General features: G+C 42.4%; 49 protein-coding genes, 1 tRNA gene and 4 pseudogenes (1 of these 54 running past the window's edge). 30 read left to right on the forward strand and 24 right to left on the reverse strand.

The annotated features are described in order from the left end of the window. Positions 1–262: 262 nt before the first annotated feature. Positions 263–1129 (forward strand): carboxylating nicotinate-nucleotide diphosphorylase, encoded by an 867-nt coding sequence (gene nadC / locus V7K30_RS10975; RefSeq protein ID WP_334999072.1) that lies wholly within the window; start codon positions 263–265, stop codon positions 1127–1129. Positions 1130–1272: 143 nt separating this feature from the next. On the opposite strand, the gene V7K30_RS10980 is transcribed toward nadC, so the two are convergent. The 3 genes from V7K30_RS10980 to V7K30_RS10990 all read right to left on the reverse strand — a co-directional run bounded on the left by V7K30_RS10980 (position 1273) and on the right by V7K30_RS10990 (position 4065). Continuing rightward, positions 1273–2448 (reverse strand): DNA double-strand break repair nuclease NurA, encoded by a 1176-nt coding sequence (locus V7K30_RS10980; RefSeq protein WP_334999073.1) that lies wholly within the window; start codon positions 2446–2448, stop codon positions 1273–1275. A gap of 123 nt (positions 2449–2571) precedes the next feature. Continuing rightward, complete coding sequence (locus tag V7K30_RS10985) at positions 2572–3357, reverse strand: HAD family hydrolase (RefSeq protein ID WP_334999074.1); 786 nt, start codon at positions 3355–3357, stop codon at positions 2572–2574. Positions 3358–3495: 138 nt separating this feature from the next. After that, on the reverse strand, positions 3496–4065 hold the full coding sequence (locus tag V7K30_RS10990; protein ID WP_334999075.1) for a Rieske 2Fe-2S domain-containing protein: 570 nt from the start codon (positions 4063–4065) through the stop codon (positions 3496–3498). Positions 4066–4300: 235 nt separating this feature from the next. Between V7K30_RS10990 and V7K30_RS10995 the strand changes: the two are divergent. From V7K30_RS10995 to V7K30_RS11015, 5 genes and pseudogenes are all read left to right on the forward strand, one after another. Further along, a pseudogene (locus tag V7K30_RS10995) lies at positions 4301–4633 on the forward strand (metal ABC transporter solute-binding protein, Zn/Mn family); the annotation flags it as partial. 218 nt (positions 4634–4851) lie between these two features. Continuing rightward, positions 4852–5184, forward strand: coding sequence for a hypothetical protein (locus V7K30_RS11000; protein ID WP_334999076.1), 333 nt, complete (start codon positions 4852–4854; stop codon positions 5182–5184). A 138-nt stretch (positions 5185–5322) separates the two neighbouring features. Further along, positions 5323–6060, forward strand: coding sequence for a hypothetical protein (locus V7K30_RS11005; protein WP_334999077.1), 738 nt, complete (start codon positions 5323–5325; stop codon positions 6058–6060). A gap of 22 nt (positions 6061–6082) precedes the next feature. Next, positions 6083–6796, forward strand: a complete 714-nt coding sequence (locus tag V7K30_RS11010; protein WP_334999078.1) for a prolyl oligopeptidase family serine peptidase — start codon at positions 6083–6085, stop codon at positions 6794–6796. Between the two features lie 253 nt (positions 6797–7049). Further along, positions 7050–10298 (forward strand): PAS domain-containing protein, encoded by a 3249-nt coding sequence (locus V7K30_RS11015; protein ID WP_334999079.1) that lies wholly within the window; start codon positions 7050–7052, stop codon positions 10296–10298. A 522-nt stretch (positions 10299–10820) separates the two neighbouring features. Here V7K30_RS11015 and V7K30_RS11020 read toward each other — a convergent pair. After that, positions 10821–11090 (reverse strand): hypothetical protein, encoded by a 270-nt coding sequence (locus V7K30_RS11020; protein WP_334999080.1) that lies wholly within the window; start codon positions 11088–11090, stop codon positions 10821–10823. Positions 11091–11554: 464 nt separating this feature from the next. Here V7K30_RS11020 and infC point away from each other — a divergent pair, with 464 nt between their 5' ends. Next, positions 11555–12088, forward strand: coding sequence for a translation initiation factor IF-3 (gene infC, locus V7K30_RS11025; protein WP_012412604.1), 534 nt, complete (start codon positions 11555–11557; stop codon positions 12086–12088). Between the two features lie 179 nt (positions 12089–12267). On the opposite strand, the gene V7K30_RS11030 is transcribed toward infC, so the two are convergent. Further along, entirely contained in the window at positions 12268–12435 is a 168-nt protein-coding gene (locus V7K30_RS11030) for a hypothetical protein (RefSeq protein WP_334999081.1), read from the reverse strand. Here V7K30_RS11030 and V7K30_RS11035 point away from each other — a divergent pair. The 3 genes from V7K30_RS11035 (at position 12434) to V7K30_RS11045 (ending at position 16931) form a co-directional block, all read left to right on the forward strand. Continuing rightward, complete coding sequence (locus tag V7K30_RS11035) at positions 12434–15439, forward strand: MFS transporter (protein WP_334999082.1); 3006 nt, start codon at positions 12434–12436, stop codon at positions 15437–15439. The genes V7K30_RS11030 and V7K30_RS11035 overlap by 2 nt on opposite strands. 175 nt (positions 15440–15614) lie before the next feature. After that, positions 15615–16292 carry a potassium channel family protein gene (locus V7K30_RS11040; RefSeq protein WP_334999083.1) on the forward strand — a complete coding sequence of 226 codons (678 nt, stop codon included), beginning with the start codon at positions 15615–15617 and terminating at the stop codon, positions 16290–16292. A 75-nt stretch (positions 16293–16367) separates the two neighbouring features. Next, positions 16368–16931 carry a DUF3124 domain-containing protein gene (locus V7K30_RS11045; RefSeq protein WP_334999084.1) on the forward strand — a complete coding sequence of 188 codons (564 nt, stop codon included), beginning with the start codon at positions 16368–16370 and terminating at the stop codon, positions 16929–16931. A 266-nt stretch (positions 16932–17197) separates the two neighbouring features. Here the strand turns inward: V7K30_RS11045 and V7K30_RS11050 are convergent, their stop codons facing one another. Both V7K30_RS11050 and radC read right to left on the reverse strand, forming a co-directional pair. Then, complete coding sequence (locus V7K30_RS11050; protein ID WP_334999085.1) at positions 17198–18751, reverse strand: cation:proton antiporter; 1554 nt, start codon at positions 18749–18751, stop codon at positions 17198–17200. Between the two features lie 703 nt (positions 18752–19454). Further along, on the reverse strand, positions 19455–20186 hold the full coding sequence (gene radC / locus V7K30_RS11055; protein ID WP_334999086.1) for a RadC family protein: 732 nt from the start codon (positions 20184–20186) through the stop codon (positions 19455–19457). Between the two features lie 147 nt (positions 20187–20333). Here radC and V7K30_RS11060 point away from each other — a divergent pair, with 147 nt between their 5' ends. Further along, positions 20334–20903 carry a hypothetical protein gene (locus V7K30_RS11060; RefSeq protein ID WP_334999087.1) on the forward strand — a complete coding sequence of 190 codons (570 nt, stop codon included), beginning with the start codon at positions 20334–20336 and terminating at the stop codon, positions 20901–20903. 104 nt (positions 20904–21007) lie between these two features. On the opposite strand, the gene tnpA is transcribed toward V7K30_RS11060, so the two are convergent. Then, on the reverse strand, positions 21008–21415 hold the full coding sequence (gene tnpA, locus V7K30_RS11065; protein WP_334999088.1) for an IS200/IS605 family transposase: 408 nt from the start codon (positions 21413–21415) through the stop codon (positions 21008–21010). A gap of 84 nt (positions 21416–21499) precedes the next feature. Here tnpA and V7K30_RS11070 point away from each other — a divergent pair, with 84 nt between their 5' ends. Next, positions 21500–22954 carry an RNA-guided endonuclease InsQ/TnpB family protein gene (locus V7K30_RS11070; protein ID WP_334999089.1) on the forward strand — a complete coding sequence of 485 codons (1455 nt, stop codon included), beginning with the start codon at positions 21500–21502 and terminating at the stop codon, positions 22952–22954. Positions 22955–23040: 86 nt separating this feature from the next. Here V7K30_RS11070 and V7K30_RS11075 read toward each other — a convergent pair whose 3' ends face one another. Beyond that, complete coding sequence (locus V7K30_RS11075) at positions 23041–24003, reverse strand: phosphoribulokinase (RefSeq protein WP_334999152.1); 963 nt, start codon at positions 24001–24003, stop codon at positions 23041–23043. A gap of 219 nt (positions 24004–24222) precedes the next feature. Further along, positions 24223–24657, reverse strand: a complete 435-nt coding sequence (locus V7K30_RS11080) for a CoA-binding protein (protein WP_334999090.1) — start codon at positions 24655–24657, stop codon at positions 24223–24225. Between the two features lie 134 nt (positions 24658–24791). Here V7K30_RS11080 and V7K30_RS11085 point away from each other — a divergent pair, with 134 nt between their 5' ends. Continuing rightward, entirely contained in the window at positions 24792–25979 is a 1188-nt protein-coding gene (locus tag V7K30_RS11085; RefSeq protein WP_334999091.1) for an RNA-guided endonuclease InsQ/TnpB family protein, read from the forward strand. Between the two features lie 66 nt (positions 25980–26045). Here the strand turns inward: V7K30_RS11085 and V7K30_RS11090 are convergent, their stop codons facing one another. Then, positions 26046–26216 carry a hypothetical protein gene (locus V7K30_RS11090; protein WP_334999092.1) on the reverse strand — a complete coding sequence of 57 codons (171 nt, stop codon included), beginning with the start codon at positions 26214–26216 and terminating at the stop codon, positions 26046–26048. A gap of 415 nt (positions 26217–26631) precedes the next feature. Here V7K30_RS11090 and ltrA point away from each other — a divergent pair, with 415 nt between their 5' ends. The 5 genes from ltrA to V7K30_RS11115 all read left to right on the forward strand — a co-directional run bounded on the left by ltrA (position 26632) and on the right by V7K30_RS11115 (position 34250). Next, the gene (ltrA, locus tag V7K30_RS11095; RefSeq protein ID WP_334999093.1) at positions 26632–28431 is read left to right on the forward strand and encodes a group II intron reverse transcriptase/maturase; all 1800 of its coding nucleotides are present in this window, start codon (positions 26632–26634) and stop codon (positions 28429–28431) included. 260 nt (positions 28432–28691) lie between these two features. Beyond that, a complete protein-coding gene (locus V7K30_RS11100; RefSeq protein ID WP_334999094.1) occupies positions 28692–29354 on the forward strand; it encodes a class I SAM-dependent methyltransferase in 663 nt (220 codons plus the stop codon). A gap of 328 nt (positions 29355–29682) precedes the next feature. After that, on the forward strand, positions 29683–31053 hold the full coding sequence (locus V7K30_RS11105; RefSeq protein WP_334999095.1) for an AAA-like domain-containing protein: 1371 nt from the start codon (positions 29683–29685) through the stop codon (positions 31051–31053). A gap of 141 nt (positions 31054–31194) precedes the next feature. Next, positions 31195–32757 carry an AAA-like domain-containing protein gene (locus V7K30_RS11110; protein WP_334999096.1) on the forward strand — a complete coding sequence of 521 codons (1563 nt, stop codon included), beginning with the start codon at positions 31195–31197 and terminating at the stop codon, positions 32755–32757. A gap of 191 nt (positions 32758–32948) precedes the next feature. Further along, complete coding sequence (locus tag V7K30_RS11115) at positions 32949–34250, forward strand: eCIS core domain-containing protein (RefSeq protein WP_334999097.1); 1302 nt, start codon at positions 32949–32951, stop codon at positions 34248–34250. A gap of 333 nt (positions 34251–34583) precedes the next feature. On the opposite strand, the gene V7K30_RS11120 is transcribed toward V7K30_RS11115, so the two are convergent. From V7K30_RS11120 to V7K30_RS11135, 4 genes are read right to left on the reverse strand one after another with little or no spacing between them, the layout of a single operon-like run. Beyond that, entirely contained in the window at positions 34584–34751 is a 168-nt protein-coding gene (locus tag V7K30_RS11120; RefSeq protein ID WP_334999098.1) for a hypothetical protein, read from the reverse strand. After that, positions 34748–34972, reverse strand: a complete 225-nt coding sequence (locus V7K30_RS11125; protein ID WP_334908643.1) for a type II toxin-antitoxin system HicA family toxin — start codon at positions 34970–34972, stop codon at positions 34748–34750. The genes V7K30_RS11120 and V7K30_RS11125 overlap by 4 nt, the downstream gene beginning before the upstream one ends. After that, complete coding sequence (locus tag V7K30_RS11130; protein ID WP_334999099.1) at positions 34969–35181, reverse strand: type II toxin-antitoxin system HicB family antitoxin; 213 nt, start codon at positions 35179–35181, stop codon at positions 34969–34971. Before V7K30_RS11130 ends, V7K30_RS11125 begins: the two co-directional genes overlap by 4 nt. 38 nt (positions 35182–35219) lie before the next feature. Continuing rightward, positions 35220–35429 (reverse strand): hypothetical protein, encoded by a 210-nt coding sequence (locus tag V7K30_RS11135; protein WP_334999100.1) that lies wholly within the window; start codon positions 35427–35429, stop codon positions 35220–35222. On the opposite strand from V7K30_RS11135, the gene recQ reads away from it, so the two are divergent. After that, positions 35428–37590 (forward strand): DNA helicase RecQ, encoded by a 2163-nt coding sequence (gene recQ, locus V7K30_RS11140; RefSeq protein WP_334999101.1) that lies wholly within the window; start codon positions 35428–35430, stop codon positions 37588–37590. The two genes, V7K30_RS11135 and recQ, sit on opposite strands and share 2 nt — an antisense overlap. 256 nt (positions 37591–37846) lie before the next feature. Next, a complete protein-coding gene (locus tag V7K30_RS11145) occupies positions 37847–37978 on the forward strand; it encodes a hypothetical protein (protein WP_334999102.1) in 132 nt (43 codons plus the stop codon). A 477-nt stretch (positions 37979–38455) separates the two neighbouring features. On the opposite strand, the gene V7K30_RS11150 is transcribed toward V7K30_RS11145, so the two are convergent. Continuing rightward, positions 38456–38701 carry a hypothetical protein gene (locus V7K30_RS11150; protein ID WP_334999103.1) on the reverse strand — a complete coding sequence of 82 codons (246 nt, stop codon included), beginning with the start codon at positions 38699–38701 and terminating at the stop codon, positions 38456–38458. Positions 38702–38959: 258 nt separating this feature from the next. Here V7K30_RS11150 and V7K30_RS11155 point away from each other — a divergent pair, with 258 nt between their 5' ends. Further along, complete coding sequence (locus tag V7K30_RS11155) at positions 38960–40936, forward strand: AMP-dependent synthetase/ligase (RefSeq protein WP_334999104.1); 1977 nt, start codon at positions 38960–38962, stop codon at positions 40934–40936. A 42-nt stretch (positions 40937–40978) separates the two neighbouring features. Continuing rightward, positions 40979–41428, forward strand: a complete 450-nt coding sequence (locus V7K30_RS11160) for a YlqD family protein (protein WP_334962883.1) — start codon at positions 40979–40981, stop codon at positions 41426–41428. An 81-nt stretch (positions 41429–41509) separates the two neighbouring features. Here V7K30_RS11160 and V7K30_RS11165 read toward each other — a convergent pair whose 3' ends face one another. Further along, a complete protein-coding gene (locus tag V7K30_RS11165; RefSeq protein WP_334999105.1) occupies positions 41510–41980 on the reverse strand; it encodes a hypothetical protein in 471 nt (156 codons plus the stop codon). A 517-nt stretch (positions 41981–42497) separates the two neighbouring features. Here V7K30_RS11165 and V7K30_RS11170 point away from each other — a divergent pair. Beyond that, positions 42498–43802 (forward strand): dihydrolipoamide acetyltransferase family protein, encoded by a 1305-nt coding sequence (locus tag V7K30_RS11170; RefSeq protein WP_334999106.1) that lies wholly within the window; start codon positions 42498–42500, stop codon positions 43800–43802. Positions 43803–43950: 148 nt separating this feature from the next. Here V7K30_RS11170 and V7K30_RS11175 read toward each other — a convergent pair whose 3' ends face one another. The 4 genes and pseudogenes from V7K30_RS11175 to V7K30_RS11190 all read right to left on the reverse strand — a co-directional run. Then, the gene (locus V7K30_RS11175; RefSeq protein WP_334999107.1) at positions 43951–44886 is read right to left on the reverse strand and encodes a hypothetical protein; all 936 of its coding nucleotides are present in this window, start codon (positions 44884–44886) and stop codon (positions 43951–43953) included. Positions 44887–45168: 282 nt separating this feature from the next. After that, positions 45169–45582 (reverse strand): RtcB family protein, encoded by a 414-nt coding sequence (locus V7K30_RS11180; protein WP_334999153.1) that lies wholly within the window; start codon positions 45580–45582, stop codon positions 45169–45171. Between the two features lie 168 nt (positions 45583–45750). Further along, positions 45751–45915 (reverse strand): annotated as a pseudogene (locus V7K30_RS34225) (LAGLIDADG family homing endonuclease); the annotation flags it as partial. A 477-nt stretch (positions 45916–46392) separates the two neighbouring features. Next, positions 46393–47577, reverse strand: a pseudogene (locus V7K30_RS11190) (RtcB family protein); the annotation flags it as partial. 403 nt (positions 47578–47980) lie between these two features. Here V7K30_RS11190 and V7K30_RS11195 point away from each other — a divergent pair. From V7K30_RS11195 to V7K30_RS11205, 3 genes and pseudogenes are all read left to right on the forward strand, one after another. Continuing rightward, positions 47981–48917 (forward strand): annotated as a pseudogene (locus V7K30_RS11195) (class I SAM-dependent methyltransferase). Further along, a complete protein-coding gene (locus tag V7K30_RS11200) occupies positions 48914–49642 on the forward strand; it encodes an HAD family hydrolase (protein WP_334999108.1) in 729 nt (242 codons plus the stop codon). The pseudogene V7K30_RS11195 and the gene V7K30_RS11200 overlap by 4 nt, the downstream one beginning before the upstream one ends. A 65-nt stretch (positions 49643–49707) precedes the next feature. Continuing rightward, a tRNA-Ala gene (locus V7K30_RS11205) sits at positions 49708–49780 on the forward strand. A 636-nt stretch (positions 49781–50416) separates the two neighbouring features. Here V7K30_RS11205 and V7K30_RS11210 read toward each other — a convergent pair. Further along, complete coding sequence (locus V7K30_RS11210; protein WP_334999109.1) at positions 50417–51265, reverse strand: pantothenate kinase; 849 nt, start codon at positions 51263–51265, stop codon at positions 50417–50419. Positions 51266–51374: 109 nt separating this feature from the next. Here V7K30_RS11210 and V7K30_RS11215 point away from each other — a divergent pair, with 109 nt between their 5' ends. From V7K30_RS11215 to V7K30_RS11225, 3 genes are all read left to right on the forward strand, one after another. Further along, a complete protein-coding gene (locus V7K30_RS11215) occupies positions 51375–53099 on the forward strand; it encodes a diflavin flavoprotein (protein WP_334999110.1) in 1725 nt (574 codons plus the stop codon). Between the two features lie 152 nt (positions 53100–53251). Next, positions 53252–54964: a diflavin flavoprotein gene (locus tag V7K30_RS11220; protein ID WP_334999111.1), complete on the forward strand. Its 1713-nt coding sequence runs from the start codon at positions 53252–53254 to the stop codon at positions 54962–54964. Between the two features lie 439 nt (positions 54965–55403). After that, positions 55404–55787: a nuclear transport factor 2 family protein gene (locus V7K30_RS11225; protein WP_334999112.1), complete on the forward strand. Its 384-nt coding sequence runs from the start codon at positions 55404–55406 to the stop codon at positions 55785–55787. A 120-nt stretch (positions 55788–55907) separates the two neighbouring features. Here the strand turns inward: V7K30_RS11225 and V7K30_RS11230 are convergent, their stop codons facing one another. Together V7K30_RS11230 and V7K30_RS11235 are read right to left on the reverse strand one after the other, a co-directional pair. Beyond that, positions 55908–56225: an RNA recognition motif domain-containing protein gene (locus V7K30_RS11230; protein WP_334999113.1), complete on the reverse strand. Its 318-nt coding sequence runs from the start codon at positions 56223–56225 to the stop codon at positions 55908–55910. Between the two features lie 264 nt (positions 56226–56489). Continuing rightward, complete coding sequence (locus tag V7K30_RS11235) at positions 56490–57029, reverse strand: phycobiliprotein lyase (RefSeq protein WP_334999114.1); 540 nt, start codon at positions 57027–57029, stop codon at positions 56490–56492. Positions 57030–57559: 530 nt separating this feature from the next. Here V7K30_RS11235 and V7K30_RS11240 point away from each other — a divergent pair. Continuing rightward, on the forward strand, positions 57560–57671 hold the 5' end (the start) of the coding sequence (locus V7K30_RS11240) for a hypothetical protein (protein WP_334999115.1). It continues 224 nt past the right edge of the window; 112 of the gene's 336 nt are visible here — the first part of the coding sequence; the start codon lies at positions 57560–57562; its stop codon lies beyond the right edge, outside the window.

Raw genomic sequence — 57671 nt, forward strand, 5'->3', positions numbered from 1 at the left:
AGTTTTCTTGATTTTCTTGACGCAAACCACTTGTTGTCTTATGGCTTTCAAACTATAATATTTTCAAGGTTCGGTGTCCTGAACTCGTCGCTTTTAAGCTCTCCGCTTCAGGCACTTATTCAATATACCTAACCTCCTTTATCTTGTCAACTATTTTTTCCAAAAATTTTTTGGACTACTTTTTAGGGACTCTGAAAGCCTTAGACAGCAAAGGTTTTAGGCTATAATATTGCTGTAACTCACTAAAGGAAGCAATAAAGTTGTGAGGAATTCTGGTCTTTTGCCGCCCTGGCTGGTTTTAGATCCACTTTTGTGTGGCTGGTTGTTGGAGGATATTGGCAGGGGCGATCGCACAACAAATTCACTACTAGTAGAAGATGTGACGCTAGGCTCGGCTAAATGGATAGCTAAAGCTTCAGGGATAATTGCTGGCTTACCAGTTGCAGCTAGGGTGTTTCAGATTTTGAATGAAAAAGTCTGCTTTGTAGCGATTGCATCTGAAGGTGCATGGTGTGAGCCAGGACAGGTAGTAGCTGAAATTCATGGTTCGCTGGATGCGTTACTGATGGGGGAACGAGTTGCTCTCAATTTAGCTATGCGTTTGAGTGGGATTGCCACGCTAACTAATATATATGTAGAGAAAATTGCCGATTTAGCTGCTCAGTTGGTGGATACGCGTAAAACTACACCAGGACTGAGACTGTTGGAGAAGTACGCGACTGCGGTGGGTGGTGGGATTAATCACCGCATGGGGTTGGATGATGCGGTGATGATTAAGGATAATCACATTGCGGCGGCTGGGGGAATTGGAGAAGCTGTTACCCGTATTCGTTCTCAGATTCCTTATCCCTTGACTATAGAGGTTGAGACGGAAACTTTAGAGCAGGTGAAAGAAGCTTTGCAGCACAAGGCTGACATTATTATGTTGGATAATATGCCTTTAGATATGATGTCTCAGGCGGTGCAGTTAATTCGCCAGCGGGATCGCCGGGTGAAAATTGAAGCTTCGGGGAATGTGACTTTGGAAACGATTCGCGGTGTTGCACAGAGTGGCGTTGACTATATTTCTAGCAGTGCGCCGATTACTCAGTCCAAGTGGCTGGATTTGAGTATGAGGATTGTAGTTTAAATGTCAAAATTTCAGTAAAAGTTTATAAATGCATAGTAAAAAAAAATTTACGTAAATTTTACTCTTATTACTTAGATAAGTTGTCAAATACTATTATGTAATGTAATAAATTTTACCATTCATACTGTTTACTATTCCCTGGTTTAAGCAATACTCCCCCGCTTTCTGGCTTCTTTGTAGGAAGTTCCCACATTTTTCAGACCAGCTTTAATCATTTGTTGTTCGAGAAGGGCAAAGAAACGCGCTCTATCACCACCTTTTACTACTGCTTGATTATGCGCTTCGGCGATCGCTACAGGGTAGCCATATCCTTTTTGCACTTGTGCAAGCATTAGTCCCAATGCTTGGTCTAGCATGGTTGCATTCTCTGCAACCCATGCCGGAACTTCGATCCGGGCGATTTCAGTACCAACGTGAACGTAGCAAAAGTAAATGGTTTGATCGCCGTAGAGTTCGAGAATGGGGGAATTACTGCGCCAGAGGGTACTGCGTTGTCCTGGTTTGAGTCGGGTTGCCCAAACAGAAGTATCTCGCAACTGTTCAAAAATTTTACAAGGTACTTTTTCTAGCTGATTTGGGCAATGACTTTTACAGTCGGGCACTGGATGGGGACAAGCCAACAACCGTAAAAAGTTCATTGTTTCGATGCTGCGAGAGGCACTAAGATAGCCCATCAACGGAATTTGAGCATCACGTATCTGCTGCCAAGCTTCCAGGATGGGAGGTAAAATGCGATCGCGTGCATCTATCGGCAATTGTTCTAAAAACCAGTAAATTAACGAACCATCTACCATAGCCAGTGCTGGCGTTTCCCCTTTTGCTGCACATGCAAGTTCTGCTAACACCGTTGTTTCTGAAGCAGTGCGCCGGAAACTCATCCATTCCTCGGTTCTAATTCCCCACTGCCGAGACATATATAAATCTTCTGGGCGATAAAATACCTCTGGCAAACTATCAAGTAGCGGATGACGATTTTGTCCGTAGTGTAAGACGACTCTGCCGATATTTAGGAGATAACAGTAAGCAATTTCGTGGTGGTTGGGGGCAATTTGTGAACCATCGGTAGCGATGACGGTATGTACTTTGGGGGGAACTGGGATATCAATGGAGGTTTCTAACGGCTCAATTGGGGTAGCATTAGCAAAAAGAATGCGATCGCGCCATTTTTGCTGGCGATCAATTAAATCTTGTTGACACTCGTAAGCATTTTTGAGATGTTGTTGCGCCAATTCTAAACGCTGGCGACTAGCAGCAGCTTCTAAGGTAAGATGCTGACTTAAACCCTGCATTTGTCGCGCCAGTTTTGTCAGGTCAAGCATAGGATTTTATACTTTATATTAAGCCAAAATGGCAAATTTAAATGTTTAAATCTCACACAAAGACGCGAAGAGAACCTCTGCGTCTCTGTGCTTCTATGTCTGGTATGAGATTATCTTCCTTTTTCAATGCCAAGCAGAGAAATCTTTGGCAAATTGAGATAGTGATAACAGCTGAATTCGCCAATCCTTTTGGGCAGTTTCCCGTTCGGCTTGGGTATTATAGCCCCAGTCTGCAAGAAAAAGTTTCACATTCTCAAGGTCTGCTTGCTGTTGGACTAACTGCAATGTCTTGAGTCTATCTTCTACAAACCAGAGACTAACTGGCTTTTGATCCGCTGCTTGAATTAATTCTTGCAGAATTTCAAATTTGGGACGCTTGACTTCTTTACCAAAAATTGCTGCTGCTGGTATATTCACTCCTTCTTGTTGCAACAACTGCTGTACAAAACGCCCTTCTTTAGTTGTCACAATGTATAGCTTTACTCCTCTGTCAAGAGTTAATTTGATTTTTTCTACTACACCTGGATAAAATCTATGCAGACTCAGCCAACCATCTAAATCGGTGGTGATCCATTCATCTCGTTGCTTATCTAGTTTCACGCCAATTTCTTTTGCTTGTAGCTTGTCATTTAACAAAAGTTGTGGGGCGATGCTTACCCATTCATGAAGAATCTTTTCATCAGGAATTCCATCTACCAACGCTTTGATTAAAACGGGCATTTCCCAACCTGTTTCAATTACAGGTCGCAGGCGATAGAATCTCAAAGCTAAATCATCTGGTGGTGTGTCGTTAGCTGGCGACCAAATTTCACAGTAAGTGCGCCACGCTACCTCAAAATATTCAATTAGTCCGTCGCAAATCACTCCATCAAAGTCTAGGGCTAAAATCGTGGGACTACTTGCGGTCATTGTTTTGAGGATTAAAACTGCTGTTGTCAGCTTACCCGACAAATTCAAATCATGCAGTAATTTTTGTTAGTGTTTTATAATTTATAACTTGCTTAAAAAGTATGGTGGCATTGTCCAATCTGATTTGATACTAGTAGGTTAACGAGGATCTACAGCAGGTTTGTGATCAACTAAACGAACTTGGTTTTGCTTGACTACTACAGTGATTAGTGGTAAAGAACGCTTCGCTGGGCCATGAACGACTCGACCCTGAGAATCGTATTGAGATCCATGACAAGGACAAATAAAGTGATTCTTTTCAAGATCCCACTCAACAGTACATCCTAAATGGGTACAAATTGGATTGATAGCGTACTCAGCAATCTTTGGCCCGTCTTGAATGATCAGATAATCAACGCTATTGTCTGGCAAGCCTTTTACAAGAATCGGAATTCCGGGCTTTGCTGTTGTTAATAATGCATTAGTTTCGATTTTCTTGCCGTCTTTGTCCAGTGCCACAGATCCTGGAAGATAATTTTGACAGCGCGAATTCTTTGGATACAGGGAACAAAGGGTTTCTAGGCTGATCTCACGACCTTGGCTAACTTTTGGAAATAGATATCCGATCGCTAATGATGCGGCTGTACCACCTAGCGTGTAAGTTAAAAAATCCCGACGCGTTTTTATACTAAGTGGCATTTTGCTATTTGTAGAAGAATTTTCTTTCATGACCCGATTTACCAAGAAAGGTCTACTTAAATATAGTACGGTGCGATCGCATTAGGATTCTACTTTGCTTTTAAGATACTTAACGGTAAAAATCTCGCATTTAGGACTAAATAGAAATAGTAACGCCAGCAGAAACAATCCCGATACTACTAAAACGATGGCAGTAATCCTTACGGCAAGGTAATAATCAGCAGGATGAAGGGAAAAATTCTTTTTCGGCTTTGTTTAGGAATGCTTGTGCCTTTCTTTAGCTTTATTTAGTTATACCCAGAAAGACTCTAACCCTAACACTGCCAAGGGAGATAAGCCGCGAGTGGTTGCAACTGGCACCATCATTGCTGATTTGGCACAAGAGGTTGCAGGAGACGAAATTCAACTAAGTGGAATCCTCAAACCGGGTACTGCTCCCTATGTTTACGAACCAGTACCAGCAGACAGCAAGGTTTTGCAAGAAGCTAACTTGATTTTGTATAACAGCTACAATCTGGAATCGGGACTGATTAAATTAATGAATGCTTCTGGTCACAAAGCGGGGAAGTTGGCTGTGGGAGTAGCTGTAAAATCTTTGATGCATTCCAATATTGTGGACGTGCCTATGGGATTGCGATCGCAGGTACTTTAATTGGTATTAGTACAAAGAAGTAAATTTCTTAGAACAAATATCTAACCTAAGACATGTTCCTCTCTAATCTCTTCTCAAAGTCTCTCCAGAGAAAGAACTCTTTGTATCTTCGATTTTCTACAGTGTTATTGGTAAAGCTACATTGTTTAATACCTGAAAATGCTATGACTGATAAGAATCAAGAAAATCAAATTAATCAACCAGTAAGTGAAGATACACATTTACGCGAAGAACCGAACGTCAATGAAAGAAACTTAACAGCGAATCCAGGAGATAAAATCGCTGATGAGTCTCAATCTGTTGAAGAAAAGGCTAAACAGGTAGCTGTAGATGATGTACCAGACATTACAGGCGACAAAATCACAGTTCCGACTTACTTCGTTGTAGATGAACCCAACGGTGAAAAGAAGGCACTCCACCACGTTAAAGATGCTGAAGAAATTTCTGATGTAATTCGGGCAGCACGAGTTGACGAAAATGGAAATCGGATTTGGTAGTAGTCTTTCATTTAAGAGATCCGGGGACACAGGAATAGAGTGAGTTGTTTCTTTGCGTCCCCGGATCTGTCTTCTTTGGTCAAGTTAGTCTATTAATAACGTAATCAAAATCTGGAAATTCCCCCAAGATAAACGGTAATGGCAAATGTCACAAATACCAAAGAATTGACATATTGGAGTACACCACAAATTAAAAATCAAATTTTAGAACTTGTTAAAGGTCGCAATGTAGAAGGGTTAAAAGCCAAAGTAGAATTTTATAAAAATGAATTAGCACCATATTTTGCAGAGTTGAGCCGACGTAACCCCTATGGCAAAGTTGCAGAGCAAGTGGCGATCGTCACGGGAGTATGGATGCCAATATGGTCTACTATACCTTTTCAAGACATTTTACCTGCTAGGATACACGAGCAGTCTTACCAAATTTTTCATAATGATGGTTACTATGCAAATATTGCCCGTTATGCACCGGGACATCAGTCTGGTTTTTGGCAAAAATTTGCATCAAGACTACCAGCCTACGACTTAATGGTGCTGCAAAAGTATTCAGTTCGAGATGAACAGTGGGATATTAAAAATGTTGGAATATTTCAAGAATTGAGAAATAGAGAAATCCCATTGACAATTGACGATGCAGACGAGTGGTTTACGACAACAGTCGAATCTAAATTTAAGGAAGCAGCGCCAAACATAGACTTACGGCAAGAACTCAAATTAAAACATATAGACAGAAATACTGTCAAGAGATTTGAAAAAGCCTACCTAGCTACTTCTTTTCTAGAGCATCTATATATAGATAATGACTTTCGGTTAGTTAAGAGTCAACGAGAAGCAACCCAGCGACCAAGTTATACAATAGCTGTTCGCAGACGTTGAACTAACAAAATTTTCTCATGTTATGGCGCCACTACAACAAAAAGTTACTTCTACCGGCAGCTATAACTACCTGCTATTCTTGCCTGATGTTTTACAACAAGACATTTCTCTCCGAGAGGCTCCGCAAACCTGTAAAGGCAACGAAACACAACAGCCACTTTTGCCAACAATCCTATTTTTACATGGTGCGGGTGAGAGAGGTTCTAACTTAGATGATGTGAAAAAGCAGGGTGTCGCCAAAATTGTTGAACAACAGCCAGACTTTCCTTTCATTGTCATTTCTCCCCAATGTCCGCGTGGTGAATATTGGAATGTAGAACGATTGAGCGCCCTTCTGGATGAGGCGATGTCTGACGACAAGTTGCAAAGCGCCTACCCTGTTGATCCAGATCGGGTTTACCTGACCGGCTTAAGCATGGGTGGTTACGGAACATGGCTTTTAGCAGCAGCACAGCCCCAAAGATTTGCAGCGATCGCGCCTATCTGTGGCGGTGGTAACCCACTAGCAGCACGTAAGTTGAAAAATCTTCCCGTGTGGGCATTTCACGGAGCCAAAGATAATGTAGTTCCCTTAAGTGCGTCCGAAATCATGGTTTCTGCACTCAAAGCCCGCGACGGGAATGTAAAATTTACAGTTTACCCAGAAGCAGAGCACGACTCGTGGACGCAGACATACAATAATCCAGAGTTGTATGAGTGGTTTTTACAGCATCGACGACAGCAGGCTGTAGGTTAAAGATATTTTTCGCTACAAAGGTTGCGAAGCGAAAAGCCCTTCATCTCTGGAAAAGCTTTCTGCAAATCAGCCGCCAGACGATTGATAACTTTTGCTCAACTAGGTTAACTGAATCACGGCAAGTCCCCAGCCAGACAATAAGATCAGCATATTAGCTATATTCACCCTAAAGATGGAAGACATTGTCCTAAAATTTATGTAAGTATAAGCCGCTGAATCTTAAATTAACTTTAAATTTATTTAACTTTATAGAATGCCAGACACGGAAAAGTCCCAAAACCAGCTGGCTAATGAGAAGCTGCTGCACCGCCAAGTTAGTAAAAAAGCAAATTCTTCGCTGGTAGTCGGTGGAGAAGAGGGAATGGTGCTTCAGTTGGCTGATGGCACTATCCAGGCTTGCAATCCAACTTGCGATCGCATTCTGGGACTGACCGCAGAACAGCTTGTGGGGCAAAATTTGCTTGATCCCAGGTGGCAATTTATTCATGAAGATGGCTCTGGTTTCCTTAGTGAAACTCACCCTGCGATCGTTGCGCGGAATACAGGTAAACCTTGTTTGAATGTGGTGTGTGGCTTTTATAAGCCAAATGGGGAGCTAGTCTGGCTATTGTTGTCTTCACAACCTCTGTTCCAAGCTGGTGTCAGCACTCCCTATGCGATCGTCACAACTTTTTCGGATATTACTGAATCTAAGCACGCGCAGCTTGAGGAAAACTGTAGCTGTACCGAAGAGACTCAACGAGTTGATGCAAATGAATTTCAGGCACTGTGGGATAGTCAACGTCTGTTTCAACAAATTGCTGGCACTCTTCCGGGGATACTCTACATTTATGACGTCATAGAGCAGCGAAATTCTTATGTTAATTACGAAATTGCTCAAGGCTGGGGCTACACACCAGCAGAAATCCAGGCAATGGGAAAAGAGTTATTTACCCAACTTCTACACCCTGAAGATTTGGCTCGGCTCTCTAGCAATTTGGAAAAATTTAATTCTGCTGCTAATGGTGAAGTCCTCTGCTTTGAGTACCGGATTCGACACGCTAATGGGGAGTGGCGCTGGTTTTGTAGCTATGACACTGTGTATAGCAGAACTGCTGATGGATTGCCACAATATCTTTTGGGGATCGCTTTTGATATTACAGAGCGACGACACATAGAAACTTCCCTGCGGCAAAGTAACGAAAGGTTTGAGTTAGCAGCGGCGGCAGTTAATTGCCTAATCTATGACTGGGAGATTCAGAGAAATACTGTGGAAAGAACTCAGGGTTTAACCCAAGTTTTTGGCTACACACAACAAGAAGCTGAACCTACTTTCGAGTGGTGGCAAAAACTCATCCACCCCAATGACCAACAAATAGTTAATGACCAGTTTATGGCTAGTATGGTCAATGGCAATCGTTATCGCATCAAGTATCGAGTGCGTCATAAGGATGGCCGCTATTTGTGGGTGGAAGACCAGGGGTTTGCTGTCCGAGATGCCAATGGTCAGGTAGTTAGGGTAGTTGGTGCTAGTACTGATATTACCGAACAGCAAGCTGTGCTACGCGATCGCCAGCAAATTGAAACAAACCTGCGCGAGAGTGAAGAACGGATTCGGTTGGCCACTACCGCTGCTCAACTGGGCATGTGGTTTTGGAATATCACTACCAACGAGTTAATTTGGACAGAGAAATGTAAGCAGCTGTATGGACTGTCCCCAGAAGACGAAATCAGCTTTGAGATTTTCCTCAACTGTGTACATCCAGAAGACCTCCACTGCATCCATGAAGTGATCGCCCGCTGTCTTGAGGAAAAGGTTGAGTGTGACATTGAATACCGCAGCCTTTGGCCTGATGGTAGTATTCATTGGATTGCGGCTAAAGGTCGCATCTTTTTTGATACCGAGGGTAGGGCAGTACGAATGATGGGTACTACCCAGGATATTACCCAACGCAAACAAGCAGAAAATGATTTGCGCCAGCGCGAAACTCAATTAAGGCGATTAGTTGATTCCAACATTATTGGCATTATGTTCGCCACTCCTGACTACATTACTGAGGCGAACGAGGCTTTTCTAGAAATGGTGGGTTATACGCGAGAAGAACTATTGGCAGGTAAGGTACACAGACGACACATCACCCCACCTGAATATCACGCTCTTGATCAGCAGGGGTTAGAGCAACTTTTAACGGTTGGAGTATGTACTCCTTATGAAAAAGAATACATCCGCAAGGATGGTTCCCGCATTCCCATACTAATTGGTGGTGCCTTAGTGGAGCGATCGCCCGCGTCTTGGATCTGTTTTATTCTTGACCTAACCCCCAGGAAGCAATTAGAAAAAGCACTTAGACAACAAGCAGAGGAACTTAAACAGGTAAACCGGAATAAAGATGAGTTTCTCGCCATTCTCTCTCATGAACTGCGATCGCCCCTCAACCCGATTCTCGGTTGGTCATCGCTACTCAAAAGCCGCAAATTTGATGAAGTTACTACAAATCGTGCTTTGGAAACCATCGAAAGAAATGCTCAATTGCAGATTCAATTAATTGATGAGTTGCTGGATGTGTCCCGAATTATTCGTGGTAAGTTAAACCTGACTTTTGCCACTGTTAATCTGGTAGCTGTAATTGACGCTGCCTTAGAAACAGTCCGGTTAATCGCAGAAACCAAATCCATCCAGATAAAAATACAGATTGACCCCAATGTTGGGAAAGTTTCGGGCGATTATTATCGCTTACAGCAAGTTGTAGGGAATTTACTCTCGAACGCTGTCAAGTTCACTCCCCCTCATGGTTCAGTGGAAGTCAGCCTATCATTGAGTCAGGAATTTACTTCTCACTCAGCACTGATTCAAGTTAAAGACACAGGTCAAGGTATTTCCCCCGAATTCCTACCCCACGTATTTGAATATTTTCGTCAAGCCGATAGCAGCACAACCAGAAAATTTGGCGGGCTGGGACTGGGATTGGCAATAGTTCACCACTTAGTAGAGTTGCATGGTGGGACTGCGATCGCAGCTAGTCCAGGAATTGGACAGGGATCAATTTTTACTGTTAGACTGCCCGTGATCAAGGAGAGTGAGGGAGCAAGGGCAGGGGGAGCAGAGGGAGCAGGAGAGAAATTTAACTTGTCAGTTATCAACGGACTACGGATATTGATTGTCGATGATGATGCTGACACACGGGAGTTTCTGCGCTTCTTGCTACAACAGAATGGGGCGCTGACAGCTGTCGCAGCATCGGCGACTGAAGCGTTATCTATAGTAGCACAGACTCTACCTAATCTATTAATCAGTGATTTAGGAATGCCAGAGATGGATGGCTACAGCCTGATTAGGCTGCTCAGAGCCATGCCAAAGGAGGAGGGAGGAGAAATTCCGGCGATCGCCCTTACCGCCTATGCTGGAGAAAGCGATCGCGATCGAGTTTTGGTAGCTGGGTTTCAAAAACACGTTGCCAAACCAGTACAGCCAACTGAATTACTAATCTCAATTGCCGATTTGCTAGGGCAAAGGTATAACTAAAACTTTGGCGTTGCATAAAATAGGGAAATTTAAATATGAAATTAGTAATTAAATCTGGGTGTTCAGCCTGACTCAAAAAGCTAAGATATTCTTGAATATAATGCCGTGTAGCTTGCCAATCTAGATGAGTAATATCAAGATATTTAAAAGCTTTGAGATAATAGCAAAAAGCAATATTACCGAGGGTTTTACCCATCGTTCTATATTATTAAGCTGCGGCCAAGGCGCCAGAGCTACTTAATAATGTTTCAGTGCCACATTGATTTTATTATTAACCTGTGTTGCCAAACTTAACAATGATGCTAAATTAGCCTTTACCTCTAGATGAGAAATCTGTACATCATCTAGTAATTCTCTTTGGGCTGCTTCTAATCCTGCTTTTAAGACTAAATAAACATCTAAATCCAGAGTTAGGGTATTGCTAAAATATTGCTCGGCGAGTTGTTTGAGTAAAGTTATTAAATCATGTTTAGCGATCGCAAAATTCCTCGTAATCGCCTAACTCTCTAAATCAGGAGCCACCTATATCAGTTGCTTGTAGATTTCATCATCAATCCACAACACCAAGGGAAAAGCAAAATTATTGCGAAACTCCTCCCGCACCTGATTAGCAGAAGTTAACATCACAGCCAAATCCGGCACTGTCTCCAAACCCACAACCATCACACAAGCTGGTATGTCCTCTCCGAATTCCTCCCGAATCGCAGTATAAAGAGTCCGGCGAGATTGCTGCACCACCAAAAGCCGAATTTCGACATCTAGATTTGTGTACAGGTTTTGATGTTGAATCAACCTATCCCGCTTTGATACTGATTGAGTTTTGCCCGTAGTGTTGGGCTAAGTAAATTGAGCAGCGGTTTTTGACTATAGATAGTACTAAGCTTACTGGATGTAAGATAATATGTTACATTACTTTTGCTTGATGTCCTGCATCTGTGAACTTGCTGTTCTGGAGAGATGATGCTGCTCAATGCGATCACCTCCGGTGGGCGGTTACGCCATCGCATTGAGTATTGCTAAATAGTTGTAATAATATTTAATATGAGTCGAGGTTGTGTAATTTAGATTAACTATTGCAAAGAAATTCTCTCAGAGTGAGTAGAATGACAAATACAACGAGGCAACTATTTTATGGATTAGTTAACCTAGAACTGGAGACTATGTTTTCAGTCCTGAGTTATTTCCGTATTTTTGCCTCTGAGGCATACCAATCAAGACCACACCAAATCCTTCATTAAGAGCTCCCACAAATCATAATGCCTGTGATTGAGAAGAAAAGAACTCGCGATCTGCCCCAAATTAATGAACGAATTCGCTTCCCGAAAATTCGGGTAATTGACACTGACGGTGCCCAACTGGGAATTATGCCCCCACAGGAAGCACTACAACTAGCAGAAGAAAAAGAGTTAGATTTGGTGCTAATAAGTGACAAAGCTGACCCGCCAGTTTGTCGGATTATGGACTACGGGAAATACAAGTTTGAGCAGGAAAAAAAGGCGCGGGAAGCCAGGAAAAAGCAGCACACGGCTGATGTCAAAGAAGTTAAGATGCGCTACAAAATAGAAGAACACGACTACAACGTGCGTGTTAAGCAAGCAGAGCGCTTTTTGAAAGATGGTGATAAAGTCAAAGCTACTGTGATGTTCCGGGGTCGAGAAATTCAACACAGTGACCTAGCAGAAGATTTGCTCAAGCGAATGGCAACGGATTTGGAGCCATTTGGTGAGCTTCAACAAGCGCCAAAAAAAGAAGGGCGAAACATGATGATGCTCATCTCACCCAAAAAATAATCCTCTAGCTGTTTAATAGGCCAAGTTTGAAAATCCCCTGACTTCTAGCTAGGGGATTTTTTCATTTTTCGTTTGGATGCAACATCCGCCCCTACCTCTGAGGCCGTTTAAATTTATCTAAAATCGATAGTCCTGAAGGCTGAGTGGGAAACATAATACTCAGTTGCTCAGGACTTTTGCTATTTCCAGGGGATAGGGGATGAGGGGAACAAGCAGGATAAGGAAGTATTTTCTTCCCCTGCTCCCCCTGCTCCCCCGGCTTCCTCTGCTTCCTCATCTCCTCCTGCCCCTGCCCTCCCACCTACTCGCCCATTACGCGGTGATACTACCAGAAAATAAAACTGCATGGAACTGAAAAATCACTGGTTGGCTGTAAATAAAGTTGCTTTACCACGACTACTACAGTGGGTGAATCTCCGACCAGAGGAGAGCGAACGAACTCAGATAATGTTCATTTTTTACACAACTGTATGTGTAGGATTGCGGTGGGCAGAGGACAGTACGGTGGCGCTGTTTTTGGATGAATATGGGACTCATCTATTGCCGTGGATGTATATTGCCAGTGCCGTGATCAGTGCAGGACTGGTTTTTTTATACTCTTGGCTGCAAAAGATTTTTCCCTTACGCCGGGTGATTGTAGCGATCGCACCTTGCATGTTGATGCCATTAGTTTTATTAATTTTATTACGTTGGGGATCGCATTTTTCCTACCTGGCAGTTATTTCGGCATTTCTACTACGGCTGTGGGTAGATGCCCTTTATGTAGTCAATGACCTTAACACCTCCATCGTCGCCAACCAAATATTTAACATTCGGGAAATTAAGCGGACTTACCCACTAGTGAGTAGTGGTCTTTTAGTAGCAGATGTGATCAGTGGCTTTAGTTTGCCTTGGCTAGTGCAATACACCACGCTGAATAAAATCATCCTCATTGCCTGTGTAGTGATTTTATTAGGATCAGGGATTTTATTCTATTTAACTCATCACTATCGAGCAGCTTTTCCTGAAACCCCACAAAGACTAATTCATGAAGAACAAGCTTCACGAGAGCGTTTCATTAAAAGTCCGCTGAAGCGCTATGTTTGGCAATTGTTTGCTTTTGTCGGTCTATTGCAAGTCATTGGGTTGTTAATAGATTTTCAATATCTGCGCGAACTCCAATCCAATTTGAGCGACCGAGAACTCGCCAGTTTCTTGGGTCTTTTTGGTGGAATGTTGGGACTGTGTGAGTTGTTGTTGCAGTGGTTTATTTCCAGCCGACTGATCGAACGGATGGGGGTATTTTTCACTGCTACACTTTTACCAATCACCGTAGGCTTTTCACTACCAGCAGTGCTGATATTCCTGCATTTAATTCCAGCCATGCAATCGCAAAGCTTTTTCTGGGGTCTGATAATTGTTAAATTTTGCGATGAACTTCTGCGCTATACCTTTGTCATGAGTAGCGGCCCCATCCTCTACCAACCGATTCCAGAGGCAATTCGCAGCCGGATGCAGACTTTATCTGGCGGAACCGCCGAAGCGATCGCTACAGGTTTGACAGGAGCGCTAATTTTTGTAACTCTATTGTTTTGTGGGCGATTTGTACCCGTACCAATGCAAAAGTGGGTGTTGGTAGCAGAAACAATGCTGATAGCTGGCACCTGTTTAACAGTAGTTTGGGAATTGCGATCGCGCTATGTTGAACTGTTAGTCTTGAGTGTGGCACGGGGTCACTTGAGTGCAACCAATGTGGGCTTACGATTTTTCAAACAAGGGGTAGTCAAAGCTTTGGCAGAAAAAGGCAGCGAGGCAGATAAACGCTCTTGCATTGAACTTTTAGCCCAAATTGACTCCCAAGGAGCTGCGGAAATTTTAGCACCTCTACTAATCAAGTTAAGCCCAGATTTGCAGCGCCAAAGTTTGGAAGTGATGCTAATGGCAGGTGCAAATCCCGCTTATCTAGCTGCTATCCGTCCCTTGTTAGAACAATCCCAAGAAACCAACCCTGAAGTTTTTGCCCTAGCGCTGCGCTACGTTTGGCTGGCTGAACCAAATCCCAATTTAAGCCTTTTAGAAGGATACCTGAACCCCCGCCAAAACTCACTCATCCGCGCCACCGCCGCCGCTTTAGTCTTACGCCAAGGAACGCCTATGCAAAAGGTAGCAGCTACCCAAACCATGCGCCGGATGTTGACTCATAAGAAAGAACGGGAACGGGTAAATGGAGTCAGAGCGCTCAGAGAAGCAGTTTATTTGCAGGCGTTGCGGATTCACATCCCGAATTTATTACAAGATGAGTCGTTAAGGGTGCGCTGTGCCGTATTGGAAATGATCGCAGCAACCCAGTTAGAAGAGTACTATTCGGCACTAATCGCAGCACTTTATTATAAATCAACCCGCAGTACAGCAATGTCAGCCCTAGTGCGATTGGAGAATGAAGCTCTAGAAATGCTGTTGCGGTTAGCTACCAATACTTACAAACCGGAAGTAGTGCGGATGTACGCTTGGCGCACCATTGCTCAAGTCGGCACCCAAGAGGCATTGCAGACTTTATGGGAAAACTTGGAGACATCTTGGGGTACTACTAGGGATCATATTCTCCGCAGCTTACTAAAAATACACAAACAACCAGGAATTACAACTTTAGTGGATCGGTTTTATGAAAGTCGGGTAGAAAATTTAATCAAGCAGGAATTAAAGTTTTTAGGTGAGATTTACGCCGCATATATAGATTTTAAAACATTAGACCAAAAAGAAAATTATCAATCTAGTGAGAGGATTGTGATTGTCTCAGAGTTACTGCAACGAGCCCTTTTAGAACTAGAATTGGATGTCAAAGAGCGGCTGCTAATGCTATTAAAACTGCTTTACTCGCCAGAAAAGATGCAGGCAGCAGCATTCAATCTGCGATCGCTCTCAGTGGTAAACTTAGCGCGGGGGTTAGAAATCTTAGAGCATACTGTCACATTGTCTTCAAAGTCTTTATTGCTGAATATTTTAGATAACCGACCGCAGTCAGAAAAATTACAACATCTTATAGAAGCCAAGATTGTAGAATATGAAAATATGGAAGTTAGCGATCGCCTCCACAGATTGCTGATGTTGAGTAACTTCCTTTCTGACTGGTGCCTAGCTTGCTGTTTTCATTATGCTCAAGTGACTCGCATCCGACTGACAAGTTCTGAGATTTTGGTGAGTTTGCGTCATCCAACTGGCTTTGTTAGAGAAGCTGCGATCGCATACTTGAATATGGTTTCACATCGCGTTCTCCTGCAAATCCTACCCCAGTTACAAAAAGATCCACATCCTTTGGTGGCTGCTCAAGTTAAAGAGTTGCTCGAAAAACACCAGGTTAAAAATTACAATTGAAAAAAGGGTGGGAATGGGTAGAGACGCGATTAATCGCGTCTCTACGAGAGTGGGGAGTAGGGAAGAAGCCTTTTTGAGTTGTACTGAGTTTTTTCACGCAATCAAATATGAGTCCTATATCTCTTTTGTTAACCTGTAAAGTGAAGTAAAAAGTCAAAGAATATCAGGAACAGCTATGTACGTACTAATTGGTGGAGCCGGCTTAGTGGGGCTGACTTTAGCCCAAAAACTGGTAGAACTAGGACATACTGTTGCCGTAATTGACATTGATCCTATCGCTTGTCGCTACGCCCGCGAACAAGTAGGAGCAATGGCTTTTGAAGGCAGTGCTGTGAGTACAGAAGTATTGTTAGAAGCTGGGATTCGCAAAGCCGGCTCCTTGGCAGCTGTCCTGAGAAGTGATGCCTTAAACTTAGCAATGGTGACTCTTGCTAAACACTACGGTGTCCCCCACCTTTTAAGTCGGATGCGCCACCCCGATTTTGCAGAACCACTGCGGATAGCTGGAGCCAACCATATTATCAGTACTGTTGAACTAGCAGTTTCAACAATGGTGAATGCCATCGAGTATCCTCAAGTAGAATCAATGATGCATTTTGAGCAGGGACAGATTGAAGTACTAAAACTTGCCATCCCAAACAATTGCTATGTTGCTGGTCGTAGCGTTGCCGAAATCGCTCAGGATTCCCGATTCCCTACTGGTTCGCTAATTATTGGTTATCAATCCCATCCCCACGAAGATTTAATGATTCCTAACGGCAGTACAATACTAGAACCTCATTCAACTGTGCTGATTGTGACTAAACCAGGATGTTTACATCAAGTAATTGATTTTATTGAACAAAGATGTTGAGCGCAGTCCCTACCTAAACTCTTTATTAGATGGGGTTAGCTACACATTTATAAAAAATTGGTGTAAATAGTTTTGATGAAGCCTTATCTACATATTTATTTAGCGATCGCTGTTATTTTTCTTGCATCTTGTCAATCAACAAATATTCCACCCAAGTCACAACCCGATGCCACTCAAGCAACCCCAGTTCAAAAAATAGTGACGCTGGATAAGAATTTTAAGATTGCAAGTGGTCAAACTGTTTATGTTCCTGTCTATTCACATATTTATCATCACAATCGCCAGGAGATTTTCGAGTTAGCAGTTACGCTGAGTATTCGGAATACAGATTTGACCAATCCGATCATCATTACTTCTGTACGCTACTACAACTCAGATGGGAAATTAGTTAAACGGTATTTGGAGCGCCCTATTCAACTTGATGCACTAGCTTCTACAGATTTTTTTATAAATAGAAATGACACCAGTGGAGGTTTAGGAGCAAACTTTATTGTAGAGTGGGTAGCCCAAACAGAAATATCCGAACCTATAGTGGAAGCAGTGATGATTGGTACTGACTTTCAACAAGGAATTTCTTTTATTAGTCCTGGTAGGGTAATTAAAAATCAAAATAACTATAAGCGATCGCCTTTAAAATAGGAATCTTAAAAAAGTGCATTTTGATCTAGGCAGAATTGTAATACTTTTGTAGTGCAATAAGTCCTAGCTAAACCTCCACACCCGAAGGGGTACACCAGGGAATAAAAATATCTCTTTCTATGCGCCATGCCCCATGCCCCATGCCCCATGCCCCATGCCCAATGCCCAATACAACTCTTGGAGAGGCTGCGCCAACGGCTTACCTCGGCTCCGCTCGGCACAAGTCGCTCAGTACAAGTGCCCAATGCCCAATGCCCAAAAACTACTTAATCATCTTCTAGCTTCAGCAATTGTTCATCAAGAGTTTGTATCCGCCCGCGCACAATTTCTTCTGAGAGAATTCGCTTCCGCATTGCCTCATTGAGCGCTCCTTTTTCTGCCAGCAGTAAACGGCGGCGGATGGCATCAAGTTTACTACTGTTACCACTTTTGCCTTCCAACTTATCAGGGCGACGATTAAAAAGTTCCCGCAGTGTCTTTTCTGCACCAGCAATTCGTACTTGATAAGCTGAACGCATCTCTTCATAAACGGCTTTTGGTAACACCCCTGATTTCAACAAGCTATCTAATTCATCCTGTGCTGCCTTACCTGTGATCAACTGGGCTTGCAATTCTTCAACCTGTTGTTGAGCTTCTGAAAATTTAGATAATTTTAAACGCTTTACCACCCAAGGTAAACTTAAACCCTGTGCAACTAACGACACCAGCACACTACCAAAAACTATAGCTATGAGGACTTCTCGCCCTGGTAATGTGGTGGGTAAGCTCAATGCCAGAGCCATTGAGAGTGAACCTTTGATGTTGCCTAAAAACAGTAAATGTTGCCAGCGCAGCGGAATTGGGCGGTCAAACCAACGAACCACTACTAGCAGTGGATAGACGGTAAGAACTCGCCCGACTTGATAAGCCAAAACTGCAAGTAGAATTGCAGGTAAAGTCTTCCAGAGCGTTACCAAGTTTATTTCTACACCAATCAGCAGAAAAATAAAGGTGTTGACCGTAAAACTGGCATATTCCCAGAAACTCAACAAGGTGATGCGACTAGAAGCAGAAGTATTGGGAGAAAGCCCTAAATTCCCGAAAATTAATCCAGCTACAACTACGGCGACAGCACCTGATACATCTAGAAATTCTCCAGCCTGAAAAGTGCCTAATGCAACTGCTACCGTCAGTAATAGACTGCTAAGGGGATCATCTAAACGGGCGAATACAGGTATGCTCAAGTAGCCTAAGACTAACCCCACGAGGCAGCCTCCTAGAGAGATAAATAGGAATTGTTGGATTCCCTCTAGTAACGTGAGTGAACCTGTCGAATATACTTGCAAAATCAGGTTGAACATAACTAGGGCAGCAGCATCGTTAAATAGGGTTTCTCCTTCAACGATGGTGGAAAGCCGGGAGGGCACTGGTATCTCCTTGAAGATGGCAATCATTGAAACTGTATCAGTGTTTGCCAGCATTACTCCTACAAATAAGGCAGGTATCCAACTCAGTCCCAGCCCAAATTTCAACAGGACGGCAATAATACCACTAGAAAGCACAGCCCCCGGCCCAGCTAGAAGGGCAATTGGTTTAAAGGTGCTGCGTAGGCGACTGACATCTGTATTAATACCAGCTTCAAAGAGTAAAATTGGCAGGAAAAGATTCAAAACAAGGGTTGGATTTAAACCAATCGGACGAGATAATAGCTCAGTGATGGGCAAACCTGCTAATACTAAACCCACAACATAAGGGATTCGCAACCGCCGGGATAGCAAAGCTACACCTGTAGCAACGAGCAGGAGAATAATTGAAACTTTGACTAATTCTGTAACATCCACTATTACGTTTTGGAAAGTTATTTGGACTTGACTGATAGATTCTCTCCTCATTCATGCCAAATTAGCAACTTCAGCGTGTGGATTTGGAACTGAACGGATCAGTACCTCGCTACCGTATTTCAATAAAGAGCCGCGATGGAAGACTGAAAGCTGGTAAGCGGTCAAAAGATTATGACTAATCAACTATCGTGGTCTATACGCCCTTACGTATGTATTTGTATTAGGTATTTCATGAATAGGACTTATATCATGTCCGCTTGATTGCTTATTAAACCCGAAGAACCCCAAAGAGCCAAAGCTATGCTTTGTCTCCCCTAAGAGCCGGCGGGGAGGGGATTAAGGGGAGCCAGTGCGGTCTTCTCCCTACAGCCCTTCGGGCATCCTACGGCGGGCGCTAGCCTCTCCCAATGTGAGAAGGGGAGACGCTAAAAGCGGTAGCGAGTCCGCGTTCGCGCAGCGTCTCGTAGAGAGCGTCTGGGGTCTCCCCAAGTGGAGCATCTGGCGTGTGGGGTGCAATGACTATGGGAATCACAACGAATTACCCGGACATGATATTACGCAGAAGAGATCCCCCAACCCCCTTAAAAAGTTGGCTCTTTCAGATCCCCCTTTTTAAGGGGGGTTAGGGGGATCGAGGTTTCAGGTTTTCAGTGCGTAAGTCCTAATGAAGTAACTCTCTGCATCCCCGCGTCCTGTTAATTGATTAATCCCCCTGTGGATGCTCATCCCACAAGGTTGTCAGTTCCCGTAAACTTTGATGATTGCCATTGCCCAAAATCAGATGATCTAGTACCGGAATACCCAAAAGCTGCGCCCCTGCTAACAACTGGCGTGTCAATTCTATATCTTCTTGGCTGGGTTCAAGGTTCCCAGAAGGATGATTGTGAGCAACTATTACCCGCGTTGCGCCTTGACGAATAACTTCTCGAAAAATATCACGGGGAGAGGCTAAGGTTTCGGTTGCAGTACCAATGGTAATTACTTGCGTACCCAGCAAACGATTCTTGACATCTAATAGCACCACTGCAAAACGTTCTTGTATCTGCCACATCAAATCTTGACTGAGGGTAGCAGCAGCAGCAAGTGGGCTATCAATTAATGTGCCATCTAAAGGTCGAGATTGAAAAGCGCGTTTACCCAATTCAATTGCTGCTAAGATACTTGTCGCCTTCGCTGGGCCAACACCAGGAATTTGCATCAATTCGGCGGGGGTAACTTCTCGCAGAACTACCAAAGGATCACGTTGGTGTTTGCCTAATTCGCTCAAGATATATTGTCCCAAACCCACAGCAGACAGTTTTCCCGGCCCTTGACCGGTGCCTAGAAGAATTGCAATTAACTCCGCTGTGGCTAAAATTTTGGCACCATGCGTCATTAATCGTTCACGCGGACGCTCATTTGTAGGTAGGTCGGCAATTCTGAGGCAATAGGTCATAGGAAACTAAGAGAATACTCACCCTAGATGGAACTATCCTTAGTTATCCCTTGTTTGCGATCGCAATTATCCTTAACTAGAGAAAATCTTTAATCTTGGTAAGTTTGTATGGTAATCCTAAAAAGAATCTGATTTAGGGCGATCGCTATGTTTGACGATCTATTTAACAATCTAAAAGGTTTTATTGACTCTAAACTTCAAGAAGTCAGTATTGAACTGGGAAAACACTTCACCGTTCCCGAACCCGCAGAGCCATTTGTGCTGATTTGTCGATTCACACCTGCCGATTCCACGGTGACAAGGGGAGGCATTGCAACTGTTGGAGAAAGCTGGCAAATTGAAGCCTATGACGACAATACTCAGCGGTTGATAACTAGTACAGATCCTTTGCGCGATGTCATCTTGTTTGAAGTTGCAGCACCCGATGTCCAAGAGTGTGTTCTTGCCTGTCGATTTTACGCCAAAGCGCTAAACACAGAAAAATTAATTAAAGTGAGTTTAGGTTTACCTAGACTAGAACAATGGGGCACGATGACGAGATTATGGTCTACAGCAGTTTCGCCAACCATAGATTTTAAGCCTTACGAAGCGCGTGCCCATTTTAAAAAAGAAGCAGATGCTGCCAAAGTTCAAATTAGTGTGCAATTTGAGAGTAGTGGCATTCTTCAGATTAGAGATATTGAACTGCTACAAGCCCCTGTCAAGTCACAATTATGAGCATCTGAGTTTGAACTTATCGCGGCAGTCCCTACCCTCAATGTATTCATAGGGTAGGGATCGGAGCGGGTTATTGGAACGAAGTGAAAATAACCAATCCATATTTATTCAGTTGGCGCATCCTGCTCTTTGATATATTTCCTAAGTTTATCAATCGGTGCGCCACCACTTGAAGCAACATAATACGAGCTAGACCAAAACAGGGGTTTCCAGTAAAACTTGTCAATATGCTCTTTAAATTCTTTGCGAATAACCCTACTACTCGCAGATTTTAGACTAGAAGTAAAATCAGAAATGTTGTTATCTGGATGGTAATCTACCAACAAATGAACATGATCTTGTTCACCTGAGAATTCTATCAAAATGCAATTAGTTTTAATGCAAATATTCGCAAAAATCTCGTGCATCCGCTCAAGGATTGGTGCGGTAATTACTTTTTTGCGATATTTGGTAATAAAAACAAAGTGCAAGTGAATAGAAAAAACAGCGTGTGAGCCTTTACGAGGAAGCATTTGACAAACAACCGTGTCTGGTATATTCTGACTAATATATCAGATTTAGGGAGGAAGCCAAAACATATTGTGGCAACAAGACGAATGACTTTTCGGCTATACCCAAACGAAAAAACTGAATTAATGTTGCGGTATCACCGAAAGCTCCACAAGGACTTGTACAATGCCGCAGTAAATAATAGATTCAATCAATATAAAATATATAATCACAAGGTTGATTATTTTGAGCAACAAAACTGTTTACCTGCGTTTAAAGAGGTTTGGATAGAGTACAAAGAACTTCCCAGTCATGCACTGCAAGCAACCCTTAAACGTGTTGACTTTGCTTTTGAGCGTTGCTTCAAAGGATTAGCTAAACGTCCTAGATTCAAATCAATTAGGCATTATTCAGGTTGGACTTATCCAGACTGTGCAGGTTTTAAGGTAGATTCAGACGGCGACAATGGGTATTTGAATTTGTCTAAAATTGGACGCATTCAGATGCGTGGACTAGCTTTGTACTGGGGAAAACCAACTACTTGCACGATTCTTTATCGCAATGGTAAATGGTATGCTTCAATTACTGTCAATGTATTAGATGAAGTTCTCAAACCAGAGGTTTTACCTGTTGGTGCTGTTGGCATTGATTTGGGATGTAATGCAGCGTTATCAATTACTGATGGTGAGAATCATCAACAAATTGATGCTCCCAAGTTTTTGAGAAATGCTGAACATCTAATCAAGAAAGCATCTAAGGAAAAAAGACGCAAACGTGCGCCAAACAGAAGAAAAAAGATTTTCGCTTCTAGACGGTTTAAAAAAGCCCAAGCATCGGTTAGTAAGCTGACTCGGAAAGTTAGTAATCAACGTCAGAATTGGATACACCAAGTTGCGGCAGAAATAGTCAGCAGTAATAGCTTCGTTGCAACTGAAAAGCTAGAAGTCAAAAACATGACCCGAAAAGCAAAAAAGCGACGCAGTGTGGTCTTGGGGAGCCAGTGCGGTCTTGGGGTTTCCCCAAGTGGAGCATCTGGCGTGGTTTCCCCTATGAACAACTGCGTCAAGAAGGGTAAGCGCAAAAAGCAGATCGCCTTTGGCGTCTCCCCTTGGGAGAAGGCTGGACTAAATAAGTCTATTCTTGATGTTGGTTTTGGAATGTTACGTAGCACTATCAAATACAAAATAGAACAGATTGGTGGTGTATTTGTAGAGGTTCCGACCCGTCTTGTAAAACCTTCTCAAACCTGTCCTAAATGTGGAAAACAACACAAGAAAACACTCGATATTCGAGTACACGAGTGTGGTGTTTGTAATTATCTACAGGATAGAGATATTGCTGCTGCCGAGGTTATGCTTTATTGGGCGAAAGGAACTCTACCGGGGTTAGGAACTAGCCTCGTAGACGCAGAGTCGTCTAGCTCTACCTCACGCACCCGCAAAACAGCAGGAAGCATGAAGCAACTAGGGGCAATGAAGCGTCAAAAATCTGTAGAAGTCTCCGCTAAAAACGAACTGAGGGATGTAGAAACCCACAGTTCAGGCGGAGCAAACTGTGGGTAGTTCATTAGCGTCAGCATAGTGCGTAGTTTACCGCCGTAGGCATCGCATAATTCAACAGCCCAATACTAAAGGCGATCGCAAACCCGTTAAACCCCTCCAGCTTCGCTGATTACTGAATAAATTTGCGTTGCTTTCAGCATATGGTAGGTAATGATCAACTGAGTCAGAGCAAGGGGGTAACTTTGCAATGTTTCCCCAGTTGTTCCAGCAATCTTACCCAGTTCTGGGTTACTTTCGCGATCGCAAATATTTCGTAGATGAGGCATATCAGAACAAATAATATGCTCTAGCTGATTCACCTGTTCTAAGGTGGCATGACCATCAACTTCTAAGACATCTACCGGTTTACTCATATCCCTGTCTAGCCCCAGACGGATCGCTGAGTCAGAATTACCATAGCCAGAGTTGATAATCTGGGTAAAATCTGGGTGGGGAATTGTCGGACGTAGTACCAGACGGACATTCAGGTGTCCATTGATTTCATCATCTTCTTCAGTGGGTGGATAGAAACTAATGACTATATCAGACCATTGCCGCTGCGGACGGATGAATTGTGCTGAGTCTGGTTCGCGCTTTTCTAGTTCCGCCAACACCTGTTGGGCAGTGTAGCCCCGCTTTTGGGTATCCCGTTTGACTTTCCACTTAGCGCGTAGTTCTTCAGGAGGTGCAAGAAAAACTTTAACGTCGTAAGAATCACGGGCAGCACGAGTAGAATAACCGAGTAATCCCTCAATAATCACAAATTTATTGGGCTTGATATACTGCGGTGGCTCGAATGTGCCGGTTTTATGGCTGTAAACTGGTTTGAGGATCGGTTGTCCTGTGCGTAGCAACGACAGATGTTGCTGCATTATATCTAAATGGTTGCAGTCAGGGTGGAGAGCGGTGATGCCAATTTCTGCACGTTCTTTGCGATCGTAACGGTGATAATCATCTGTGCAGATGATCGTGACATTTTCTGGGCCGAGTACCTGAGCGATTCCTCGCGTTAGTGTTGTTTTCCCAGCAGCGCTGTCGCCGACAATACCAAGAATTATTGGACGGCTCATCATACCTCCCAGAATAAAAGCAAGTTTATTAATAAAATTCCCTACAATAGTTTTTATTCTAGAAGGGTTTAGGCGAGTAACTCAAGCAAAAACTTAGTATGCAATATCTCTACACATACAATGTTTCTGCGATCGTTTTTGGCACAATAATTACAATCTACATTCCTTTTAGAGTCATCTGTATGCATAATTATGATGATGTAAAAGTAGATTGTAATTTTAGACATTTTTTGCTAAATCTCCTCTCAGCCGTAGATACTCAATTTTGATACAGGCATCCATTAACACGTTGAGTCCTGCTTCTATTGCTTTTTGTGCTGATGGTTGATGCCAGATACCCAATTGCGCCCACACAGTTTTAGCGTTGATGGAAATTGCTTCATCTACAATTTCTGGCAAGTACTCAGAACGGCGAAACACGTTAACAATATCCACGGGTTCTGGTAATTCCTGAAGTGCAGCATAACTGGGTTGACCATCAATTTCTTTAATTAGGGGGTTGACGGCATAGACTGTGTACCCAATTTGCCGCAAGAATTGGGCAATTTGATAGCTGATGCGATCGCGTTTATCAGAGTAACCTACAACAGCGATGATTTTGGCTTGGGTCAACACCTCACGCAGGGCGTTATCATCTTCTTTGAGGTTTAGCATAATCTAAATATCCTGAGCGATCGCTTTGTTTATCAAAACATTGGGTATAAAACCCTGTCCTTGTAGGACGGCTTTATATTAATTTACTTTTTTACAGTATTTGGTGTAGGATGTAAGACGTTTTTAGAACGTATATGGAACAAGCTTTTCGCTATCGTTTTTACCCAAGTCCTGAACAAGAAATCAAGTTGCGGAAAACTATGGGATGTGCACGGTTAGTTTACAACCGAGCGCTAGCAGCGAGGACGGAAGCTTGGTACGGAAGACAAGAGCGAATTGACTACTTGAAAACAAGTTCGTTGTTAACTGAATGGAAACAACTTGAGGAGTTGCAATTTCTAAATGAAGTTAGCAGTGTTCCATTGCAGCAGGGATTACGGCATTTGCAAAAAGCCTTTGCTAACTTTTGGGCGGGTCGGGCTAAATATCCCAACTTTAAAAAGAAACACAACGGAGGAAGTGCTGAGTTTACCAAGGCTGCTTTTCGGTGGAAGAATGGACAAGTTTGGCTTGCTAAGTGCGTTGAAGCGTTGCCTATTCGTTGGAGTAAAGAATTGCCTGATGAGTGCGAACCATCTACTATAACTGTCAAACTAGATGCAAGTGGGCGGTGGCACGTTTCTTTATTAGTTGATAACCAAACAATAAGACAAGAGCCAAAGTCTGATAAAGTTATTGGTTTGGATGTAGGGATAACTTCGTTGATTGCTACTAGTAATGGGGACAAAATCGTTAACCCAAAGCACTTTAAACGATTACGTAAAAAGTTAAAAAGAGTTCAAAAATCGCTATCCCGTAAAGAAAAAGGTTCAAATAATCGACAGAAACAAAGGAGGAAAGTAGCAAAAGTTCATGCTCAAATAGTTGATAGCCGGAAGGACTTTTTACATAAGCTAACTACTCAACTGGTGCGTGAAAATCAAACCATCGTGGTTGAGGATTTGGCTATAAAAAATATGGTGAAGAATCCTAAACTTGCTGAAAGTATTAGTGATGCCAGTTGGGGAGAATTAATTCGTCAGCTTGGCTATAAATGTGACTGGTACGGTCGTACACTGGTCAAGATTGACCGATGGTTTCCAAGCTCTAAAAGGTGTGGGAACTGTGGACATATTGTTGAGAAATTACCGTTAAATATTCGAGAGTGGGATTGCCCTAAATGTCGCACTCACCATGATCGAGATATCAACGCAAGTAAAAATATTTTGGCTGCGGGACTCGCAGTTGCAGTCTGTGGAGCGAACCTAAGACCCGATAGCCATACGGCTAAAAGGCAGTTGCGAAAACCCAGTAATGGGAAGAAACAGAAACCTAAGTCGTGAGTCTTAGGAATCACCGTGTCTTTAGACCTGAGGTGCGATTCGTTCACTCGAAATGAGTAGAAATATTCAGGGATGAGTGACATTTGAGAGATAACCCAGTTTAGGGTAGAGTTCGCACTTTAATCCTCTCTCAGATGATAACTGAATAACCATGAGGGTGACTCGAATTAAAAAAGAGAAGTCCCTCTCCGTAGGTGCAACGGTAACAGCATCATCCCCAGGTTTGCGACTAGCCATCAAAGCCTGAAGCGGGATGAAAAGGAGGAACAACTGGCAGCCTAAGCTGGTTCCCCTTCGAGCATGAACCTATGAATAGCGAAAGCAAAGATGCGACGAACCATCGTCATGAAGAACCAGCGAAATAAGGCTTAATGCGTTGGAGCCAAAAGGCAAGGGATAAGGGGTTGGCAATTCTCCGGTTGACCAGTTGCACTCCCAATAAACCCGGTGGATAGCATCATTCTAAAGGCTCTAACAATGGTTATTCGGAACGAAGTAACCTTTCGTCTGCTCTCAGCAAGGTCGATAACTGAGCAGGTGCTAACCGTATGCAACGAAAGGAAAGATTGAGTCAGAAGCCAATGCCCTGTTTTAATGGCAGGGATATGCTGACGGACTTACGGTGATTTGGAGTGTAAAGTTATGAGTAGCAATGCAAAAGTCTAATACACGACAAGTTTCTCCCAAACCTACTAAAAGCGGTTTTCCTCCCTCGAAGATTAACCCAATTAGAAACGTAAAGAGTAATGAATCGATGGTGGAATGGAAACACATCAACTGGCGTAAGTTAGAAAGACGTGTTTTTAAGTTGCAAAAACGAATTTACAAAGCATCTCGTCGTGGTGATGTCAAAGCATTTCGCAGACTCCAGAAGACGTTGATGAAGTCCTGGTCAGCAAAGTGTTTATCGGTTCGTCGGGTAACACAAGACAACCAAGGGAAAAAGACGGCAGGAGTGGACGGTATAAAATCATTATCCCCAGAAGCACGTCTAGCATTGGTTGCCAAATTAAAACCTAAATCAAAGGTTAAACCGACACGACGGGTTTGGATTCCCAAACCAGGAACGGATGAGAAACGACCTTTGGGAATTCCCGTAATGAACGACCGAGCTTTGCAAGCGCTATTCAAGCTGGCATTAGAACCAGAATGGGAAGCACGATTTGAACCTAACTCATACGGGTTCAGACCTGGGCGCTCATGTCATGATGCAATAGAGGCAATATTTAAAGCAACTGTGCAGAAAAGCAAATATGTGCTTGATGCCGACATTGCAAAATGCTTCGACCGCATCGACCATGAAGCACTGCTAAGAAAATTAAATACATCCCCCACCATCCGCCGACAAATTCGAGCATGGTTAAAAGCGGGGGTGATGGATGGAGGGCAGTTGTTTCCAACATCTGAGGGTACGCCGCAGGGTGGGGTCATTTCCCCATTACTAGCTAATATTGCCCTTCACGGGATGGAAGAACGGATAAATAAGGCATTTCCAGAAATGTCCCAAACCATGAGGGAAACTTGGTATCACAGAAAAGGTACAAGGTTTAAAAGTCCCAAAGTTATCCGATACGCCGATGACTTTGTGATTCTCCATAAAGACATAACCGTTGTCCAAAGATGCAGGGAGATAATCTCTGAATGGTTAAGAGACATGGGTCTTGAACTGAAACCTTCCAAAACACGTCTAACCCACACCCTAAATGAGTATGGGTCGGAAAAACCAGGTTTTAACTTCCTCGGTTTTAACATAAGACAGTGGAAATTGGGTAAATACCACTCAAAACTAGGTTTCAAGACAATCATCACCCCAAGCAAGAAAAAGCAAAAGATACATTACGACCGAGTAGCAAGTATCATCGATGACCATAAAGCAGCGCCACAAGAGGCGTTAATCAGCCGATTAAATTCGGTAATAACAGGATGGTCTAACTACTACTCAACAGTGGTAAGTAAGGTTATCTTTGCTGACTTAGATAATCTCATGTATCCAAAGCTGAAGGCTTGGGCGCAACACCGCCACCCCCAGAAGTCTGGGGGATGGGTGTCAAAGAAATATTGGCAAACTGTAGGCGGTGATAATTGGGTATTCGCAACCAGACAAGAGGGTAAAAACCCGATGCGGTTACGGTCACACACGGAAACAAAGATTACCCGTCATGTGAAAGTCGAAGGCGATGCCAGTCCTTACGATGGCAACCTAATTTACTGGAGTTCAAGAATGGGGAAACACCCCGAAACGACTGTGAGAATGGCAACGCTTCTAAAGTCACAATCAGGGAAATGTACTCACTGCGGAATGTACTTTCAAGAAGAAGATGTACTGGAGATTGACCACATAACCCCCAAAAGTTTGGGAGGCAAAGACGAATATAAAAATCTTCAGATATTACACAGACACTGCCACGATGAAAAGACAACTGAGGATGGTTCAGTTGTGAAGTACACATGACAATGTGCCGATTCATTGAGGAGCCGTGTAATGGGAAACTATTAAGCACGGTTTTGAAGACCAGCGAGTTTCGTGAGGGACTCGCTGAGTTTACTAGGATGTCAAAATACTGAGTTGCATTTAAAAATAATTTTGACTGATAAAAAGTCATCCACGAGTATCAAAGACTCATCCACGAATATCAAAGACTCACTCACGAGTATCAAAGACTCATCCACGAGTCCCCAATGCCCCATGCCCAATGCCCCATGCCCAATATCATGACAACTCAAACACTAGGACTCAAACAAAACCTCTATGACTATTTACTATCAGTCTCTCTCCGAGAACCGGAAATTTTGGCCCAACTGAGACAGGAAACAGCCCAGCATCCAATAGGGAGGATGCAGATTGCTCCCGAACAGGGACAGTTTCTGGCCTTACTGGTGCAGTTGTTGGGAGCTAAGAAAACTTTAGAAATTGGGGTATTTACAGGTTATAGTTCCTTAGTGGTGGCATTGGCGTTACCGAGCGACGGTAAGGTGGTAGCCTGTGATGTGAGTGAGGAATTTACAACGATCGCTCGGCGCTATTGGCAGCAAGCTGGAGTGGCGGATAAAATTCAACTGCACATTGCCCCAGCTTTGGAGACTTTGGATCGCCTAGTTGCAACACCAGAAGCGGAAACTTTTGATTTTGCCTTCATCGATGCAGATAAGAGCAACTATGATGGCTATTATGAGCGATCGCTGCAATTAGTACGTCCGGGGGGACTGATTGCGATCGATAATGTCCTCTGGTCAGGCAAGGTTGCCGACCCCCAAGTGCAAGATAATAGAACTAAAAAGATTCGTGCCTTTAATCAAAAGCTGCATCAAGACCAGCGAGTTAGTCTTAGTTTAGTTGCGATCGCAGATGGCTTGACTCTGGCACTGAAGAAGTAATGTCTTTGAATCCCCATTTATCCATTTGTTACCAACGCAGAAGCGGCCGTAGTGTCGCTTTTGTAAAAAATAGTGGTTTCATAAGTTACTTACATCTGTAACCCTTGGGAAGAAGACCATTTGTAGTGGCTGACTTTTCCCACCAAATCCACTTTTGCTACTCTGAAGTATCACACCAAGGATTTTCTTTGTTTGAAGATTAATCATGCTGTAAAAATTTTGCTCCGTACACATTTATTTTTCTTTTTTTAAGTATTTATTCGGTTGTATATTATTACTAGGCCCAAGTGGATAAATGCATCTACTAACTGTTTAACCTTTAATATCCGTGGAAGATATTCTGCAAGCAGTAGAAAGAATTCTGCAAGACAAGCCTCTTGCTTCCATTCAGTGGTTTGTGCTCTCTCAATCGTGGTTGGGCAAAACTTACGGTGAAATGGCAGAGGCATCAGGCTACCGCAACAATTACATCAAGGAAGTTGGCTCTGAGTTGTGGCAAGACCTTTCCGTTGCACTTGGAAAAAGAGTAACGAAAAAAAATCTGCATTTAGCCTTGAAAAAACACCTGCAAGACAAGATAGGTGATCAGGAGAATCAGAGCCAACAAAAGTTCGGCGAAGAATCTAGCTTAGAAATGGTTTCTCCAGACTTTTTTTCAACAACCAAGATAGAATTTCCTAGCGGCCCTGTACCACTGGGTTCTCCTGTTTACATCAATCGCCCTCCCCTAGAAGAACTTGTTTGTAGCGAAATTTTACACCCTGGTAGCTTAATCCGGATCAAAGCACCTAAAAAGATGGGCAAAAGTTCACTGCTCAACCGGATGATTGCTTATGCTAGAGAGCAAGGTTATCAAATTGTCTATTTGGACTTTCAAGAAGCTGACCAAGACGTTTTTGCTTCCCTTAATAAATTTTTACGTTGGTTTTGTGTCAATGTCAGCAGGCAGTTAAATCTCCTTCCCTGTCTAGATGATTTTTGGGATACGGAAATGGGCAGCAAGGTAAGCTGTAAAATCTATTTTGAAGCGTATGTACTGCAATCCATTGATCATAGTCCTGTAGTTTTGGCTTTGAATGAAGTCCATCGAGTTTTTGAACATCCCAATATTGCCCAAGACTTTCTGCCAATGCTGCGATTTTGGCATGAACAAGCAAAGCAGGATCAAATCTGGCAAAAGCTGCGGATGGTGGTAGTTCACACAACAGAAATTTATATTCCGCTCAACCTCAACCAATCGCCTTTCAATGTAGGGATAACAATTACGCTGCCACCATTTACTCTCAATCAGGTACAAAATTTAGCATTATGTTACGGGCTACATTGGGCAGCAGACTCCGAAGGGGCAAAACGCCTTGTACCCCTACAAGCAATGGTAGGAGGACATCCCTATTTAGTGAGCCTTGCGCTTTATCATCTATGTCAGGAGGAAATGACATTAGAGATGTTACTAGAAATCGCATCTACACCAGTGGGAATTTACAGTCAGCATTTACGAGAACTGTTGACTCTACTCAAAAAAGAACCAGATTTAATGTCAGCTATGCAACAGGTAATTGCGACAGATGAAAAAGTAGAGCTAGACGCGATCGCTGCTTACAAACTAGAAAGCATGGGTTTGGTTAAACTAAACGGCAATCAAGCTCACGCTATGTGTGAGTTATATCGCCTTTATTTTAGCCAACAGCTTGGAAAGTAAAATAATACTAATGGTTCTGGTAGACTGTTTAAAGACAAATAATCAAAAGAAGTAATTCTCAATCTTAATATGAATTTTACCAATTGTCCTGATCCTAATTCATTTATTAAGAACGAGAACGAATTTTAAATTTTAAATCAAATGAAAAATTATCGATATCAAGTTGGCGGCACTTTAACCAGTGACGCTCCTAGCTATGTTGAGCGCAGAGCGGATGTGGAACTTTACGAAGCCTTGAAGCAGGGTGAATTTTGCTACATTCTGAGCTGTAGGCAAATGGGTAAATCTTCACTTATGGTAAAAACAAAGCATCGCTTTCAACAAGAGGGCTTTAAATGTGCCACCGTTGACATGACTAATATTGGTTGTGAAAATATAACTCCAGAGCAGTGGTATAAAGGAGTTGTAGGCGACCTATGGTTGAGTTTTAAACTGTTAGGAAAAGTCAATTTAAAAACCTGGTGGCAAGAACAAAATGATATTTCTTTGGTTCAGAAACTTAGTCGGTTTATTTCGGAAATTCTGTTAGCTCAGTTTCCTAACGAAAGACTATTTATTTTTATTGATGAAATTGATAGTATTCTCAGCCTCGATTTCTCTGTTGATGACTTTTTTAGTTTGATTCGGTTCTGTTATAACCAACGAGCAATTAATCCAGAGTATCATCGGATTACATTTGCAATTTTCGGTGTTGCCACACCTTCAGACTTAATTCTATATCGAAATCATACTACCCCGTTTAATCTTGGTAAAACCATACAAGTAAATGGTTTCACATTTGAAGAAGCTCAACCACTATCTTTAGGACTGAATATTAAAGACAATCATCCCCAGAAAGTTTTGAAAGAAGTATTAGCTTGGACAGAAGGGCAACCATTTCTTACTCAAAAGCTGTGTCGGCTACTTGGTAGTTTATCTCAAGATGATGTGGGTAGGAAGCTAAAAATTCCCCCTGGCACAGAAAAATTTTGGATAGAAAATGTGGTGCGATCGCACATCATCGAAAAATGGGAATCACAAGATGAACCGGAGCATTTGCGGACAATTCGCGATCGCATCCTCAGAAACGAACAATTTGCCGCCAGATTGCTAGGAATTTATCAACAAATCCTCCAAGGGGTGGAAGTACCAGCCGACGATAGTCGAGAACAGGTAGAACTGTTGCTATCTGGTTTGGTGATCAAAAAGCAAGGTTTTCTCCAAATCAAAAACCGAATTTATCAAGAAGTTTTCAATTTAGAATGGGTTGGAAAAAAATTAGCTTACTTGCGCCCCTACTACGAAACCTTCAATGCATGGATAGCCTCAAACCAAAAGGATGAATCTCGCTTATTGCGCGGACAAGCCTTGATTGATGCCAAAACTTGGGCAAATGGCAAAAGCTTGAGCAACTCAGATTATCGATTTTTAGCTGCTAGTGAAGAATTAGATCGGCGAGAAATGCAGCAAGCATTAGAGGCCGAACGTGCTAAAGAAGTCGAAGCACGACTTGCAGAACAACAAAAAAGACTGGCTCAACAGAGAATATCTTCCAGAATAGTAACATTTTTGCTTTTGGGCATGACGATTAAGTTGGTGATTTCTATAGTGTGGGGAATGTCGCTTTTACGAAAGATTGATGCTTTAGAATCACAGGGAAAATGTACCCACATAGGGCATCAGGGCAAAGTAATAACTGCAAATTCTCGGCTAGGTGGATGCTGACTGAATTTGAGATTTTAGATTTTGCGGTATTAATTAAATTTATCTTGTTTGAACAGTAATTTATATCTGTAGATAGATGAATACATTTTTCAAGTAATTAAATAATTCTATGCAGTACTACATATATATTTCTTTCGATAAAGTTATGACCCAATATCAGGTTAACTGCAAATAAATAACTTGTAAAAACAATGCACAATAATAAATTGTCAAAGACTCCCTCATCCATCTTTTCCAATTCCCAAGCAGCAGAACAAAACCCTAAATTGGCGTATAGACCGTTTGGTAGCCAAATTCAAAAAGCATCAGTTGCACCTGTGACACAAACGGACATAGAGAATGAAGCCTTTGCAGAACAGAAGTTTGAGGCAACTGGACTGGAATTACAAGCCAAATATGGCAAGATGACGCCAGAGGGGCAGGAACGGCTGACTGTGCTGCAAGCCAAGATGGATGGATTATTGAATTCTCGACTGGAACACGCAAAGCAATATAGTCATAACATTGCCAATATTCCACTAAGAAGACCAGATACACCAACACCAATTCAGGCAAAGCTGACAATTGGGGAGCCTGGAGATAAGTATGAGCAAGAGGCGGACGAAACAGCGCGTCAGGTAGTGCAACGGATTCATCAGCCACAGAGCGATAAACTTCAGCGTGACTCATTGCCAGAAGAAGAATTGCAAATGAAACCATCGGGCAATATTCAGCGCGAGTCATTGCCTGATGAAGAATTGCAAATGAAGCCGATGGTGCAGCGTCGTGTGTCAGACGGTGGTATAGCAGCAACACAAGATTTGGAAGCATCCATCAATCAGGCACGGGGTGGTGGACAGCCATTGGCAAAGAATATCCGTGAACCGATGGAGCAAGGATTTGGGGCTGATTTCAGTAGGGTGAAGGTTCACACAGATTCCCAGGCTGACCAGTTGAATCGGTCGATACAGGCGAAGGCGTTTACGACGGGGCAGGATGTGTTCTTTCGGCAGGGGGCGTATCAGCCAGGGAGTAGGGGAGGACAGGAGTTGATTGCCCATGAGTTGACCCATGTGGTACAGCAGAATGGGGGGGCGGTGCAGCGAGCACCAGACATTCAAGCAGCTACTCGACTAGTTGATTATTCTTCATCATCAGAATCAGACAATGAAGCACAGACGGCTGACAATGAAGAAGCTAATGCAAGTGAAAACTTAACGCGAGCAATAAATTGTCTAGAGAGAGCAACTCAGTTAGTTCCAGCACCCACTGAAGGGATGTTAGATGACGACGACCCGATGCTCGATCAAATTATGGTACTAATAGTTGAATCAACGGAAATAAGCCCGTTAATAAAACAAATTCCATCACCAGCCGTTCATGATTACAATTTAGAATACCCTAAATTCCAAGACTTTTTAACTGATCTCTACAATCACGACCAGCACTGTGTACAAGTATTACAATCATACTTAACAGCGTTTATAAGCCATGTGAAAAAGCAAATTATGTAGAGGACAAAGAGTATAAATTTAAATTGTATTAATAAAAGATAAAACCTTGCTATGGCTGGGTGTTGGGGGTAGGTGGTAGGCTGACAGGTGTAGGAAAAAAGGAAGAAAGCGGCTTTTTTGCATGAAACAGAAAAAAGACACACCAACTCTTGGCAAAGTTGGTAATTAGTCTTCCAGTTTATAACTGTGGTCCACGTATGAAGGTTAATGAGCGTGCGATTGCCCCATTGTTTGCTGGTTCAACCTGACCTAAAAGCGATCGCTCAATATGTTGGTTGATGAGCGTACGATCGCCTCATCTTGCAAGTGCGATCGCCTATCTTATAGCGAGAGTCAAACAATAAAAGCGATCGCTGAATATGTTGGTTGATGAGTGTGCGATCGCCTAATCTTGTTCGGGACGTTAGCTGCGTGATACGCATCCCATAAATCTTCTAATATCCTACCAACTACTTCTCGCTCTCTATGCCCAATTACCGCATAGGCAACCTTATATATCATAACAGGGACTTAAACTCGTCACGGCTTATCTGGCAATCGCGCAGTATTTGTGCTAGCAAACCCCGACCAATTGTTTCACCAGAATGTATTGGAACCACCGTTCGACGCCCATCATTATGTATCAAAATATGATGACTTCCGCGCACCCTAGCAACTTCAAAACCTATTTTGCCAAGCGCTGCAATGACTTCGCGTCCTGTCAAACTTGGCAGTTGGCTCATACTTCAACTGCAACTCGTTGGACACCCACAAAATCCAATGAATCTTGTTCATCCTCAAATTCCAAACAGAGTTCGATAGCTTCTCGGATACGTTCCATCAACTCATCTAAAGATTTAGCTTGCGTATGACACCCAGCAAGATTAGGAACCGAAGCGACAAAGTAGCCATCTGTATCCCGCTCGATAATCACATTAAATTCTCGCTTCATGATTAGCTGCCCAAGATTATTATTCCATTCTCTCACGATTACCGCCAGTACCAGCTAAGTGAAAGCATCGCTGTGAAAGCTGGGGTAAGAGAAGTTCTGTTACAGCTATTTTCAGGTAAATAGCTGTAAGACAATTGCGATCGCCCTATAGAAACGCAGGTCATCCCAAAGCTGCTGATGATGTGAGTTAAAATCCTGATATCTTCATAACTACTCACGCAGACAGCCCCCGAAAAAGCGATCGCCATGCTTCAGTATCCCAATCTCGAACAAGCGCTGAAATATCACTTCGGTTACGACAGGTTCCGCCCCGGACAACGGCAAATTATCGAAGATGCGCTGCAAAATCGAGATTTAATGGTTGTGATGCCGACTGGTGGGGGGAAATCTCTGTGTTTTCAGCTACCAGCGTTGTTAAAAAATGGATTAACTGTGGTGGTGTCACCGTTAATTGCTTTGATGCAAGACCAAGTAGAAGCACTGCGAAATAATAATATTAATGCAACATTTCTCAATAGCAGTTTGAATGCTTACCAAGTGCGATCGCGGGAAGAAGCCATCCTCAACGGTAAAGTAAAATTACTATACGTCGCCCCTGAACGTCTGCTGAGTGAAAGGTTTCTACCGTTTCTCGATTTAGTTAAAGAAAAAATCGGTATTTCTAGCTTTGCTATTGATGAAGCGCACTGCGTTTCGGAATGGGGACACGATTTTCGTCCAGAATATCGCCAGTTAAAATCTCTGAGAAAACGCTATCCTGATGTTCCTACCGTCGCCCTCACCGCCACAGCAACCGATCGCGTCCGTAGTGATATCATTCAACAATTAGGGCTGAAGCAACCTAGCATCCATCTTGCCAGTTTTAACCGTGAAAATCTTTATTACGATGTTCGTCCTAAAACTAAATATGCTTACGCTGAATTGTTAGAACTAATTCGAGAAACTGAAGGTTCGACAATTATTTATTGTTTAACTCGTAAAAAAGTTGATGAACTCACTTTTAAACTGCAAAATGATCAAGTTGTTGTTTTACCTTATCACGCCGGATTAAATGATGAGGAACGTAGTAGTAATCAAACGCGATTTATTCGAGATGATGTTCGGGTTATGGTGGCAACAGTCGCCTTTGGGATGGGAATTAATAAACCCGATGTGCGGTTGGTAGTTCACTTTGATATGCCCAGAAATATAGAAAGTTATTATCAAGAATCTGGTAGGGCAGGTAGAGATGGAGAAGCATCTAGGTGTACAATATTTTTCAGCTTTGGTGATGTTAAAACAATTGAATGGAGTATTGATCAAAAAACTGACCCTCAAGAACAGTTGATTGCCAAACAACAACTGCGGCAGATGATCGATTATGCTGAAGGCACTGATTGTCGGCGAACGATTCAACTGGGTTATTTTGGAGAAAGGTTTCCTGGGAATTGCGGTAACTGTGACAATTGTCGTCATCCCAAACCCATGCAAGATTGGACAATTGAAGCCATGAAGTTTTTATCTTGCGTGGCGCGTTGCAAAGAAAGGTTTGGGATGCTACACATAATTGATGTGTTGCGGGGGGCAAAAAAAGATAAAATTATCCAGTACGAACACGATAAACTTTCTACCTACGGTATTGGTAAAGATAGAACTTTAGATGAATGGCGAATGTTAGGGCGATCGCTTTTACATCAAGGGTTAATAGAACAAACTAGCGATGGTTACTCAGTTTTAAAACTAAACCCTCTGAGTTGGGAAGTAATGCGAAAACAACGCACAGTTTCCCTAGCTGTAACCACAGTCCAAAAGATTACCTGGGAACAGGGTAGTGAAAAAGCAGAAGTTGCGGAAGTATTATTACAGAAGTTGCGATCGCTACGTAAGCAATTAGCTGATGAGCAATCTGTAGCACCTTACGTCATCTTCCACGATTCCACTTTAAAATTGATGGTACAGGTACAACCTCAAAACTTAGTTGAATTTGCCAAACTTTCTGGTGTAGGTAGTCACAAACTCGCTCAATATGGCGAAAAGTTTATTACAGAAATTTGTGCTTACCGCCAAGAAAAAGGTTTGCAAAATAAATCGGCTAATAATAATTATGTATCCTCTCCCAACTCATCTTCTTACACCGAATTACAGACATTACAATTACATCAACAAGGTTTAAATATCGCTCAAATTGCTCAAAAACGTAATATTAGTCCAGCAACAGTTAGCAATCATCTAGAGAAACTAATTGAGAAAAATCAGCCAGTTGATTTAAATCAATTAGTACCTCTAGAACATCAACAAAAAATTTGGCAAGTTTTAGAAGTACTCGGTGACATTTCCCTCACTCCCATCAAAGAACAATTAGGTGAAAGCTACAGTTTTGATGAAATTCGCTTAGTACGGGGTAAGTGGCGGCGCAAAAATCGCAAGTGAGAATTTACTTAGGACGTGTAATACAAACTAAAAAATATCATTATTTCGTAATAAAGATTCTCAACAGAAATTTCTAACGCTCACTCAAGACAACTCTAACCATCTCATACTGGGTGGCTGGTTTTGCGTTTTATTTGGTGCATTTTGTTTAAGTATTACTATTTACTCATATATTTGTTTTTTGAAACACTAGATAAGGAAGCTCAACTTAAATCTTATAATTAAAATACAAGAGCAATATTAAAGGAGTTAGCTGATGAATCAGATGTTAACAGCAGGAGTACGCTGGAAAATTCAGACAGTTATTAATCAACTAAATACAACACAAAACCAACCTACCAATAGTAACTCTGAATGTGTTTTATTAGGAGAAAAGGCGACAGTATAACTGAAAGATATTAGTTTAGTAACTAAAGGAGAGTTTAAAATTGAATATTTAGAAGGTAATGAATGGAAATATGCAGCTTTTAGAGTACCAGAAAAAGAATATCATTAGTAACCTGCAACAAAGCAATTGTTCCACCTGTAAATTCTCAATTTATATAGAAAAATTGGTGATATCAAAAAGCAGATCCCCGACTTATTTAAGAAGCCGGGGATCTGAGGGTTACAATTATCACAAATTAAATAGAATGCACTACTGAACGACACGATCGCACTGTGAAACTATGTACGTACTGTCTAATAGACTTGTGTAGAAATGATAAATACTTACAGCAGAAGAATTTCAGCGATTATAGTAGAATGAGCAATGTCTACGACGGGCTTTGCCTACGCTTGACCCAGTAGACGCATAAATTATCATTTGAACGCAAAAATATAGCGATTAGAAAAAATCAATTTTTCCAATTTGGCAAATAGGACATCAATTCGGAGAACAATTAGAACAAAAATCAGGACTAAATTTACAAAATTGGCTGCCTGTCAATGAGTAAGCTGTACAATAAGGAAAACTCGTAAGCTCAACTTTGGCTGTTTGTAATTTTGAACCATTCCGCGACACTTCAGTAACTTTGATTTTATCAGCCAGAAGGATAGCTAAAATCTTAGGTAACGCTATGCAAGCAGCAATGTTGACCAGCGTTAGCAGTATGGCATCTATCAAAATCATAGGTAATCATCCCTTGTGAGAAATAGGCGATCGCTGTTCTTAGATGCAAGCATAATGTATGTTTAGCATTGATGTTCAGTCAATCTATTGCTTGCAGTCTATGTAAATCAACTTTAACATAAATTTTTGTAAATATAAACGTGGAATTCCGGGAATTATTATACACAGAAGGGAATGTGGATAATAAGGACGGTTATTGTAGCGTAATAACAAAATAAGCTAGAAAACGATCAGTTTACGATATTTAGGTAAGGTGTTATGTCAAAAACCCAAACCGCATCTTCTTTTTTATCTAACATCAGTGAGCAAGAACGCCACGCATTAAAGCGGTTGGTAGATTACACAAATGTGGAATCGCTACCAGAAATTTGGCCTTTGGCAGCTCAACGATTTGGTGATGTTGTCGCCCTCCGCAACCCTCACGCTAAACCAGAAGTAGCGATTACTTATACCCAGCTAGCAGAGCAAATACAACTATTTGCTACTGGGTTGCAGGCGTTGGAAGTAAAAGTTGGCGATCGCATTTCCTTAATTGCTGACAATAGTCCTCGCTGGTTTATTGCCGATCAAGGCATAATGACTGCTGGGGGAGTTGATGCGGTGCGTAGCTCGCAAGCGGAAAAAGAAGAACTGCTGTTTATCATCGCTAATAGCGGCAGTACGGCAATCGTAGTTGAGGATTTAAAAACACTTAAAAAACTACAAGATCGCCTCAAAGATTTACCAATTCAACTGGTAATTTTACTTTCAGATGAAGCACCACCAGCAGACGAAACCTTAAAGGTGCTGAACTTTGCCCAGTTGCTCGAAATTGGGAAAAATCATAATTTTGTGCCAGTTAAACAAAATCGTGACGCTCTGGCAACCCTAATTTACACCTCTGGCACCACGGGCAAACCCAAGGGTGTAATGCTGTCTTATAACAATTTGATGCACCAACTGCTGACTTTCATGACAGTATTGCAACCAAACGTGGGTGATATTGTTCTCAGTATTTTACCTTCCTGGCACAGCTACGAACGAACTGTTGAATATTACCTACTATCTCAAGGTTGCACACAAGTTTATACCAACTTGCGCTCTGTGAAAGGGGATTTGAGACAATTTAAACCCAACTATATGGTGGGTGTACCCCGCCTGTGGGAATCGATTTATGAAGGAGTTCAAAAGCAATTCCGCGAACAACCAGCGAATAAGCAACGCCTAATTAATTTTTTATTGGGCATTAGCGATAAATATATCAAAGCGCGGCGAGTTGCTCAGGGATTGAGTTTAAATGATCTTCATGCTTCACCCGTCGAACGATTAGCAGCTAAGATACAAGCATCTGCTTTATTACCCCTCCATGCCTTGGGAGAACGACTGGTTTATGCCAAGGTGCGAGAAGCCACAGGAGGACAAGTCAAGCAGATGATTAGCGGCGGCGGTGCGCTTCCCAGACACATAGATAACTTCTTTGAAATTATTGGTGTGCAGATTTTGCAAGGTTATGGCTTGACAGAAACTTCTCCTGTTACCCATGTGCGGCGTCCTTGGCGAAATTTGATTGGTGCATCAGGGCAACCACTTCCGGCTACAGAAGCTAAAATTGTAGATCCTGAGACAAAAGCGCCTCTGCCAATAGAGAAGCGAGGCTTGCTATTGTTGAGGGGGCCGCAGATTATGCAAGGCTATTACCAAAATCCGGAAGCGACAGCGAAAGCAATTGATGCTGAAGGTTGGTTTGATAGCGGCGATTTGGGTTGGCTGACACCACAAGACGACTTGGTGCTGACTGGCAGGGCGAAGGATACGATTGTATTGACTAACGGGGAAAACATCGAGCCACAGCCAATTGAAGATGCGTGTTTGCGATCGCCATACATCGATCAAATTATGCTCGTCGGCCAAGATCAGCGCAGTCTGGGAGCCTTAATTGTCCCCAATGTCGAAGCCCTAGAAAAATGGGCAGCAAGCCAAAATCTGATCCTGGATACGCAGAATGATCAAGTTACTTCCTCACCTAGTCAAAAAATTGACTTGGAGAGTAGAATGATCCAGGATTTATTTCGGCAAGAATTGAATCGAGAAGTGCAAAATCGTCCAGGCTTTCGACCGGATGACCGCATCGGAACGTTCAAACTCATTCTGGAACAGTTTTCCATCGAAAATGGCTTGATGACACAAACACTGAAAGTTCGCCGACATATCGTCACGGATCGCTATCGCGATATTATTGACGGCATGTTTGCCTGATAATTCCACCTCCCAACTGTAAAGAGTGAACGTGAAATGTTTATGGATGCCTCCAAATCTAATTTGCTCCTGAAACGCGTCGTTAACGTCAAAGTCATTGTTACTCCCCTCTGGAAAGAGGAAGTACAACAGCAGCTGCAAACGCAGATCAATCAACTTGATCAGCAACTGCAACAGCTAGACGTTGAAGGACAAAGAGCGATCGCGGCAATTCAAAAGCAGAGTCTGCAACCACCTGGTCCCCAGACCCTCCAACAAATTGACAATATCCAACTCCAAGTCAATCAAAAGAAAAGTGAATTTCTAGAGCAGAAAAATCAGTTGCTGCAAAACCTCCAGCAAGTACAGTTTCTCCAGCAAGATCAGGAAGTCAACCAATTCCAAATGGAAGGCTTTTTCCGGGTAGAGACGGGAGATAACTTGATTAGCAAAATGCAGGTCGAAATCGTTCTGCGCGATGGCGTTGTCGAAGAAATTCGCGGCGACATTTAATAAAGTTATGAGTTATGAGTTATGAGTTATGAGTTTAAATTCCTCACTCTTAACTTTTAACTCCTCACTCCTAACTCCTAACTAACTCCTCACTCCAGCCCAAACAATTTGCCACACTGGAGGTGAGCTAATAAAAAGCGATCGCCCGAAGGCTGTCATCTCAACTCGATATTTAATACCAACTGCATTATCACCTCGCTTGATTTGCGTAATCGTCACAAAAGCCTGATTTCGTTGCGGATAAGCTACCTCTACCTTTCGCGTTCCTCCTACTGATGCTATGTCGTCAAAAGCATTCAGGGCGAGGGTAGCAGGATCACTACCTTGGAGAGATGAGTTGATCTTTTCTAGAGGTATAGTTTTATAATCGGAACGCTCTGAGTATGCCACAACCTCTTGAGACTGATGTATTGCTCTCACCTGCTGCGTTTCCCCATCACTAGTCTCAATAATCGGTGCAGATGGCTGGCGCTGGATAATATAAACTCCAGCGCCAGCAGTGGCAAAGATACCTAATATCACAATCAAAAAGAATTTCAACTTTGCCGACATAAAAGTAAACAGGAATTTCAAATAGGTTTATTACCAATTTTGAATTCTAGATTGAACTGTATCCCATATCCTCTATCTGCGAGAAGCTCTTGTATCTTAAGCAGTAGTTATAAGGAATATAAATAGCAATCCCATTTAATCTGTGAGCAACTCGTGGTGGTTTTTGCAAGTCAAGGACTAAAACAAGATGTTGGCTAACCATTGAGGATAGCTCTGTATTATAGACCTCTAAGTTATATTTAGGTTCCTAGAGTCAAGAGTTAGGAGTTGGGAGTTGGGAGTTTGGAGTTTGGAGTTTGGAGTTTGGAACTCTCCCAACGCCCAATGCCCAATACTTCTCTACGAGAGGCTGGGCCAACGCCTTACCTCGGCTCCGGTCGGCACAAGTCGCTCAGTACAAGTGCCCAATGCCCAACCTAAAATATAAAATCTCCAGTCCAAAATTCTTTTCTCAAGATACAATTCGATCTGACAAAAGCTGTTAAAGTCCATAAACCATTGATTCCCAAACCACCCTATGAGCATTCACGAAGTATTTATGCCGGCGCTGAGTTCTACCATGACGGAAGGCAAAATCGTCTCCTGGGTGAAATCGCCAGGGGACAAAGTGGAAAAAGGCGAAACAGTGGTGGTTGTAGAGTCAGATAAGGCAGATATGGATGTAGAAACCTTTTATGAGGGATTTCTTGCCCATATTATAGTTGAAGCTGGTGAAACTGCCCCGGTCGGATCTGCGATCGCCTTTATTGCCGAAACGGAAGCTGAAATTGAACAGGCCAAATCTCTTGCCAATTCCGGCGGCGTGGCTGCTACTACTACCTCTTCCCCTGAACTAATCCCCGCCACCACAGCCTCAGCTGCAACACCTGTCTTAGCGTCTCAAAACGGGTCTAACCACAAAGAAGGAAGGCTTGTCGCTTCACCCCGCGCCCGCAAGTTAGCTAAAGAACTCAAAGTTGATTTAACTACTCTCCAAGGCACTGGCCCCCACGGCCGCATTGTCGCCGAAGATGTGGAAGCATTGTCCAATCAGGGCAAACAACCCGCTACTGCCCCAGTTGCCCCAGCAGCACCCGTACCAACCAGCGCCCCAGTTGCACCCCCAGCACCTAAGACACCAGCACCTGCGCCAGTGGTAGCGGCTGTTCCTGGTCAAATCGTGCCTCTAACTACCTTCCAAAATGCCGTAGTGCGGAACATGGTAGCTACCATATCCGTGCCCGTCTTCCGTGTCGGTTATACAATTACTACTGATGGGTTAGACAAACTTTATAAACAAATTAAATCCAAAGGCGTGACAATGACAGCGCTACTGGCGAAAGCTGTAGCGGTGACGTTGCAAAAACACCCATTGTTAAATGCTAGTTATTCAGATCAGGGTATTGTTTATCATTCTGATATCAACATTTCCGTAGCAGTAGCGATGGATGATGGCGGCTTGATTACGCCTGTGCTGCAAAATGCCGACGCAGTGGATATTTATTCTCTATCGCGTACTTGGAAGTCTTTGGTAGAACGTGCCAGGGCTAAACAATTACAGCCTCAAGAATACAACAGTGGTACTTTTACCCTGTCCAATTTGGGGATGTTTGGCGTAGACAAATTTGATGCAATTTTACCGCCTGGACAAGGTTCAATTTTAGCGATCGGGGCATCCCGTCCGCAAGTGGTAGCAACACCCGATGGTTTATTTGGCGTGCGTCAACAAATGCAAGTCAATATTACTTCCGACCACCGGATTATTTACGGTGCCCATGCTGCGGCGTTCTTGCAAGATTTAGCGAAATTGATTGAGACAAATCCTCAATCTTTGACACTGTAGTTTTGAAAAAACACCAAATTTAAATGTTAGCGCTATGAGCGAACAGCAGTTTGTCGTAGAGTAGCGCTAACAATAAACAATACATACACTTAAATTTTTGATGGACAAACTATAAGAATTTTGGACTGCTATATATTCCTTGCTCGCTTTATGGGTTGTACTCACACCAAAACCGATGTTTAAATCCAAGCCAATCGCCAGTTTGAGTATAACCGAGATCGTATGCATATCCACTCTCCCAAAAACTGATGGTATAACGTCTACAACCTTCAAGTGTCTCTTGCATAAGTTGTCTGACTTGCTCACCTTTGGGATAACTAATCATTTCTGAGAGCGACTTATCAACCGCAAACATTCCACTAGCTTTCAATCCTAATTTAATAGCTTTTATTTGATTGGATGAAGTAGTACAAAGAATTCGATGCTTATAAGTATAATTGTAGCCGCCATAATAGTAGCCATAAATTATGATAGGTTCTAGCCTTGCAAGAATTTTGTTTATCTTTTCAAACAAGTCCTGTGTATTTGAATTCTTAGATTTGCAAGAGGTTAGAGCTTCAACGTTTACATCCAACGAACCAGTATCCTGGAACTCAACCTGGACAGGAACAGTGGGTATCAGACAGAGCCAGTCTCGGTCTAAAGTCTGACCCAAAATAATATAAACTTCAAAATTGTAGTCAGTATAACTAGTATCATAAAGTACGTAAACTTCAGGGTTTTGCAAATTCTGTTTAACGAAATAGGCTAGAGCTTGGTAGACATTTGCACGCTGCTCTAGTACGTAAGAAGGGACTCTATCTTTGCGCTCTCTCCAATATGGAGCGTACTCACAGTCTTTTACTTGAGCAGTTGGTGTTCCTCTAGATTCAATATCCTGCCAATGTTGAATTGCTCGATCTATCTTAGTAGATTGAACAGTAGAATAAACAAAGCCCTCGGAAACTAAAAACTTCCAAATGTTGAATTTTCCTTGCTCTTCACTATTCCAGAGAAAAAGATTGTTCCAGAATTTCTGAACGTCAGGAAGATTTGCATTGTAACTTTCTAGAACCCTAAAAATTCTTTCCGTTTCTGAATGCATTTGTTACCCTCAATTGAGAATCCCCTTCTGCTACTATATTACCCAACAGAGTTCTGAACTGTTGCTCTTATTCCACAATTCAAGTGCAAGAATATGACTTATACCAGTAAATTGGGCAGCCTCAGTCATTAGCTTATTTTCACTAGCGCTGGCAAATGCCTCTATTTGTTCAGTCGATTCACTTAAAATAATCATTTCTTCCTCAGCGTACCTTTGCGCTTCTCTCAGCGTGCCTCCGCGTTTAAAAAAATAAAAAAGGTGGAGATTACCCACCCGACAAATTTATCCTTTCACACAAAGAACTTGCTTGAGTGTTGCTACAACCTCAACCAAATCCGCTTGATTTTTCATAACTTGTTCTATCGGTTTATAAGCACCAGGAATTTCATCTAACACACCCTCATCTTTACGGCATTCTACGCCTTGAGTTTGCTCAATCAAATCATCTAGTGTGTAGACATTTTTTGCCTGATTTCTAGACATCAAACGCCCTGCACCGTGGGAACAGTTATGTACTAACAATGGGGTATAATATTCGGTGAATACAATGTAATTGTTATGATCTTCAACTGTAAAGTTATAGACAGGCATTTCTAAGTTAGATTCAACCTTAGATACTCTATTCATTGCCAAAGACAGGTCAATAGATTGCCCTTTAAACTTGGAAATATCTACCATTTTTCCCAACTTAGCCATAGTAGTGAGGTTGTCACATTTTAATTTTCCTCCTACTATTGAATTAGCTAATATTAGCTTATCTGAATAGAGTCTAGATGGCGGTTCATCAATCACCAGTCTTTTACAAATAGAGGATAATTTGCTCAATAAAATATTGTCACGAAATTCCACCACATAATTAGTTCGATTCCGGTAAACTTTGTAGGCAATACCTAAAGATAAAAGGCTATAAACTAAAATTGAAAACATTTCTTTTTTACCGACACTGATAGATACTATTCCCTTATTATAAGTTCCATCACCATCCAAATAGCCAGCTAAAAAATAGACTGCTAGAAATGGATTACCCATGAGAATATTAGGTAAATTCGGTAAAATATGTTTCACTTTCTCAACAAAAGATAGGTCACTTACTGTTAGTTCAACCAGTCCTGAACCTGTAATTGAGCGTCCTTTTAAATGAGAAGTTATTGGTTGTTGTATCCTATAAGAAACCTTTGCGGTGTATGACTTAAATAGTTCCTGCAAATGTTGGATAAAAGGTTGTTTGGCAGGGTCTTGGGATTGATAAATACGAATATATGATTGTAAGTATTTACCATTGCGGGGTCTATCATTTATCTCTGGAGCATTTTTACGTTCTTTAATATGGATAGTCCCATCTGACAAGATCGCACCAAGCAAGTAGTAAAAATTGATGTCTTGTTCTTCTCCTGTCAAACTAGAGCGAATGTTGATACTTGTAGGTACGATGACTCCTCCAGAGGATAAGGTGATATCTTCAACGGGAAGATAGGATAATATACCTTGCTGGTAGGTAGCAAAAGGATGATTGGGAGTACAAGTAATTGTGTTTTCTAATCTGCCTCTAGTTTGAGACACAGAATACTTATTCGCTAAGGCTATTCGTTCACTTCGCTCTAGAATTTCCTTCGGCTCAAACTTCTGGAGTTTTTCGTTGTAGGAGATTAACTTAATAGGCTGAGATGAATTAAATACATCTTCTATATTCATCAAACCAAACTCAGTTAAAATCTTAGTTCCAGCTGCAAAGCAAGAGCAAAAACTATGGGCATTACCTTTACCCTTAACGATGAAAGACTTTGCCCCCATCGAACCAGGAATAATCCCATAATCTTCAGTCTGGGCGCGGACTGCACCCTTACGAGTAACGTATACATCCTCGTCAAAATGCACTTCTTTTTCGGCGTAATTGTGATGACAATTAACCTGCAATAAAGGTTTAGTTGCCTTCCCACCTGCTAAATGCTTCTCAACAATATGTTTGAAACGCGCCATCATCACATCACGGTTGACACGCGCATAGTTTTGTGACCATTGCAAATCGTGCCAGTATGCTTGGAATTCTGGCGTACCAGCCACAAAGTGAGCCAAATCAGGGTCAGGCAATTTATTACCTGCCATCTTTGCTAATTCTCTAGCTGTGTGAATATGACACTGGGCGAGTTTATTGCCGATGTTGCGCGAACCAGAATGCAGCATCAGCCAAACTTGATTCTCGGTATCAAGGCACACTTCAATAAAGTGGTTTCCTCCACCGAGAGAACCCATCTGTTTCATCGCTTTACCTTGTAGGTCTTGTACGCCGCGATGCAAGTCTTTAAAATCATCCCAGCATTGCCAGTTGCTAACAGATTTTTCAACGTCTTTGTTTTCGTTGAATCCAGTAGGAATTGCTGCTTCAATATCCAGGCGGATTTTCTTCAGTTTACCTTCTAGTTGTTCGGCGGTAAATGATGTTTTGATAGCGCTCATCCCACAACCAATATCCACACCTACAGCAGCTGGGATAATTGCCTCTTTGGTCGCAATTACAGAACCCACTAATGCACCTTTTCCTAAGTGAACATCGGGCATTAATGCCACATGCTTAAACACAAATGGTAGCGATGCCACATTCTTTGCCATCTTAGTTTCTTCTGGCCCCAAAGAGTGATTTGCCCAAGATAAGACGGGTGTTGGTGTGGTAACTTCTAACTTCTCGTAGGGCATAGTTTTTTGGATTTTGGATTTTAAATTTTAGATTTTGGATTGAGTATATAGCACTGATAATTTATCTAGTACTTTCTCAGGGTTTGTAGTAAACACTTGAGTGCTTAGAAAATAAGGACTTTAGTCCTTACTACGAACTTGCTTACCCATCAATTTCAACTTGACATACTACTAGTTAGTTCTAGCAATTTAAATGTTTATTGTCTTTCATTTGGCTCGCTCAATTTTCGTGAAGCTGAAGAACTACTTTTAGGGAGTAGCATGTTTATACTACAACTGTAATTGACTAGATTACAAACGTCAAGCCAGTACCACAGACAGAAAGCAAATGTTTCCCAAATGTATTAAATTTTGTAAAGAAAATCACTCTCTTCTAAATATCCCCTTAAAGTTCTGACACAATATGGCAGTGCGTCAAGATACAATCTGGGAACGTTTTTTATCCCCTGTAGTGCGTCTTTTGATTGATGAAGACCGGTTACGGCGTTACGCTGATACGTATTGACTGGGAGAAAGAATGCGTAGGCGTAGCCCGTCGTAGACATCGCTTCCAACGAGATGATGTCATAATTCCCTTGTACTACAGCAGTCAAAATTTTCACGGGATTACAGGCGGATATCTTAATTCCAGTGCAGCAGTTAGTTACGATCCGATTATCCAATATGTTCTGCCACCTACATGAAAGTATTGTCCGTCAGGCTTTAGTCGATGCCGTGAAGGTAAAACCATGACGCATACTTGACTTAGGCTGCGGCACAGGTTCCACTACTTTGATGTTAAAGCAGGCTTTTCCCCAAGCGGAAGTTATTGGTTTGGACTTATCACCCTATATGCTGGTAAGGGCGGAAGATAAAGCTAGAAATGCTGGTTTAGAGATAGTCTGGCGACACGGAAATGCTGAAAAAAACAGTTTCAGAGACGCAATATTTGACTTAGTGACAGCTTCTTTGCTATTACACGAAACACCAAATGCGGTGTCCCTAGCAATTCTGCGGGAAAGCTTCCGGTTGCTGGTAACTGGAGGGCAAGTATTAATTCTAGATGGTAATCAAAAGACTCTGCGTCAGTTACAATGGCTCAATGATGTTTTGGAGGAGCCATATATTCGTGAGTATCCTGCTGGTAGCGTGGAGGCGAATATGGGTGCAGCCGGATTTGAAGCTGTGCGATGTCTACGACGGGCTACGCCTACGCAGGATGTATGGTGGGGTGGATACATCAGGTAACTAGCGGCGTTAAACCGATCGCAACTGAAAATGTCCGTCAGTATACTCCCACATCAATAGATAATAATGATTTGGAGGGATTTGGCTCTCCAGCATTTGGCATAATGGCATGAGTTTAAAGGCAGTTCTGTTTGATTTTAATGGTGTCATCATTAACGATGAGCCAATCCACCTGCAACTGATAGATGAGATTCTGATTGAAGAAAATCTCCAACCCCAAAAGGTAAGTGAGCGTCAAGCTTCTCTTGGACGCAGCGATCGCGCTTGTTTTCAGCAACTACTCGCTAATCGTGGTAGAGTAGCTGACGAAAACTATTTAACTCAGTTGTTGTACCGTAAAGCCCAGTCCTATGTGGTGGAACTAGAAAAAATCGAGAAACTGCCTTTATATCCAGGTGTAGAAGATTTAATATTTCAGGTGCGATCGCGGAATCTGAAACTAGGTTTAGTCAGTGGCGCTATTCGCAAAGAAATAGAATTGGTACTCCATCGCGCCAAACTAGCCCAACATTTTAAAATTATCGTCGCGGGTGATGACATCACCACCAGTAAACCAGAACCTGATGGTTATCTACTGGCAGTAAAACGCCTGAATAAAGAATATCCTGAATTGAATCTTCAACCACACGAGTGTCTGGCAATTGAAGATACACCAGCAGGTATCGAAGCGGCGAAGCGATCGCCCATGCAAGTTGTTGGTGTAGCGAATACTTATCCATTCCACATGCTCCAGCGCTGCTGTAACTGGACTGTTGATTATCTCAGTGATTTGGAACTGGAACGCGTGCAGAAGGTTTATTCCCAAAAAGAGCCTCAACCATCGATAACTGAATGTTAGAATATTATATGGTGATAATGTATTGAGTTAATGAGTAATATTACTCTTGACTTAGCACTAATTAAGGGGAATTAGCTCAGTTGGTAGAGTGCTGCGATCGCACCGCAGAGGCCATCGGTTCGAATCCGTTATTCTCCATCTGTCCATTAAATAATTATTGTCAGTTTTAAAGAATTCTTGTCCAATTTTACAGAATTCAGGGACATAAGTTACGTATTTTCGTGACTTTCAGCAATCAAATCAGTTTTAAAGAATTATTGTCCAGAGTTGAAACCAGTTTTAAAGAATTATTGTCCAAAATCAGCCTGTAAAACTCGGACAAATATATGTTTTCTAATTTAATATAGCGGTTCTCACTTGAGTGAGGTACAAGAACCCCACCCCCAACCCCCTCCCCGCAAGCGAAGAGCTTGCTCTGATGTACTTCATGTCATTAAGAAACGCTATAGATTACAGCAAGCCCAAGGCTCTTGAATTACCAGAGTAGCTTTAAAGCGCTTTATTTACAGTTTAATCACAAAAATATGCTACCTCTTCTTTTCTTGTTTTCACCCAAGCAGAGGCTTCGCTACTATAAAATAGCTGCGTCTTACGTGCGATCGCCGTAATTCCTCAGCAGGTTGCAAACTTTTACTGAGCTTGTGATTACGTAAATCTATTCCCAACTGACCAAAATAATATGTTAGCCGTTCTATTCGTTTTAAACTAACATTTATTCCCTAATCAATTAGTGAAAATCACTGTTTACTGATTAGCTAACGAAATTTAATGAAGCTAATCTAAACACATTCCCCAAAAAATTAAATTTGGCTCCACAATTAAACGTGCTGTAATCTCAGGATATAAGGCTTGCAAATAGTTAATCAATAAAGTGTGATCGCCTCCTTTAATCGCAATTTTCCCATTAGGAAATAATTGCCACCACGCTTCAATAAAGTCTTTTATCCCAGAGATTAAAGTGTAAATAACTCCACTTTGAATTGCTTCTGTAGTATTAAGCGCAAAACGTGGTGGTAGAGACTGAAAATTTTGCATTTCTACTAATGGTAATTGTCCTGTTTTTTGACCGAGAGTCGCAAATTGCAAACCTATTCCTGGCAGAATTGCACCTCCAATCAGACACTGATTAGCATCCGCAGCCGTAAAAGTCAGCGCTGTCCCAGCATCAATTATTAACATTGGAAAACCCCACTTTTTCCCCGCACCCCACAAAGCTAAAGCGCGGTCAATTCCTAGTGTGGGATACATACCTTTGAGCGGTACTTGGTCTAAGCTAATAACCCGAATGTTGGGGTAAGTTTGCCAAATAGCAGTTTGGCTGGGAACTACGGAGGCTATGAGGAGAGGGGGGAAAGATGCCAAGAGAGGGAGACGCAATGACGCGGGGAGGGAATTGTCTCCATATCCTTCTTGTTCGTCAGTTCTCTGATGGGGTGGAAAAATTTTCTCTAGTAAATCATTCAGGGTTTGACACTTAGCCAACTGCTGTATAACAGACTCAGGTATATGATCGATATCCCAAGCTGAGGAAAGCGTCTCACCAACAAACAATGCCCAATGCAGCCGGGAATTACCAATTTCCAACGCTAGCCAAATTTCCTCTCTGTGCCTCTGCGGTTTCACACTTTTAACTTTTTTAAGTCAGCTATAGGTTTTTTAATAAAAATTAACATTCAAGCCGTGTAACAATAAACTTAGAGGAACAAATACTCATTGTGTCAAGGAGGGAGTTATGGTAGCGCTGACCAAAAAAACTGAAAAACGGCTCACCATACAGACTGTGGAAATCGCTCAAGAGACGACGGCTATTCGCTCTTTGGATTGGGATCGCGATCGCTTCGATATTGAGTTTGGTCTGCAAAACGGTACTACTTATAACTCGTTTCTCATCCGTGGGGAGCAGACTGCCTTAGTTGATACCTCCCACGAAAAGTTTCGTCAACTATACTTTGATACGCTCACCGGACTAATCAAGCCAACAGAGATTGATTATTTGATTATCAGCCACACCGAGCCAGACCACAGTGGTTTAGTTAAAGATTTGCTGCAAATGGCTCCAGAAATTACCGTTGTCGGGTCTAAGGTGGCGATTCAGTTTCTTGAGGATTTGGTACATCAGCCATTCAAGCGGCGGATTGTGAAAAATGGCGATCGCTTAGATTTGGGTAACGGTCACGAATTTGAATTCGTGATTGCCCCAAATTTACACTGGCCGGATACTATTTTCAGCTTTGACCATAAAACAAAAATTCTCTATACTTGCGATGCTTTTGGGCTGCACTATTGCTCAGATAGCACCTTTGATGAAGACTTGGCGGCGATCGAAGAAGACTTTCATTACTACTACGATTGCTTGATGGGGCCGAATGCACGGTCAGTTTTGTCAGCCCTGAAGCGGATGGCGGAATTGAAAACCATCGGCATGATTGCCACAGGACACGGGCCATTATTATCCCATAATGTTGAGGAACTAACTGGACGTTACCGCACTTGGAGCCAAACGCAAGCCAAGCCAGAAACGGCAGTTGGAATATTTTACGTTTCCGAATATGGATATAGCGATCGCCTTGCTCAAGCAATTGCCAACGGTATCGGTAAAACCGGTGTCGCCGTGGAAATTGTCGATTTGGGATCTGAAGTGGATTTACAAGAACTGCGAGAACTAGTTAGCCGTTGTGCTGGGCTAATCGTTGGTCTACCTCCGGCTTCTGGCGCTGCTAGTATTCAATCTGCACTCAGCACAGTTTTAGGATCTGCGAAAGAAAAGCAAGCCATTGGCGTGTTTGAAACTGGCGGTGGCGATGATGAGCCGATAGATCCGTTGGTGAGTAAATTCCGAAATTTGGGTTTGACAACAGTTTTTCCAGCGATTCGGATTAAACAAACGCCCACAGAAAATACTTACAAGCTGTGTGAAGAAGCGGGTACAGACTTAGCCCAATGGGTAACACGCGATCGCAGCATCAAAGTTATGAAATCCCTTGGTGCTGACTTAGATAAAGCATTAGGTAGACTTAGCGGCGGATTGTATATTATTACTGCCAAAAAAGGCGATGTTTCCAGTGCCATGCTAGCCTCGTGGGTAAATCAAGCCAGTTTCAAACCCTTGGGATTTTCCATTGCAGTCGCCAAAGATCGGGCAATTGAATCACTCATGCAAGTAGGCGATCGCTTTGTTCTCAACGTCTTAGAAGAAGGCAATTTCCAACCACTAATGAAGCACTTTTTGAAACGGTTTGCCCCTGGCGCAGATCGCTTTGAAAATGTGAGAACCCAGCCAGCCCAAAATGGTGCCCCCATCCTCAACGACGCCCTCGCCTACATGGAGTGCGAAGTCGTCAGTAGAATGGACTGCGGCGACCACTGGGCAGTATACAGCACCGTCTACGCCGGACGGGTTTCTAAGCCAGATGCGCTCACAGCAGTCCATCACCGCAAAGTTGGTAATCATTATTAAAAAGTGAGGAGTTAGGAGTGAGAAGTGAGGAGTTGTAAGGACGAGTTTAACGAAATACACCTCTACATAAAAGTACAAAGTTTTGAATTAAGCACTTTCTTCAACTCATAACTCCTAACTCCTAACTCTTAACTCCTAACTACCCATTCCCCATGTCAACAAACAAACCTCGTGATGTTCAAGTTTATCCAATAGCTACAAATACAAGAATACTGCGATCGCGCAGTTGGTCAAGGCTCAGATTTGAAATTGAATACGCTCTTGCTAAGGGTACAACTGCTAATTCTTATTTAATAGAAAGCGATAAAACTGCCATCATTGACCCTCCAGGGGAAACGTTTACGCAAATTTATTTAGAAGCTTTACAGCAGCGTTTCCATCTCGAAGACTTAGATTATGTAATTTTGGGACATGTAAATCCTAACCGGGCTGCAACTTTAAAAGCTTTGTTAGAAATTGCCCCGCAAATCACTTTTGTTTGTTCTAATCCAGGGGCGATAAATTTACGTGGGGCGCTGGAAAATCCAGATTTGCAAATTCTTGTCATGCGGGGCGAAGAAACCCTAGATTTGGGTAACGGGCATAATTTACAATTTATTCCCACCCCGAATCCCCGCTATGCAGATCAGCTTTGCACCTACGATCCGCAAACAGAAATTTTGTACACAGATAAGTTATTTGGGGCGCATGTTTGCGGAGATCAGGTATTTGATGAAGGCTGGGAAATATATAACGAAGATCGGCGCTATTATTTTGATTGCCTGATGGCTCCCCATGCCCGTCAAGTTGAAACAGCGCTAGATAAACTTGTCGATTTTCCCGTGAGAATGTATGCCAATGGTCACGGGCCTTTGGTACGCTATGGCTTAATCGACCTAACCAAAGCTTATCGGGAATGGAGTCAACAGCAAACATCTGCTGACTTGACAGTAGCGTTGATTTATGCATCAGCTTACGGGAATACGGCCACATTGGCTCAAGCGATCGCTCGTGGGATCACAAAAGCTGGCGTTGCTGTAGAATCGATTAACTGCGAATTCACTGAACCAGAAGAAATCCGGGCTGCTGTAGAAAAAGCCGATGGTTTCATCATGGGTTCTCCTACCCTCGGCGGTCATGCACCCACACCCGTGCAAACAGCTTTAGGAATTGTACTATCCACCGCTACTAACAATAAACTCGCTGGTGTTTTTGGTTCCTTTGGCTGGAGTGGGGAAGCGGTTGATTTAATTGAGAGTAGATTAAAAGATGCTGGCTATCGGTTTGGTTTTGACACCATCCGCGTAAAATTCAAACCCGACGATGCTACCTTACAATTGTGTGAAGAAGCTGGAACCGACTTTGCCCAAGTATTGAAGAAAACCCGAAAAGTGCGATCTCCAAGTCAACCTGCAACAAGTGTAGAACAAGCAGTTGGTCGGATTGTCGGTTCTCTTTGCGTTCTCACAGCCAAAGAAGGCGATCGCTCCAGTGCCATGTTAGCTTCTTGGGTGTCTCAGGCTAGCTTTAGTCCCCCTGGTTTAACCATCGCTGTAGCTAAAGAACGCGCAGTAGAAACACTGACGCATACAGGCAACAAATTTGTCCTCAATATTCTCAAAGAAGGGAATCACTTGGGGTTGATGAAGCACTTCCTCAAACCGTTCGGCCCAGGAGAAGATCGATTTGCTGATGTCGCCGTCCAAGAAACTGAAAGCGGTTCTCCCATACTTACCGATGCCCTAGCATACCTTGAATGTTCTGTACAAAACCGGATGGAATCTGGCGATCATTGGCTGGTTTATGCAACTGTCGAGAGTGGCAAAGTACTAAATCAAGATGGCGTTACAGCCGTGCATCATCGCAAGTCGGCAACTCATTATTAATTGGGAATGGGGCATGGGGCATGGTTATTCTCCTTCTATCCCCCACTTCCTCAGTTTGGAGCGGTTGAGTGATGAGGAGGAATAACCTTAAATTGAAGTTACTCTTTGATAAAAAACTGTAGTCTATGCATAAAAGGGCTTCTGACGATTTTGACTCAGTGCTTATTGGGTAAAATCGAGCAAATCGAAAGCCCTTTGTTGCACATAGTGAGGCTTTTTTCTGCGTGTTTTTTGTCTAAGTCTCATTAAAAAAACATCCCATCATAGTGGTGCAAGCCCTTACGCCACTACAAATGTACAAATAATTTTGGATTATTATATCGTAAATTAAAGGGTTTAAGACCCCTACGTCTACACGTAGCCCCAATTTCAGTTGGAGTTTAAATCCCCGTCTAAAAATGTCTTTAATTTTGAATTGTTAATGTCAGTCCCTAAGCAGATGAAAGCAGACAATTTAGAGGAATCGCTTCTCCGTAAGTTGGAGGAGCGTTTGCTTCAACCGGATGTACGAAAGTCAGCTAAGGATGTCATGGACTTACTTGCTGACGAGTTCATTGAGTTCGGAAGCTCAGGACGTGTTTATGATAAACAGCAAATTATCAACAGCTTGCAGAATGAACCCATTGAACCCCTGACTCAAAGATCAATAACAGAATTCAAAACCTTAGTTTTGGCAACAGGGGTTGTTTTAGTAACCTATCGTGTAGTCAGACATATATCTGACGAAAAGCCTGTTTATTCGCTGCGAAGTTCCATCTGGAAATTGAACAATGATGGATGGAAAATGATTTTTCATCAGGGCACTCTGGTTAGAAAATCATAGGCGCGGCATAACAAGCAACTGTCCGAAATTATTCACAAGTGAAGTTTTGCATAGAAAAGGCTCAAGCATTCCTGCCTGAGCCTTTTCTAGATTAAATTAAGTCACTTTCGCCTATTTAGCTTAGTAGCGACCACGGTTGTAGCCGCCGCCACCACCGCCACGATTACCACCACCACCGAAGGAACCACCTCTGTCTTCTCTGGGCTTGGCTTTATTAACTTTGAGGTCACGACCAAGCCATTCAGCACCATCAAGGGCTTCAATGGCTTTTGTTTCTTCATCTTCTGAATTCATTTCCACGAAAGCAAAGCCGCGTAAACGACCTGTTTCCCGGTCAGTGGGTAGCTGAACACGCTTCACAGTACCATATTCTGCAAATACAGCACTCAGCGCATCTTGTGTAACTTCATAGGAGAGGTTACCAACGTAAATTGACATTAAATGTCTCCAAAATCATAAGTTTGTAGAGATTTAGATTTCGGAGAGAAGTCTGTAATACCAAAAGGGAAAAGCCTGTCAATACTAAAAACAAACACTGTCGCCGAATTAATTCTCATTTCACTTCCCATGATTACATAGGAACTAACTTTCTGGGGGAAAGTTTAAAAAACTGTTATAAAAAGTTATGTTACCAGTTGATAGCTAGGTGCTGGTTAGTCCCAAAGCGGGTGAGGCTGTAGCGAACCGCACCCATGAGATCAACTAATCCACTCTCTTTTCTAAGTATTGACCAATCATCAACTGCTCACTAGCACGGGAGATCATGGTCTGTCTGGTGCGGTATTTGCTGCCAATTAGCTTTAACTCTTCCTCAAACACTGAACCGTTGTACTCAGTTCGCAAAAACAGTGTTTTAGGGTTGGAGAAATAATACTGAGCGGTGACTGGTTTAGATATGGCAAAACCGCGATCGCGATATAAAATGTTTCCCCCAACCCCAAATATTGTTGAACCTTGCGACTCTTTCCTGGCCTTCAGTACATCCGTACTTTCCCATGTAACTGCTGCACCACAGATCAAACTACCTGCATCAGGCAAATCGTGCATTTGAGCTAGCTTTTGCAATTCATCACAGCCCTGCTCTAGAAAACTAATCGTAACTATACTCTCCATTTCCTTGGTTTCTCCCTCTGGGAGGGTATAGTAGCGTCGTTGCGATTGCCACTTCCCCACTGATTCCTGGAAAAATTCGGAAATCTGGGATTCGTCAGCAGTTTGTGCAATTTTTAGGAATGATGTCACTCGTAATTTTCCTCACCTAATATTTGGCGGCTGTAGTAGATATCGGCCTTTTTTTGCTGTATATGCGATCGCTCGAGCGAAATATTACAGCGTAATAAAAAGCAATTTATATTTACTATTCTTAATATATTGGATAAAAGGTAAAAATTACTAGGCATTTTGCCATAGTAAATTTGGCTATATAAGCATAAGTAATAGTTATTTGATACTGCCCATTTTAGAAGTAGGGGCGTAAAAGTCCGATATCTTCAGGAAACGCAAGTCTTTGACTAAGGGCAGATTGCAAGAAATTTAAAAATATTTATACTAAGTTAATAATTGCATCGCCAGCTAAAAAATTGCCTACTTGATGTAATTATTTAAAGTGGTGAGAATTTTTCGTGATAAAAAGTAGTTTTTGATACAAAATTTTGCAAGAAGATAGCTAATTGACTCTCGCCGCTTTTCATTAGTCATAATGTCTCAAAATTACTTGGTAATGCACGGCTGTTTAACCCCAAAAGCTCCCCAAATAGGTAGGAGAAAAATAAATGATTTTGGACAGAAATAAGCCGCAAAAGCAGGCGAAAATCTCACCTTTCGCAGCCGCTAACCAGGTAATTAGTACCCTGTTAGATTCAGTTGTGAATCCTGATGTGGCTG

The sequence above is a fragment of the Nostoc sp. genome (genome assembly GCF_036917655.1).
Lineage (GTDB): Bacteria > Cyanobacteriota > Cyanobacteriia > Cyanobacteriales > Nostocaceae > Nostoc.

Bases quoted from the DNA above. Each gene is read 5' to 3' on its own strand.
- V7K30_RS11215 (WP_334999110.1), top strand. From the start codon at position 51,375: ATGGTAGCGCTGACCAAAAAAACTGAAAAACGGCTCACCATACAGACT.
- V7K30_RS11135 (WP_334999100.1), bottom strand. From the start codon at position 35,429: ATGGCGATCGCTTTTTCGGGGGCTGTCTGCGTGAGTAGTTATGAAGAT.
- V7K30_RS11175 (WP_334999107.1), bottom strand. From the start codon at position 44,886: ATGCATTCAGAAACGGAAAGAATTTTTAGGGTTCTAGAAAGTTACAAT.
- V7K30_RS11040 (WP_334999083.1), top strand. From the start codon at position 15,615: ATGTACGTACTAATTGGTGGAGCCGGCTTAGTGGGGCTGACTTTAGCC.
- V7K30_RS11200 (WP_334999108.1), top strand. From the start codon at position 48,914: ATGAGTTTAAAGGCAGTTCTGTTTGATTTTAATGGTGTCATCATTAAC.
- V7K30_RS10990 (WP_334999075.1), bottom strand. From the start codon at position 4,065: ATGAAAGAAAATTCTTCTACAAATAGCAAAATGCCACTTAGTATAAAA.
- ltrA (WP_334999093.1), top strand. From the start codon at position 26,632: ATGCAAAAGTCTAATACACGACAAGTTTCTCCCAAACCTACTAAAAGC.
- V7K30_RS11225 (WP_334999112.1), top strand. From the start codon at position 55,404: ATGAAAGCAGACAATTTAGAGGAATCGCTTCTCCGTAAGTTGGAGGAG.
- radC (WP_334999086.1), bottom strand. From the start codon at position 20,186: ATGACCTATTGCCTCAGAATTGCCGACCTACCTACAAATGAGCGTCCG.
- V7K30_RS11075 (WP_334999152.1), bottom strand. From the start codon at position 24,003: ATGAGCCGTCCAATAATTCTTGGTATTGTCGGCGACAGCGCTGCTGGG.
- V7K30_RS11130 (WP_334999099.1), bottom strand. From the start codon at position 35,181: ATGAAGCGAGAATTTAATGTGATTATCGAGCGGGATACAGATGGCTAC.
- V7K30_RS11085 (WP_334999091.1), top strand. From the start codon at position 24,792: ATGGAACAAGCTTTTCGCTATCGTTTTTACCCAAGTCCTGAACAAGAA.
- V7K30_RS11110 (WP_334999096.1), top strand. From the start codon at position 31,195: ATGAAAAATTATCGATATCAAGTTGGCGGCACTTTAACCAGTGACGCT.
- V7K30_RS11120 (WP_334999098.1), bottom strand. From the start codon at position 34,751: ATGATATATAAGGTTGCCTATGCGGTAATTGGGCATAGAGAGCGAGAA.
- V7K30_RS11090 (WP_334999092.1), bottom strand. From the start codon at position 26,216: ATGGCTAGTCGCAAACCTGGGGATGATGCTGTTACCGTTGCACCTACG.
- V7K30_RS11170 (WP_334999106.1), top strand. From the start codon at position 42,498: ATGAGCATTCACGAAGTATTTATGCCGGCGCTGAGTTCTACCATGACG.
- V7K30_RS11115 (WP_334999097.1), top strand. From the start codon at position 32,949: ATGCACAATAATAAATTGTCAAAGACTCCCTCATCCATCTTTTCCAAT.
- V7K30_RS11000 (WP_334999076.1), top strand. From the start codon at position 4,852: ATGACTGATAAGAATCAAGAAAATCAAATTAATCAACCAGTAAGTGAA.
- V7K30_RS11230 (WP_334999113.1), bottom strand. From the start codon at position 56,225: ATGTCAATTTACGTTGGTAACCTCTCCTATGAAGTTACACAAGATGCG.
- V7K30_RS10985 (WP_334999074.1), bottom strand. From the start codon at position 3,357: ATGACCGCAAGTAGTCCCACGATTTTAGCCCTAGACTTTGATGGAGTG.
- tnpA (WP_334999088.1), bottom strand. From the start codon at position 21,415: ATGCTTCCTCGTAAAGGCTCACACGCTGTTTTTTCTATTCACTTGCAC.
- V7K30_RS11160 (WP_334962883.1), top strand. From the start codon at position 40,979: ATGGATGCCTCCAAATCTAATTTGCTCCTGAAACGCGTCGTTAACGTC.
- V7K30_RS11045 (WP_334999084.1), top strand. From the start codon at position 16,368: ATGAAGCCTTATCTACATATTTATTTAGCGATCGCTGTTATTTTTCTT.
- V7K30_RS11220 (WP_334999111.1), top strand. From the start codon at position 53,252: ATGTCAACAAACAAACCTCGTGATGTTCAAGTTTATCCAATAGCTACA.
- recQ (WP_334999101.1), top strand. From the start codon at position 35,428: ATGCTTCAGTATCCCAATCTCGAACAAGCGCTGAAATATCACTTCGGT.
- V7K30_RS11180 (WP_334999153.1), bottom strand. From the start codon at position 45,582: ATGGCTAAGTTGGGAAAAATGGTAGATATTTCCAAGTTTAAAGGGCAA.
- V7K30_RS11145 (WP_334999102.1), top strand. From the start codon at position 37,847: ATGAATCAGATGTTAACAGCAGGAGTACGCTGGAAAATTCAGACAGTT.
- V7K30_RS11155 (WP_334999104.1), top strand. From the start codon at position 38,960: ATGTCAAAAACCCAAACCGCATCTTCTTTTTTATCTAACATCAGTGAG.
- V7K30_RS11030 (WP_334999081.1), bottom strand. From the start codon at position 12,435: ATGCAGTTTTATTTTCTGGTAGTATCACCGCGTAATGGGCGAGTAGGT.
- V7K30_RS11125 (WP_334908643.1), bottom strand. From the start codon at position 34,972: ATGAGCCAACTGCCAAGTTTGACAGGACGCGAAGTCATTGCAGCGCTT.
- V7K30_RS11100 (WP_334999094.1), top strand. From the start codon at position 28,692: ATGACAACTCAAACACTAGGACTCAAACAAAACCTCTATGACTATTTA.
- V7K30_RS11005 (WP_334999077.1), top strand. From the start codon at position 5,323: ATGGCAAATGTCACAAATACCAAAGAATTGACATATTGGAGTACACCA.
- V7K30_RS10980 (WP_334999073.1), bottom strand. From the start codon at position 2,448: ATGCTTGACCTGACAAAACTGGCGCGACAAATGCAGGGTTTAAGTCAG.
- V7K30_RS11015 (WP_334999079.1), top strand. From the start codon at position 7,050: ATGCCAGACACGGAAAAGTCCCAAAACCAGCTGGCTAATGAGAAGCTG.
- V7K30_RS11165 (WP_334999105.1), bottom strand. From the start codon at position 41,980: ATGTCGGCAAAGTTGAAATTCTTTTTGATTGTGATATTAGGTATCTTT.
- V7K30_RS11035 (WP_334999082.1), top strand. From the start codon at position 12,434: ATGGAACTGAAAAATCACTGGTTGGCTGTAAATAAAGTTGCTTTACCA.
- V7K30_RS11150 (WP_334999103.1), bottom strand. From the start codon at position 38,701: ATGATTTTGATAGATGCCATACTGCTAACGCTGGTCAACATTGCTGCT.
- V7K30_RS11070 (WP_334999089.1), top strand. From the start codon at position 21,500: ATGACTTTTCGGCTATACCCAAACGAAAAAACTGAATTAATGTTGCGG.
- V7K30_RS11010 (WP_334999078.1), top strand. From the start codon at position 6,083: ATGGCGCCACTACAACAAAAAGTTACTTCTACCGGCAGCTATAACTAC.
- V7K30_RS11060 (WP_334999087.1), top strand. From the start codon at position 20,334: ATGTTTGACGATCTATTTAACAATCTAAAAGGTTTTATTGACTCTAAA.
- V7K30_RS11080 (WP_334999090.1), bottom strand. From the start codon at position 24,657: ATGCTAAACCTCAAAGAAGATGATAACGCCCTGCGTGAGGTGTTGACC.
- infC (WP_012412604.1), top strand. From the start codon at position 11,555: ATGCCTGTGATTGAGAAGAAAAGAACTCGCGATCTGCCCCAAATTAAT.